42 protein-coding genes and 1 tRNA gene are annotated in these 44387 nt (G+C 68.2%); 27 read left to right on the forward strand and 16 right to left on the reverse strand.

The features are described 5' to 3' along the window. The 6 genes from VDQ18_RS08850 to VDQ18_RS08875 all read left to right on the forward strand — a co-directional run. Window positions 1-220 (forward strand): XdhC family protein (locus VDQ18_RS08850; RefSeq protein ID WP_323020585.1); only part of this gene is annotated, 220 nt, incomplete at its 5' end. After that, window positions 217-1737, forward strand: a complete 1521-nt coding sequence (locus VDQ18_RS08855; RefSeq protein WP_323020586.1) for an ABC transporter ATP-binding protein — start codon at window positions 217-219, stop codon at window positions 1735-1737. The genes VDQ18_RS08850 and VDQ18_RS08855, both read left to right, overlap by 4 nt. After that, window positions 1724-2824 (forward strand): ABC transporter permease, encoded by a 1101-nt coding sequence (locus tag VDQ18_RS08860; RefSeq protein WP_323020587.1) that lies wholly within the window; start codon window positions 1724-1726, stop codon window positions 2822-2824. Before VDQ18_RS08855 ends, VDQ18_RS08860 begins: the two co-directional genes overlap by 14 nt. Window position 2825: 1 nt before the next feature. After that, window positions 2826-3758, forward strand: coding sequence for an ABC transporter permease (locus VDQ18_RS08865; protein ID WP_107750326.1), 933 nt, complete (start codon window positions 2826-2828; stop codon window positions 3756-3758). A gap of 48 nt (window positions 3759-3806) precedes the next feature. Then, window positions 3807-4892, forward strand: a complete 1086-nt coding sequence (locus VDQ18_RS08870) for a BMP family ABC transporter substrate-binding protein (protein ID WP_323020588.1) — start codon at window positions 3807-3809, stop codon at window positions 4890-4892. Window positions 4893-5138: 246 nt separating this feature from the next. Then, window positions 5139-5930, forward strand: coding sequence for a phytanoyl-CoA dioxygenase (locus VDQ18_RS08875; protein WP_323020589.1), 792 nt, complete (start codon window positions 5139-5141; stop codon window positions 5928-5930). 31 nt (window positions 5931-5961) lie between these two features. Here the strand turns inward: VDQ18_RS08875 and VDQ18_RS08880 are convergent, their stop codons facing one another. After that, entirely contained in the window at window positions 5962-6186 is a 225-nt protein-coding gene (locus tag VDQ18_RS08880) for a hypothetical protein (protein WP_323020590.1), read from the reverse strand. A gap of 119 nt (window positions 6187-6305) precedes the next feature. Between VDQ18_RS08880 and VDQ18_RS08885 the strand changes: the two genes are divergently transcribed. Further along, window positions 6306-6560, forward strand: a complete 255-nt coding sequence (locus VDQ18_RS08885) for a DUF2312 domain-containing protein (RefSeq protein WP_323020591.1) — start codon at window positions 6306-6308, stop codon at window positions 6558-6560. Window positions 6561-6603: 43 nt separating this feature from the next. Here VDQ18_RS08885 and VDQ18_RS08890 read toward each other — a convergent pair whose 3' ends face one another. Then, the gene (locus tag VDQ18_RS08890) at window positions 6604-7479 is read right to left on the reverse strand and encodes a hypothetical protein (protein ID WP_323020592.1); all 876 of its coding nucleotides are present in this window, start codon (window positions 7477-7479) and stop codon (window positions 6604-6606) included. 140 nt (window positions 7480-7619) lie between these two features. Here VDQ18_RS08890 and VDQ18_RS08895 point away from each other — a divergent pair. The 7 genes from VDQ18_RS08895 to VDQ18_RS08925 all read left to right on the forward strand — a co-directional run bounded on the left by VDQ18_RS08895 (window position 7620) and on the right by VDQ18_RS08925 (window position 14296). After that, a tRNA-Thr gene (locus VDQ18_RS08895) sits at window positions 7620-7695 on the forward strand. A gap of 150 nt (window positions 7696-7845) precedes the next feature. Then, a complete protein-coding gene (gene arr, locus VDQ18_RS08900; protein WP_323020593.1) occupies window positions 7846-8247 on the forward strand; it encodes an NAD(+)--rifampin ADP-ribosyltransferase in 402 nt (133 codons plus the stop codon). A gap of 168 nt (window positions 8248-8415) precedes the next feature. Next, window positions 8416-9852: a UbiA family prenyltransferase gene (locus tag VDQ18_RS08905; RefSeq protein WP_323020594.1), complete on the forward strand. Its 1437-nt coding sequence runs from the start codon at window positions 8416-8418 to the stop codon at window positions 9850-9852. Further along, window positions 9852-10271: a GtrA family protein gene (locus tag VDQ18_RS08910; protein WP_323020595.1), complete on the forward strand. Its 420-nt coding sequence runs from the start codon at window positions 9852-9854 to the stop codon at window positions 10269-10271. Before VDQ18_RS08905 ends, VDQ18_RS08910 begins: the two co-directional genes overlap by 1 nt. Further along, window positions 10271-11590: an FAD-binding oxidoreductase gene (locus VDQ18_RS08915; RefSeq protein ID WP_323020596.1), complete on the forward strand. Its 1320-nt coding sequence runs from the start codon at window positions 10271-10273 to the stop codon at window positions 11588-11590. Before VDQ18_RS08910 ends, VDQ18_RS08915 begins: the two co-directional genes overlap by 1 nt. Beyond that, entirely contained in the window at window positions 11587-12321 is a 735-nt protein-coding gene (locus tag VDQ18_RS08920) for an SDR family oxidoreductase (protein WP_323020597.1), read from the forward strand. Before VDQ18_RS08915 ends, VDQ18_RS08920 begins: the two co-directional genes overlap by 4 nt. Before the next feature lie 382 nt (window positions 12322-12703). After that, on the forward strand, window positions 12704-14296 hold the full coding sequence (locus tag VDQ18_RS08925) for a hypothetical protein (RefSeq protein ID WP_323020598.1): 1593 nt from the start codon (window positions 12704-12706) through the stop codon (window positions 14294-14296). Window positions 14297-14323: 27 nt separating this feature from the next. Here VDQ18_RS08925 and hflX read toward each other — a convergent pair whose 3' ends face one another. The 9 genes from hflX to dusB form a co-directional block, all read right to left on the reverse strand. Then, window positions 14324-15652 carry a GTPase HflX gene (hflX, locus tag VDQ18_RS08930; protein ID WP_323020599.1) on the reverse strand — a complete coding sequence of 443 codons (1329 nt, stop codon included), beginning with the start codon at window positions 15650-15652 and terminating at the stop codon, window positions 14324-14326. A 21-nt stretch (window positions 15653-15673) separates the two neighbouring features. Further along, entirely contained in the window at window positions 15674-15907 is a 234-nt protein-coding gene (hfq, locus tag VDQ18_RS08935; RefSeq protein WP_107750348.1) for an RNA chaperone Hfq, read from the reverse strand. A 169-nt stretch (window positions 15908-16076) separates the two neighbouring features. Further along, on the reverse strand, window positions 16077-17570 hold the full coding sequence (locus tag VDQ18_RS08940) for a potassium transporter TrkG (RefSeq protein ID WP_323020600.1): 1494 nt from the start codon (window positions 17568-17570) through the stop codon (window positions 16077-16079). Between the two features lies 1 nt (window position 17571). Beyond that, window positions 17572-18948, reverse strand: a complete 1377-nt coding sequence (gene trkA, locus VDQ18_RS08945; RefSeq protein WP_323020601.1) for a Trk system potassium transporter TrkA — start codon at window positions 18946-18948, stop codon at window positions 17572-17574. Window positions 18949-18972: 24 nt separating this feature from the next. After that, a complete protein-coding gene (locus VDQ18_RS08950) occupies window positions 18973-20364 on the reverse strand; it encodes a sigma-54 dependent transcriptional regulator (protein ID WP_323020602.1) in 1392 nt (463 codons plus the stop codon). Next, a complete protein-coding gene (locus VDQ18_RS08955) occupies window positions 20361-22589 on the reverse strand; it encodes a PAS domain-containing sensor histidine kinase (protein ID WP_323020623.1) in 2229 nt (742 codons plus the stop codon). Before VDQ18_RS08955 ends, VDQ18_RS08950 begins: the two co-directional genes overlap by 4 nt. A gap of 153 nt (window positions 22590-22742) precedes the next feature. Continuing rightward, the gene (locus VDQ18_RS08960; protein WP_107750356.1) at window positions 22743-24146 is read right to left on the reverse strand and encodes a response regulator; all 1404 of its coding nucleotides are present in this window, start codon (window positions 24144-24146) and stop codon (window positions 22743-22745) included. After that, window positions 24146-25237, reverse strand: a complete 1092-nt coding sequence (locus VDQ18_RS08965) for a two-component system sensor histidine kinase NtrB (protein ID WP_323020603.1) — start codon at window positions 25235-25237, stop codon at window positions 24146-24148. The genes VDQ18_RS08960 and VDQ18_RS08965 overlap by 1 nt, the downstream gene beginning before the upstream one ends. Further along, window positions 25234-26223 carry a tRNA dihydrouridine synthase DusB gene (gene dusB, locus VDQ18_RS08970; protein WP_323020604.1) on the reverse strand — a complete coding sequence of 330 codons (990 nt, stop codon included), beginning with the start codon at window positions 26221-26223 and terminating at the stop codon, window positions 25234-25236. Before dusB ends, VDQ18_RS08965 begins: the two co-directional genes overlap by 4 nt. A 223-nt stretch (window positions 26224-26446) precedes the next feature. On the opposite strand from dusB, the gene VDQ18_RS08975 reads away from it, so the two are divergent. The 4 genes from VDQ18_RS08975 to VDQ18_RS08990 all read left to right on the forward strand — a co-directional run bounded on the left by VDQ18_RS08975 (window position 26447) and on the right by VDQ18_RS08990 (window position 29892). Beyond that, complete coding sequence (locus VDQ18_RS08975) at window positions 26447-27589, forward strand: bifunctional 2-C-methyl-D-erythritol 4-phosphate cytidylyltransferase/2-C-methyl-D-erythritol 2,4-cyclodiphosphate synthase (RefSeq protein ID WP_323020605.1); 1143 nt, start codon at window positions 26447-26449, stop codon at window positions 27587-27589. Further along, a complete protein-coding gene (locus VDQ18_RS08980; protein WP_323020606.1) occupies window positions 27586-28080 on the forward strand; it encodes a phosphatidylglycerophosphatase A in 495 nt (164 codons plus the stop codon). The genes VDQ18_RS08975 and VDQ18_RS08980 overlap by 4 nt, the downstream gene beginning before the upstream one ends. After that, the gene (locus VDQ18_RS08985; RefSeq protein WP_323020607.1) at window positions 28077-28553 is read left to right on the forward strand and encodes a CinA family protein; all 477 of its coding nucleotides are present in this window, start codon (window positions 28077-28079) and stop codon (window positions 28551-28553) included. The genes VDQ18_RS08980 and VDQ18_RS08985 overlap by 4 nt, the downstream gene beginning before the upstream one ends. Before the next feature lie 160 nt (window positions 28554-28713). Further along, window positions 28714-29892: an ammonium transporter gene (locus VDQ18_RS08990; RefSeq protein WP_323020608.1), complete on the forward strand. Its 1179-nt coding sequence runs from the start codon at window positions 28714-28716 to the stop codon at window positions 29890-29892. Here the strand turns inward: VDQ18_RS08990 and VDQ18_RS08995 are convergent. Further along, window positions 29882-30433, reverse strand: coding sequence for a helix-turn-helix transcriptional regulator (locus VDQ18_RS08995; RefSeq protein WP_323020609.1), 552 nt, complete (start codon window positions 30431-30433; stop codon window positions 29882-29884). The two genes, VDQ18_RS08990 and VDQ18_RS08995, sit on opposite strands and share 11 nt — an antisense overlap. A gap of 77 nt (window positions 30434-30510) precedes the next feature. Then, complete coding sequence (locus VDQ18_RS09000; protein WP_323020610.1) at window positions 30511-30966, reverse strand: type II toxin-antitoxin system RatA family toxin; 456 nt, start codon at window positions 30964-30966, stop codon at window positions 30511-30513. A gap of 79 nt (window positions 30967-31045) precedes the next feature. Here VDQ18_RS09000 and hpt point away from each other — a divergent pair, with 79 nt between their 5' ends. Further along, complete coding sequence (gene hpt, locus VDQ18_RS09005) at window positions 31046-31582, forward strand: hypoxanthine phosphoribosyltransferase (protein ID WP_323020611.1); 537 nt, start codon at window positions 31046-31048, stop codon at window positions 31580-31582. A 118-nt stretch (window positions 31583-31700) separates the two neighbouring features. Here the strand turns inward: hpt and VDQ18_RS09010 are convergent, their stop codons facing one another. Then, complete coding sequence (locus VDQ18_RS09010; RefSeq protein ID WP_323020612.1) at window positions 31701-32402, reverse strand: class I SAM-dependent methyltransferase; 702 nt, start codon at window positions 32400-32402, stop codon at window positions 31701-31703. A 245-nt stretch (window positions 32403-32647) separates the two neighbouring features. Between VDQ18_RS09010 and VDQ18_RS09015 the strand changes: the two genes are divergently transcribed. Both VDQ18_RS09015 and pyrC read left to right on the forward strand, forming a co-directional pair. Further along, window positions 32648-33583: a phosphoadenosine phosphosulfate reductase gene (locus VDQ18_RS09015; RefSeq protein ID WP_323020613.1), complete on the forward strand. Its 936-nt coding sequence runs from the start codon at window positions 32648-32650 to the stop codon at window positions 33581-33583. Window positions 33584-33621: 38 nt separating this feature from the next. Continuing rightward, window positions 33622-34659, forward strand: a complete 1038-nt coding sequence (gene pyrC, locus VDQ18_RS09020; protein WP_323020614.1) for a dihydroorotase — start codon at window positions 33622-33624, stop codon at window positions 34657-34659. Window positions 34660-34662: 3 nt separating this feature from the next. Here pyrC and VDQ18_RS09025 read toward each other — a convergent pair whose 3' ends face one another. Both VDQ18_RS09025 and VDQ18_RS09030 read right to left on the reverse strand, forming a co-directional pair. Next, entirely contained in the window at window positions 34663-34869 is a 207-nt protein-coding gene (locus VDQ18_RS09025; RefSeq protein WP_323020615.1) for a hypothetical protein, read from the reverse strand. A gap of 94 nt (window positions 34870-34963) precedes the next feature. Continuing rightward, window positions 34964-36379: an amidase gene (locus VDQ18_RS09030; protein WP_323020616.1), complete on the reverse strand. Its 1416-nt coding sequence runs from the start codon at window positions 36377-36379 to the stop codon at window positions 34964-34966. Between the two features lie 156 nt (window positions 36380-36535). Here VDQ18_RS09030 and VDQ18_RS09035 point away from each other — a divergent pair, with 156 nt between their 5' ends. The 6 genes from VDQ18_RS09035 to VDQ18_RS09060 all read left to right on the forward strand — a co-directional run bounded on the left by VDQ18_RS09035 (window position 36536) and on the right by VDQ18_RS09060 (window position 44338). Beyond that, entirely contained in the window at window positions 36536-38491 is a 1956-nt protein-coding gene (locus VDQ18_RS09035; RefSeq protein ID WP_323020617.1) for a CocE/NonD family hydrolase, read from the forward strand. A 135-nt stretch (window positions 38492-38626) separates the two neighbouring features. Beyond that, window positions 38627-40213 (forward strand): ABC transporter substrate-binding protein, encoded by a 1587-nt coding sequence (locus VDQ18_RS09040; RefSeq protein ID WP_323020618.1) that lies wholly within the window; start codon window positions 38627-38629, stop codon window positions 40211-40213. A 7-nt stretch (window positions 40214-40220) separates the two neighbouring features. After that, window positions 40221-41177, forward strand: coding sequence for an ABC transporter permease (locus tag VDQ18_RS09045; RefSeq protein WP_323020619.1), 957 nt, complete (start codon window positions 40221-40223; stop codon window positions 41175-41177). Then, window positions 41174-41992 (forward strand): ABC transporter permease, encoded by an 819-nt coding sequence (locus tag VDQ18_RS09050; protein ID WP_323020620.1) that lies wholly within the window; start codon window positions 41174-41176, stop codon window positions 41990-41992. Before VDQ18_RS09045 ends, VDQ18_RS09050 begins: the two co-directional genes overlap by 4 nt. Next, the gene (locus tag VDQ18_RS09055; RefSeq protein WP_323020621.1) at window positions 41985-43622 is read left to right on the forward strand and encodes an ABC transporter ATP-binding protein; all 1638 of its coding nucleotides are present in this window, start codon (window positions 41985-41987) and stop codon (window positions 43620-43622) included. Before VDQ18_RS09050 ends, VDQ18_RS09055 begins: the two co-directional genes overlap by 8 nt. Window positions 43623-43714: 92 nt before the next feature. Then, entirely contained in the window at window positions 43715-44338 is a 624-nt protein-coding gene (locus VDQ18_RS09060) for a thiamine phosphate synthase (protein ID WP_323020622.1), read from the forward strand. The last annotated feature ends 49 nt before the right edge of the window (window positions 44339-44387 follow it).

The raw sequence follows: 44387 nt of genomic DNA on the forward strand, positions 1-44387 counted from the left end.
TGGCTTCGGGGCCTGCGGGCTGATCGGCAGCGCCTCGAAATGGGCGCGGTTCCAGAGCCGCCTGAAGGCGCTGGGACACGCGCCGCAGGACATCGCCCGTATCCGCTGCCCGATCGGCGATCCCGCCCTGGGCAAGCACCCGCAGGCCATCGCCATTTCCGTCGCCGCCGAGCTGCTTGCCCGGCCCGCCCTTGCCCCAGCCAGAGAGGCCGTCCGTTGACCCCACCCCTGCTGTCCATCCAGGGCCTGACCAAGGTCTATCCCGGCGTCGTCGCCAACAAGGACGTCACCTTCGACATCGGCGAGGGCGAGGTTCACGCGCTTCTGGGCGAGAACGGCGCGGGGAAATCCACGCTGGTCAAGGCCATCTACGGGCTGATCCGGCCGAACGAGGGCACCATGCTCTGGCGCGGCCAGCCCTATGCGCCGCACGCCCCGGCCCAGGCCCGCGCCACCGGCGTCGCCATGGTCTTCCAGCATTTCAGCCTGTTCGACGCCATGGACGTGGCCGAGAACGTGGCGCTGGGGATGGACAACCCGCCGCCCATCCGCGAGCTGGCGGCGCGGATCACCGAGGTGTCGAACAATTACGGCCTGCCGCTGGACCCGTCGCGGATGGTCGGCGACCTCTCGGCCGGCGAACGTCAGCGGGTCGAGATCATCCGCTGCCTGCTGCAGAACCCGCAGCTGCTGATCATGGACGAGCCGACCTCGGTCCTGACCCCGCAGGAAGTGGAGATCCTGTTCAGGACCCTGCGCCAGCTCAGGGCCGAGGGGCGCTCGATCCTCTATATTTCGCACAAGCTCGAAGAAATCCGCTCGCTGTGTGAGAATGCGACCGTGCTCAGGCTGGGCAAGGTGGTGGGCCGGGCCGATCCGCGACAGGAAAGCGCGCGGTCGCTGGCCGAGATGATGGTCGGACAGACCCTGCACACGCCGTCCCGCCCCGCTGCGCAGCCCGGCAAGATGCTGCTTGAGGTCGCCGAGCTTTCGGTCGCCTCGCCCTCGCAATTCGGCACCTCGCTCAAGGGCGTGTCGATGACAGTGCGGGCGGGCGAGATCCTGGGCATCGGCGGGGTCGCGGGCAATGGGCAGGACGAACTGCTGGGTGCGCTCTCGGGCGAAATCCGCGCCCCGGCCGAAGCGGTGCGGATGGCGGGCGATCCGGTCGGGCACTACGGGCCGAACGCGCGCCGGGCGCTGGGTCTCCTTTGCGCGCCCGAAGAGCGACTGGGCCACGCAGCCGCCCCCGACATGAGCCTGACGGAAAACGCGCTGCTCACCGGCGCCTGGCGCGAGAAGCTGGTGAGCCGGGGCTTCGTCAGCTGGGGCAAGGCCCGGAGTTTCGCCGAAAAGGTCATCGAACGTTTCGATGTGCGCACCCCCGGTCCCTGGGTCGCGGCGCGGGCGCTCTCGGGCGGGAACCTGCAGAAATTCGTCATCGGGCGTGAGATCCTGCAACGGCCTTCGGTGCTGGTGGTGAACCAGCCGACCTGGGGCGTCGATGCCTCGGCCGCGGCTGCGATCCGGCAGGCACTGCTGGATCTGGCGCAGGCCGGGGCGGCGGTGGTCGTCATCAGTCAGGACCTCGACGAAATCCTTGAAGTCGCGGACAATTTCGCGGCACTGAACGGCGGCAGGCTCAGCGCACCACGACCGGTGCAGGGGCTGACCATGGACCAGATCGGCCTGATGCTGGGCGGTGCGGAAACGGGAGAGACCGATGTTGCGGCTTGAAAGACGCCCCTCGCCGTCGAAGGCGTGGAACTACGCCACCCCGGTCGTCGCCGTGCTGCTCACCATGGTCGCCGGTGGCATCCTGTTCACCATCCTCGGCAAGAACCCGTTCGAGGCGATCAAGCTGATCTTCTGGGATCCCTTGTTCAGCGAGCAATTCGCGGCCTATTCGCGGCCGCAGCTGCTGGTCAAGGCGGGGCCGCTGATCCTGATCGCCGTGGGCCTGTCGATCGGCTTCCGGGCCGGGATCTGGAACATCGGCGCCGAGGGGCAGTACATCGTCGGCGCCCTCTGCGCGGCGGCGGTGGCGCTGGCCTTCTACCCCGCGGAATCGGTGCTGGTCTTCCCGCTGATGATCGTGGCGGGCGCTCTGGGCGGCTGGGCCTGGGCGATGATCCCGGCCATCCTGCGCACCAGATTCAACACCAACGAGATCCTCGTCTCGCTGCTTCTGGTCTATGTCGCCGAGAAACTGCTGGCCGCCGCTGCCACCGGCTTCATGCGCAACCCGCAGGGCGCCGGTTTCCCCGGATCGCGCAACATCAACCAATATGCCTCGGCCGCCAACCACGAGATCTTTGCCGGGACCGGGCTGCATTGGGGGGGAGTCGCGGCCTTCATCGCCGTCCTCTTCACCTATATCATGCTGCAACGGCATATCCTGGGCTTTCAGGTGCAGCTGGCGGGTCAGGCGCCCCGCGCGGCGCGCTTTGCCGGGGTCGCCCCGGCGCGGCTGGTCCTGATGTGCATGGGGATCTCGGGCGCCTTCGCCGGCATGGCCGGCATGTTCGAGGTCGCGGGGCCTGCGCGCCTCATCTCCATCGACTTCAACGCGGGCTATGGCTTCACGGCGATCATCGTCGCCTTCCTCGGCCGGCTCAATCCCATCGGCATCGTGCTCGCAGGGCTCCTGCTGGCGCTGACCTATATCGGCGGCGAGCTGGCGCAATTCATGCTGAACCTGCCCGCCGCGGCGATCCAGGTCTTCCAGGGGATGCTGCTGTTCTTCCTGCTGGCGCTGGATGTGCTGTCCAATTACCGCGTCCGGCTGTTCCTGCCGCAACGCGCCACCTCGGAGGGTGTCTGACATGGATTTCGGTTCGATCAATCCCGTCGTCCTGATCGCCTCGCTGATGGTGGCGGCGACGCCCATCCTGCTGGCGGCCATCGGCGAATTGGTAGTGGAAAAGGCGGGCGTCCTGAACCTGGGCGTCGAGGGGATGATGATCGTCGGCGCCGTCTCGGGCTTTGCCGCGGCGGTGACGACCGGCAGCCCGATCCTGGGCATGCTTGCCGCCATCGTCGCGGGCGCCGCGGTGTCGCTGATCTTCGCCCTGCTGACGCAGGTGCTGATGGCCAATCAGGTCGCCTCGGGTCTGGCGCTGACGCTGTTCGGGCTCGGGTTCTCGGCGCTCCTGGGGCAGAGCTATGTCGGCATCGTCCCGCCCCGGACCGAGAAGCTGAATTTCGGCTTTCTCAGCGACCTGCCGGTGGTCGGCCGCATCCTCTTCGGCCATGACATCCTAGTTTATGTCTCGCTCTTCCTGGTGGCGGCGGTCTGGTACTGGCTGAACTACACCCGCGGCGGGCGCGTCCTGCGTGCGGTGGGCGAGAACCATGACAGCGCCCATGCGCTGGGCTACAAGGTCAAGCGCGTGCGCATCCTGGCCATCCTGTTCGGCGGCGCCTGCGCCGGGCTGGGCGGCGCCTATCTGAGCCTGGTGCGGGTCCCGCAATGGACCGAGGGCATGACCGCGGGCGCAGGCTGGATCGCCCTGGCTTTGGTCGTTTTTGCATCATGGAAACCCTGGCGGGTGCTGGCGGGTGCCTATCTTTTCGGCGGAATCATGGTGTTGCAGCTTAATCTGCAAGCCGCGGGCTACCGAATTCCGGTCGAGTATCTTGCCATGAGCCCCTACATCATCACCATCCTTGTCCTGGTCGTGATGTCGTCGAATCGGACACGCAGAACCCTTGCCGCCCCCGGTTCGCTGGGACGGTCCTTCCACGCCGCCGGATAAGCGGTTGACTATGCGGGCGCCCCCGTCCGCCAACACGGAGAGTAGAGTATGAAACGCAGAGAACTCCTCGCGACCTCGGCCGCGGCGCTGGGTCTGGCCGCGACGCTGGGCTCGAAGGCTCGGGCGCAGACGCCCCTCAAGGTCGGTTTCGTCTATATCGGCCCGCCCGGCGACTTCGGCTGGACCTATGCCCACGATCAGGCCCGCCTGACCGCGCAGGAGCATTTCGGCGATGCGGTCGAGACCTTCTACGTCGACAACGTACCCGAGGGCCCCGATGCCGAGCGCATCATGACGCAGATGGCGCTGTCGGGCGCGAACATGATCTTCGCGACCTCCTTCGGCTATGGCCCCTCGCTCAACGCCGTGGCGCAGCGCTTCCCGGACATCGCCTTCGAACACGCGACCGGCTACCTGCAGGAGGCGCCGAACGTCTCGCTCTATAATGCGCGCTTCTACGAGGGCCGCGCGGTCATCGGCACCATCGCCGGGCGCATGACCCAGACCAACAAGATCGGCTACATCGCCTCGTTCCCGATCCCCGAAGTGATCATGGGCATCAACGCCGCCTATATCCACGCCAAGAAGGTGAACCCCGACATCACGCTGAGCGTCGTCTGGGCCTATTCCTGGTTCGACCCGGCGCAGGAAGCCGCCGCCGCCGAGGCGCTGATCGAGCAGGGCTGCGATATCCTCATGCAGCACACTGACTCGACCGCGCCCCTGAGCGTGGCCCAGCAGCGTGGCGCGCTGGCCTTCGGCCAGGCCTCGGACATGACGCAATTCGCCCCCGACGTGCACCTGACGGCGATCATCGACAACTGGGCGCCCTATTACGTCAAGCGCATCCAGGAGAAGATCGACGGCACCTGGGCCGCCGACAACGTCTGGAGCGGCATCCCCGAGGATGAAGTGACCTTCGCCCCCTTCAACGACCGGATCCCGGCCGAGGTGCAGGAAGAAGCCAACGCGCTGATCGAGTCGATCCGCGACGGCAGCTATCACCCCTTCACCGGCCCGCTGAACAAGCAGGACGGTTCGGCCTGGCTGGCCGAGGGCGAGGTCGCCGATGACGGCACGCTCCTGGGGATGAACTTCTACGTTGAAGGCATCTCGGGCGATATCCCGAACTGAGGCAGCCTCTGAGAACAGAAAGCCCCCGAAGCCTGCTTCGGGGGCTTTTCCCTGTCCCGCACCGGCGGCGCCTTGCCTGTGGACCGGGGCCGCGCTTGATCCGCTGTCCTGCCGCTGGTAGTTTTGACCTCATGATGAGCATGTCCTCCTTCTTCCCCCTGGCCTGAGCGATCCCGTCGCTGGCGCCCCGGCGCCTCAGGTTTCGAAACGGCCTCGCCCTGCGATGGCCGATCAGGAAGAGATGACATGCCCCTTTCCCAAACCCCGGACCTGACCGCGCGTCAGGTCGAAGACTTCATCGCAGATGGTTTCGTCAGGCTGGAGGGCGCCTTCAGCCCCGAACTCGCCCGCACCTGCCGCGATGCCCTCTGGGCCGATACCGGCCTGTCGCCCGACGATCCCGCGGGCTGGACCCAACCGGTCATCCGCATCGGCTGGAAATCTTCGCCCCCCTTTGTCGAGGCCGCCAATACCCCGCGCCTGCATGCCGCCTGTGACGCGCTGGTCGGGGCGGGGCGCTGGCTGAGGCCGCAGGGCCTCGGCTCCTTCCCGATCCGCTTTCCGTCGCCCGTGCCTGCCGGGGATGAGGGCTGGCATGTGGATGTGAGCTTCGGAACCGAGAACCCGGATTTCATGGAATGGCGGGTCAATGTCACCAGCCGCGGGCGGGCGCTGCTGATGCTGTTCCTCTTCTCGGAAGTCGGGCCGCGCGACGCGCCGACCCGGATCCGCAAGGGTTCGCATCGGGTGATCGCCCGCGAGTTGCTCCCTGCGGGCGAGGCGGGGCTGAGCCTGCGGGAGCTGTCGGCGGAGGGCTATGCCTCGACGCGGGAATGCCCCGAGACGCTGGCCACCGGCGCGCCGGGGACCGTCTATCTGTGCCACCCGTTCCTGGTCCATGCCGCGCAACGGCATGAGGGCACGGAACCGCGGTTCATGGCGCAGCCGGCGCTGCTGCCGTCCGGAGGCTTCGATCCGGCCAAGCCGCCCTCGCCCGTGCAGATCGCCATCCGGCGGGCCTGCGGGCTGAGCGTCTGAAAGACCAACGGCCCCGCCGCCGGAGGCGGGGTCAGCCCAGCGTGATCCCCATGATCACCGCCATCAGCCCCAGGACCGAGACGAAGAGCGCGGCCATGTTCCAGACGACGCCGCGCTGCAGCGCCTTGCGCATCGCCTCGTCCTCCAGCCCCGCCCGGCGCACCTTCAGCGCGTAGACCACGCAGGCGAAAAGCCCGATCACCCCGGCCAGCGTGACGGCGGCGCCGCCCCAGATCAACAGATCGCCCGTGTTCATGATGTCTCCTGTCGTTGCGGCCCTCTACCCCGCCGAAACCCGCCGGGCAAGCGCCTTGCTCGGCGCGCGCCGCCGCGCTAGGGACGGGGTCTGAGACCCGGACACAGAAGAGGCCGATCATGAGCAGCACCGATTCCGCCTATGACGTCACCGCCGACGAGCTGCGCTCGTTCGTGGAGCGCTACGAACATCTCGAGGCCGAGAAGAAGGACATCACCGACCAGCAGAAGGAAGTGATGGCCGAAGCCAAGGGCCGCGGCTACGACACCAAGGCGCTGCGCAAGATCATCGCGCTGCGCAAGAAGAAGCCCGACGAGATCGCCGAGGAAGAAGCGGTGCTCGACCTCTACAAGGCCGCGCTCGGCATGCAATGAGCGGGACCCGTAGGATGGGCAATATTGCCCATCCTACCAGGCGTCACGGCTCCAGCAGCGTGACCCCCGGCAGGGCGGCGATCAGGTCCAGATCCTCGTCGTAGAGATCGCTGAGCGCATCGTCCGTATCCTCGGTCCAGCCGGGCGGCAGCGGGTCGCTTTCCATCGCCTCGGGCTTGACGAAGCGGGCCAGCAGCGCCGCCAGCATCCGCCGCCGCGCCGCATCGTCCATCGGCGGGTTCTGTTCGAACCAGCGGCGCATGGCGGCGTGACCGGCGGGCGTCACCAGCCGGTGATACCAGGCCAGCCAGCCCGCCAGATCCATCCCCGGCGCGTGGCCCGAGACCGCGCGCAGCACCTCGGGCCACAGAAGCGGCGTATCCTCGTCGGCCCAGACCGTCAGGCTGACGCCCGGCGCGGCCTCCAGGATCTGCGTCACCGTGTTCGACCAGCGGATGGTCGCCAGATCCGCCTCCTCGATCTGCTTGCGCACCGCGCCCGTCTCGTCCGCCGCCAGCAGCGCCGGCAGGAAGGTCGCGGGGTTGCGCAGGCCCAGGAACAGCTCCAGCCGCGCCTCGGGGAAGAGGTGGCGCAGCATCTGCACCCGTTCGCCCGCCGCGTGGTACAGCTGCCCGGCGTTCAGGGCCCATTTCGACATCGCCAGGAAATTGTCGGACGAGAACACCACCCGGCGGACATTGTCCTCATCCAGGATCCCGTCGAGCAGTGCTTCCTGGGTCTGGGCATTGGTTTCGTGCCCGCGCATGTCGAAGGCCAATTGCCGCAGCTGCTGGCGATAGCGGCCGGGGCCGGGCACGGCGATCCCCTGGGCCAGAAGCGGCCCGCGGTTGCGCATCAGGCAGCGCACCAGATGGTCCTGGTCGGTCAGATGCGCGCCGAGGTGAAGGGCTATCTCCATGGCCGCGATCTAGCCCGTGCGGGGTCTGGCTGGCAAGGCCGATCCCCGGAAAGCCTCCGCGGCGAAAAGCCCGCCGGGGCAAGGCCTTCGCGCGTTCTGCCGCTTGTCCGGCCCCGGGAATGCCGCTATCACACCCGGGCGCCGGTGTAGCTCAGTTGGTAGAGCAACGCTCTTGTAAAGCGAAGGTCGGGGGTTCGAGTCCCTCCACCGGCACCAGGTCCGAGGGGCCACAGGAGCCTGTCGCCGCATCCGGGTGCGCGGCCTCACCCTGCCCCCCTTGATATGGGGACAAGAAAAATCCCTTCAAGAATTGATCGGCGGGCACCTTTCCCCCTTGAATGACGGCCTCAGCCACGGAGAGGCCCGATGCCCCAGCCCCCCGCCGATACCGGCCCCTTCTATCACGGCACGCGCGCCGACCTGAGGATCGGCGATCTGCTGGTCGCGGGGCATCCGTCGAATTATCGCCCCTCGATCCGCATGAACCATGTCTATTTCACCGCCCTGCCCGCCCCGGCAGCGCTGGCCGCGGCGCTGGCCCCGGGCGAGGCGCGCGAGCGGGTCTATATCGTCACCCCGACCGGCCCGTTCGAGGACGATCCGAACGTCACCGACAAGAAATTCCCGGGCAATCCGACGCGCTCCTACCGCAGCGCCGCCTCGCTCAGAATCGTCGGCGAGCTGGAGGGCTGGACCCGCCTCACCCCGGAGGAGCGCGCCGCCTGGCGCACCCGGATCGCCGCCATCACCGGCGAAATCATCAACTGACGCCGGGGCCCCTCGGCGCGGCACCCGCCCAGGACCGGCGCCGATCGCCGCATCTCCCGCCCCCTTCTGCCGCGCAATTGACCGCATCCCGCCCCCCTTGCGCCGCCTTCCCGGGGCATGCGAATGTCGGACCACCCGCAGGCTGGCTTGCGCACAGGAACGCCCTTGATGGATCACATGAAAGATACCCGGCCGCTGCTGGTCGTGGATCTGGACGGAACGCTGGTGCGCTCGGACATGCTGTACGAGAGTTTCTGGTCCGCCTTTTCGCGCGACTGGCGCACGCCACTGGCAGCGCTGGCGGCGCTGGCCCGGGGCAAGGCGGCGCTGAAGGCCCGGCTGGCGACGCTGGGCGCCCCCGATCCCGCCACCCTGCCCTATTCGGCCGAAGTCCTGGACGAGATCGCCCGCTGGCGCGCCGAGGGCGGCCGGGTGGCGCTGGTGACGGCGGCGGATCAATCCATCGCCCATGCCATCGCCAACCATCTGGGCGTCTTCGACGAGGTGCATGGCTCGAACGGCACCACCAACCTCAAGGGCGAGGCGAAAGCGGCGCTGCTTCGTGCCGAATATGGCAAGGGCGGCTATGTCTATGCCGGCGACAGCAGCGCCGATCTGCCGGTCTGGCGCGATGCGGCGGGCGCAGTCACCGTGGGCCTGCCCCTGCCGCTGCGCGCCCGGGTCGAGGGCCTGCACCCCAATTCCCGCCACCTGGCCCCGCCGCGCTCGCTGCTGCCCGCGGCGCTCAGGGCGATGCGGCCGCACCAATGGTTCAAGAACGCGCTGATCTTCTTCCCGATGATTGCTGCGCATGATTTCAACGCCGGCGCGCTGCTGCCCAGCCTTCTGGCGGTGGTGGCCTTCAGCCTCGTCGCCTCGTCGGTCTATCTGCTGAACGACCTGCTCGACATCGCCTCGGACCGGGCCCATCCGAGGAAACGGCTGCGTCCGCTGGCTTCGGGCGCGCTGCCGCTCCGAAGCGGGATGCTGATGGTGCCCGCGCTGCTGCTGGCCGGGATCGGCGTGGCCATTTTCCTGCCGCCCCTCTTCCTGCTGGTGCTGGGGGGCTATTACATCCTGACCGTCGCCTATTCGCTCTGGCTCAAGCGCCAGCCGATCATCGACATCGCGCTTCTGGCCAGCCTCTATACCATGCGGGTCATCGCCGGGGGCGCGGCCTCGGGCATCGACCTGTCGGTCTGGCTGCTGGCATTCTCGGCGTTCCTGTTCTTCTCGCTGGCGGCGGTCAAGCGGCAGGCCGAACTCGTGGACATGGCGCAGCGCAACGTGACCGCGGCGGCCGGGCGCGGTTACCGGGTCAGCGATCTGGCGGTGGTGACGCAGATGGCCACGGCCTCGGGCTTCGTCGCGGTTCTGGTGCTGATGCTCTATCTCAACGAGCCCGAGGTGCTGATGCTCTACCACCACCCGCTGCTGCTCTGGGCCGCGTGCCTGGTGCTGCTCTACTGGGTGTCGCGCATGGTGCTGGTGGCGAGCCGGGGCCGGATGCACGACGACCCCACGGTCTTTGCCGCCCGCGACCCGGCCAGCCTGATCAGCGTGGCGATCATCGGCGCGCTCTTCGTCGGCGCGAAGGTTCTCTGATGGTCAGCGGATGGACCCTGCTCTGGCGCTACAGCCTTTTTGCCGTGCTGGCGACGGCGGCCAATCTGGGCGCGCAGCGGCTGGTGCTGATGGGTGGCGACCGGCCGGGCCGCTACCTGATCGCGGTTCTGGCGGGCACGGCGGTGGGGCTGGTGGTCAAGTATGTCCTCGACAAGCGCTGGATCTTCGGCGACGACGAGACGGGGCTGAAAGCGCATGGCCTCAAGTTCACCCTCTACACGATCATGGGCGGCGTCACGACGGCGCTGTTCTGGGGCGCCGAGACCGGCTTCTGGCTGTGGTTCGGCACGCATGAGGCGCGCGAGATCGGCGCGCTTCTGGGACTGATGGTGGGATATGTGGTGAAATACCAACTCGACCGGCGCATCACCTTCGCGCCCCGAGCGGGGGATCTGTGATGCAGCTGTCAGGCTGGGGCCGATATCCGCGCGCCGAGGGCAGGCTCAGCACTCCCCGCACCGAGGCCGAGCTTGCGGCACTGCTGAGCGGCGGCGGCATCACGCCGCGCGGCATGGGCCGCGCCTATGGCGATCCGGCGATCGGCGCGCATGCGGTCTCGACCCGACACCTCGACCGGATGCTGGCCTTTGACGCCGCGACCGGCCAGTTGGTCGCCGAAGCGGGCGTGACGCTGGGCGCGATCATCAAGGCCTTCCTGCCCTTGGGCTGGTTCCCCTCCGTCACGCCGGGGACGCAATTCGTCTCGCTCGGCGGCGCCATCGCCGCGGATGTGCACGGCAAGAACCACCATGCCGAGGGCTCGTTCGGCGCCTTCGTCGACTGGATCGACCTGATGGGGCCCGAAGGCCAGGTCACCCGCTGCTCGCGGACCGAGAACGCCCAGCTCTTCCACTGGACACTGGGCGGGATGGGGCTCAGCGGCTTCATCCTGCGGGCGGCGATCCGGTTGAAGCGGGTGGAAAGCGGCTGGATCCGGCAGACGACGCTGGCCGCGCCCAATCTGGAGGCGGCGCTGGAGGCCTTCGAGGCGACCTACGACGCCACCTATTCCATGGCCTGGATCGATTGCGCCGCGACCGGGGCGCGGATGGGCCGGTCCATCGTCATGAATGGCGAACACGCCCGGCTTTCGGACCTGCCGCCCGCCAAACGCGCCCAGCCCTTTGCCGCGCGCGGGCATCTGAGCCCCCGGGTGCCCTTCGACTTCCCCGGCTTCGTGCTGAACCCCTGGACCATCCGCGCCTTCAACGAGCTCTATTACTTCATGGGCAAGCGCGGCGCCGGGACCTCGCTCACCGGATGGGAGCCGTTCTTCTACCCGCTCGATGCGATCCGCGACTGGAACCGGATATACGGCCGCCGCGGCTTCATGCAATTCCAATGCGTCGTGCCGCTGGAGACGAAGGCCGAAGGCCTGCGCGCCATCCTCGACGCCATCACCCGCAGCGGTGCGGGCTCGTTCCTGGCGGTGCTGAAACGCTTCGGCCCGCAGGAAAGCGCCCTCTCCTTCCCGATGGAGGGCTATACCCTGGCCCTCGATTTCCCCGTCACACACCGGAGCCTCGATCTGATGCCCGACCTCGACCGCATCACCGCCGATTTCGGCGGCCGCTTCTACCTGGCCAAGGACAGCCGGATCTCGGCCGAGACGCTGCGCCGGACGGACCCCCGCTGGCAGGCCTTCGCCGAGATGCGCCGAGAGACGGGCCTCGCGCAGTCCTTCACCTCGGCCCAGGCAACGAGGCTGGGGCTGTGAGCGGCGTTGCCCTGATCCTCGGCGCCTCGTCGGACATCGCCCGCGCCTGCGCCCATCGCTACGGCGCCGAGGGTTACACGCTGCAACTGGCGGGCCGCGACCCCGAGGCGCTGGAGGCCGACGCGCAGGATCTGCGCCTGCGCCACCGGGTCAAGGTCAGCATCCACCGTTTCGACGTCCTGGACACCGCGGGCTTCGCGCCTTTCGTCGACGCCCTGCCCGCGCTGCCCGATACGGTGATCTGCGCCGTGGGCTTCATGGGCACCCAGGGCACCAGCGAAAAGGACCCGCAGGCCGCCGCGCTGGTCATGCGCTCGAATTACGAGGGGCCGGCGCTGATCCTCGGCCTGCTGGCCGACCGGATGGCCCTGCGCGGGCATGGCGTGCTGATCGGCATCTCCTCGGTGGCGGGCGACCGGGGCCGGGCCTCGAACTATGTCTATGGCTCGGCCAAGGCGGGGTTCACGGCCTTCCTCAGCGGGCTCAGGAACCGCTTCCACGGCACCGACCTGCACGTCATCACCGTGAAACCCGGCTTCGTCGCCACAAGGATGACCGAGGGCATGGACCTCAACCCGCGCCTCACCGCCCTGCCCGAGCAGGTGGCCGAGGCGATCTGGCAGGCCGAAAAGCACCGCCGCGACGTGATCTATGTGAAGCCAGTCTGGCGGCTGGTCATGCAGATCATCACCGCCCTGCCCGAGATCCTGTTCAAGCGCACGCGGCTCTAGGCATTGCAGGCTCCGCTCACCGGGTGGCAAGGCTGTCCGGTGAGGACGGAGGGGCGTGGCCGTTTCTTCGCCTTCCTCACCGGACAGGCGGCCCGGGCAATTTATCGCAAATCGCAGACAGGCAGCGCGGCCTCGGTCGGGTCGCGTTCACCGCAGGGTAAGCTCCTGCGGGCAGTCTGCATGGCACACAGATCCTGATCGTCAGGGACGAAAGCGAAACGCTCTGGGGCGCGGTTGCTTTCGCTTTGCGGCCACCCGGTTTCGTCGCGACTTTCTGCGCTGCGGCATCGGCAAGGCGCCGCCGATCCCGGCCGGGCCTGTGGATAGATTTGTTGCCGGTTCACACAAAGGTGGGTAAGCCTGAAGCATGACGAGGGACAGAATGGAACCGCGTGCCGCAAAGGCGCGCCTCTTCGCGAGTGCGGGACAGATCACGCTTGCCGCCACCGGTCTGGGGGCACTGGCGCTGATCGCGGTCGGCGCTCAGGCGTTGTGGCATGCCGAACCCGCCCGCCCGGGTTCGGTGGCAGTGGCCTCGCTGGGGCCATCGCTGGGTCTGGACCACCGGCAAGGCACCGGGGGTGAGGGGCCGCGCATCTGGCTCTCCTCGCTGTCCAGCACCGGCGAGAGCCCCTTCGCCGCGCCCGATTACGCGCTGGACCCGGTGCTGCCGCGCCGTCAGCCCGGCGCCACCCGGCCGCAGGCGCCGGTGGCCAGCGCCCCGGTCGAGGCCGCTCCTGCGCCCGCCGTGGTGGTGGCCGCGCCTGAGACGCAGGCCGAACCGCAGCCGGTGCCGCAGATCGCCACCCGCGAAGGCCCGCCGCGCGTGACCCCGCCCCGGCGCCCTGCCCTGGCTGCCGCCACCGCTGCGGCGCCTGAGGTCCCCGCTGCCACGCCCGAGGTCCCCGCCGATCCGCTGGCCCTGGCCGCGCTGCACGCGCCGACCCGCTCGCTGCTGCCGCGCCCGCGCCCGGCCCTTGCCGCCCCGGTGGCCGAGGAACCGGTGCCCGAACAATCGCCCTCGCTCTTCGCCGCGATCGGCGAGGCGACCGGCCTGATCCGCTCGCGCACCCCGCAGCCCCGGCCGGAAACGGTGACACGCCTCGCCTCGCTCGATCTGGGCCGCGCCACGACGGATATGCCGCAGGCCGCCCCCGCCGTCCTCGAAATCCCGGCCCTGACCCGGGGCGCCCGCAGCGCCAGCTGCGATGCCGATCTGACCCGCGCCATCCCCCGCCGCAGCCGTGGTGCCGGCGACGGCAGCGCCGTGATCGGCCGGCTGACCAATGCCGGCGGCCGCGAGCGCGACAATGCGATCATTTCCGAAGTTCTGGCCGGTAACGTCCCGGATTTCCTGCGCGATCTGGTGCCGGTGACCTTCTCGGGCAACGGCATGACCATCACCATCTGCGTGACGCCCGATTACCTGGCCGTCGGCTCGGACCGCGATTTCGTCCGCGTGCCGCTGGGCCTGCCCGCGGCGATGCAGGTGGCCGAACGCTTCGACATGGTGCTGCCCACGACCCGCATGGTCGACGCGATCTATCAGCAGGCCAATGTCCATCTGAGCCCGGCGCCGATGGATCCGACCTCGGCCATGTCCTCGACCAATTACTTCCTGCGCCACAATGCCACCGTTCAGGGACAGATGCGCCAGTCGGGCGCCCGGCTGGGGCAGCTGGTGTCCGGGCATAAGAAGGACCTCGTGCTGACCAACCGGCTGCAATCGAACCCGGGCCGGGTGGCGATCTATGGCTGGCATCAGCGCAATGGCCGCGCCATCCAGCCGCTGAGCACGGTGCACGGGGCGCAATACGTCGATTACAGTCACGGGATCCGGCTGGTCTCGCGCCGGGCCTATGTCAACGGGCGCGCGGTCGATCTGCGCGACCTGCTGTCGGACAGCCGGATGGCGGGGCTGGTGTCGTCCGAAGGCACGATCAGCAACCGCCAGCTTCTGGCGCTCGCGGACTAAGCGAAAGGGGCCCCTGGGGCCCCTTTTTCATTCCTCGTCCAGATCTTCCGGCGGCGGCGGTTCGAGCAGCGTCTCGAATCGCCGCTTCTGCTTGGCCGACCACGAGACGGTCAGCAGCAGCCCCGTCTCCGTCGTCTCTTCGCCCTGCACGATCCCCTCGGCATAGGCCCAGGCGCGGGCCTTGCCCTCGCCATGACCGATCTCGACCACCTCGACCCGCCGTTCGTCGCCCAGCGACTTGCCCATGGCCGCGATCAGCTCGGGCAGGCCCTGCCCGGTCAGCGCCGACACCGCGATCACCTCGTCACGCCGCGCGGCGGTGTTGAGGCGGGCGTCGTCCGGGGGCAGGAGGTCGATCTTGTTCCAGACCTCGAGCCGCGAGACATCCTTGCCGACGCCCAGCTCACGCAGGATCGTCTCCACATCCTCGGCCTGGGCCTCGGTTTCGGGATGGGCAATGTCGCGGACATGGAGGATGAGATCGGCTTCCAGCACCTCTTCCAGCGTGGCGCGGAAGGCGGCGACCAGCTGGGTCGGCAATTCGCTGATGAAACCCACGGTGTCGGACAGGATCACCGACAACCCGCCCGGCAGCACCACCGCCCGCATCGTCGGGTCGAGCGTGGCGAAGAGCATGTCCTTGGCCAGCACCTCGGCGCCGGTCAGGTGGTTGAAAAGCGTGGATTTCCCGGCGTTGGTGTAGCCGACCAGCGCGACGATCGGATAGGGCGTGCGCCGCCGCGCCGCCCGGTGCAGCGCGCGGGTCTTGACCACCTTTTCCAGCTGGCGCCGGAGGCGGATCATCTGCTCGTCGATGGCGCGGCGGTCCGCCTCGATCTGCGTCTCGCCGGGGCCGCCGACGAAACCGAGGCCCCCGCGCTGACGCTCGAGGTGGGTCCAGGCCCGCACCAGCCGGGTCCGCTGATAGCTGAGCGCCGCCAGTTCGACCTGCAGCACACCCTCGCGGGTGCGGGCGCGGTCGGCAAAGATCTCCAGGATCAGGCCGGTCCGGTCCAGAAGCTTGACGCCCCATTCCTTTTCGAGGTTGCGCTGCTGCACCGGGCTCACCGGCCCGTCGATCAGCACCAATTCGACCTCTTCGGCCTCGAAGCGTTCTTTCAGCTCCTGCACCTTGCCCGAGCCGAACAGCATGCCGGGATGGGCGCGCGGCAGCCGCACGACCATGCCCCCCGCAACCTCGATCCCCGGCAGGGCCAGCGCCAGCGACAGCCCTTCGGCCAGCAGCGCCTCGGCCGAGCGCGAGGCGTCGTTGCCGCGGATGTCCGGGTGCAGGACAAACGCCTTCTGGCGGCGGCCACCGCCGGCCCCGCCCAGGTCTTTGACGTCGATGGTCACGATTCTGTCCGGCGCTCGCCGTCAGTCCTCGCCGTTGTAAAGCGAGATGGGCTGACCCGGCATGATGGTCGAAATGGCATGCTTGTAGACCAATTGGCTCTGGCCTTCACGGCGCAGCAGCACACAGAAATTGTCGAACCAGGTGATTACCCCCAGCAATTTCACACCATTGATGAGGAAAATCGTCACCGGAACCTTGTTCTTGCGAACATGATTGAGAAAGGCGTCCTGCAAATTCTGTTTGTCTACGGCCATTGTCTTGCCTTCTTGTTATCGGCCCACGCAGCGGTTCTGGCTGTCGCAGTCTCCCCCTGGGGCGCGAGTATGGCTGCGGAACCGGCGAGATTCCAGCCCGAAAAGTCGCCTTTTCAGCGTATTACGCGGAGATTTCCGCACAGCCCCTGTGCCGGGGCCCGCCTGGACCTCAGTTTCGGCGCGAACGGTCGAGGATTGCCGCCAGCAGAACCAGAATTTCCAACCTTCCGAGAATCATTGCAAGCGCCAAAACGACCCGCGCCGGATCCCCCAGCAGGACCCAATAGAGCGGCAGGTCGCCCGCCACCTGCACCAATTGCCCGGTATTGGTCAGGGCGCTCACCCCGAAGATCATCGCCGTTTCCAGCGTCATGCCGCTGAACAGAAGCAGCGCCACCACCGCGACCGAGGTCAGCGCGAAGACCATGGCGAACAGCCAGGCCGACCGGGCGGCGGTGGTGGCGAGGAACCGGTCATGTTCATTGCCGCCGATGACCATCGAGGGATAGATCATCCGCATCAGCTCGAACCGGCTGAGGCGCGCGAGGGAATAGAGCCGCAGCAGCTTGATGCCCCCCGCCGTGGTCGCCACCCCGCCCCCCAGCAGCGCCACCGACATCAGCACGAGGCCCGGCGGCGTCAGCCCCGACCAGGCCCGCGCCGTGATCCAGTCCTGATTGACGAAGCCGGTGGTGGTCAGGAACGACAGCGAGGTGAAGGCCGCGCCCCAGGCGGCACGGCCCATGGCGGGCAGGTTCTCGCCCTCGCGCGCCTCGAAGGCCCCCGCCCAGTGGCGGGCCACGACGAAAAGCGTCACCAGCCCGACCAGCGCCACGGCGGTCAGGATCTCGGGGTCGCGGTAAAGCGGCCGGGGGCGCGAGCCATGGCCCGGCAGGAAGCGGCGGCTGAGTGCGAGGCAGAGGAAGGCGAAGATCGCCATCTCGGCCGGGAGCCCGATGCTGCCCAGCGTCTCCCGGGCCAGCACGCCCGAGGTCGAGAGCGTGGCCATGGCCTGCATCAGCGCCTCGAACCCCGAGACGCCCACCAGCGTCAGGATCAGCCAGAGCGCCAGCGTCAGCCCGGAATAGGCCGGCAGCAGCACCAGCGTATGCGCCCTGAGCCGGATGCCGGGCCCGGTCGTCGACCCGGCACGGGGCAGCGTCGGCGGGGTGCGGCGGATCATCTCGTAGCCGCCCAGCCGCAGGGGCGCCAGCAGCGCCGTGGCCGCGGCCAGGATGAACAGCCCGCCCAGCCAGCCCGCCATGCCACGCCACAGATGCACCGCTTCGGGCACCCGGCGCGGCAGGTCGATGAGCGAGGCGCCGGTGGTGGTGAAGGCCGAGATCATCTCGAACCAGGCATCGGCGAAGCGCATCGCGGGCAGCGCCTCGGCCAGGGGCAGCGCCATGACGGCAGGCAGCAGCAGATAGATCGCGGCCAGCAGCGGAAACGGGCCCGACGGCATGCCGCGCCGGGTCTGGCCCGCCATGGCGATGGCCACGAGGCTGGCGATCAGCAGGCTGAGAACCGACCAATAGAGGAACACCCGCGCCAGCGAGGCCTGCCCATCCATCGCCGCCTTGCCCGCGGGCACCAGCATCAGCGCCCCGGCCAGCGCGATCAGCGCGACGAGGGGCGGCACCCGGGTCAGGCGCAGCGGCATCTCAGAAGTACTCCACCGCCACCTGCAACAGGCGCTCGATCACCGGCACGTCGTTTCTGAGCGCGAAGATGACCAGCAGGTCGCCCTCGGCCAGTTCGGTGGAGCCGGTCGGCTTGACGAATTCGCCCTGTTTCTTGACGGCGCCGACCAGCGCCCCCTCGGGGAAGCCGATCTGGCCGATGGTCCGCCCGGCCAGCGGCGAGGTCGACAGCACCTGCGCCTCGATCACCTCGGCCTCGCCGTCGCCGATGGTATAGATCGAGCGCACGCGCCCCAGCCGCACATGGCGCAGGATCGAGGACACGGTGGTGGCGCGCGGGTTGATATGCGCGTCGATGCCCAGATGATCCATCATCGGCACCAGCGAGGGGTCGTTGACCAGCGCGATGGTCATCTTGCAGCCCATGGCCTTGGCGCGGACGCAGGCCAGCAGGTTGGTCTTGTCGTCGTCGGTCACCGCCAGAAGCGCGTCGGCCGAATCGATGGCGGCCTCGTTCAGCAATTCGCTGTCCATGCCGTCGCCATGCAGGACGATGGTCCGCTCCAGCGCGTCGGCGGCGGTTTCCGCCCGGGTCCGGTCCCGCTCGATCACCTTGACGCGCACCCGCTCGCGCTGCGCTTCCAGCGCCCGGGCGACGCCGAGACCCACGTTGCCGGCACCGATGATGACGATCCGCTCCTGCTTGGCGAGGGGCTTGCCGAAAATCGCCAGCGTCCGCGCCAGATCCGAGCTTTCCGAGACGACATAGATCTGGTCACCCTCGAACAGCTGGTCGCCGGGCTCGGGCGCGAACAGCTTGCCGCCCCGCCGCACGCCCACGACCAGCGCCCTGAGCGAGGAGAAAAGCTCGGTCAGCTGCCGGAGCGGCGTGTTCAGGACCGGGCAATCCTCGTCCAGCGCGATGCCCGCCAGCCGGACCGAACCATCCAGGAAATCCTGCACATCGAAGGTCGAAGGGGCGGCGAAGCGGCGAAGCGCGGCGCGCGAGACCTCGCGTTCGGGGTTGATCACCACGTCGATGGGCAGGTGATCGCGGCGGAACAGGTCGGAATAGACCGGGTCCAGATAGGTCTGGGCCCTGAGACGCGCGATCTTGCGCGTCACATTGAACACGGAATGCGCCACCTGGCACGTCACCATGTTCACCTCGTCGGAATGCGTCGCGGCGATGATCATGTCGGCCTCGCGCGCGCCCGCTTGCTCCAGCACGTCGGGATGCGAGGCGAAACCCACGACGCCCTGAACCTCGAGCGTGTCGGTCGCCCGGCGCACCAGCGCCGCGTTGTTGTCGACGATCGAGACGTCGTTGGCCTCGCCCGCCAATTGCCGGGCAATCTGCCACCCGACCTGACCCGCGCCGCAGATGATGATCTTCATCGCCCGTACCCCGTGCGTCCCGGTTTAATCGTCGCGCCCGCTGCGCCCGCCGGACAGGGCGGCGGTGTTGACGCCCAGCGACTTCAGCTTGCGATGCAGCGCCGAGCGCTCCATACCGACAAACGCCGCCGTGCGCGAGATGTTACCGCCGAAGCGGTTGATCTGCGTCAGCAGGTATTCGCGTTCGAAGAGTTCCCGCGCCTCGCGCAGCGGCAGCGTGGCAAGGCCCCCGGCCAGCACCACCCTGCCCTCGTCCTCGGCCCCGGCCGATTCCGCGATCAGGTCGCGGGCCTCGATGGCGCCCTGGCTGTCGCCGAGGATCAGCGCCCGCTCGATGACATTCCTGAGTTGGCGGATGTTGCCCGGCCAATTCATGGATTGCAGCTGCGTCTCGGCCTCTTCCGACAGGTCGCGCTTCGGCAGGCCCTGGGTCTGGGCCAGCAGGTCGATGAAATGGCGGGCCAGCACCGGGATATCCTCACGCCGTTCCGACAGCGAGGGCACGGCGATGGGCACCACGTTCAGCCGGTCGTATAGCTCCTGCCGGAAGGTCCCGGCGCCGATCTCGGCCCTGAGGTCCCGGGTGGTCGAACTGATCACCCGCAGATCCACCTTCACGCGGTCGGCGCCATCGACGCGGGTGAAGGTCTGTTCGGTCAGCACGCGCAGGATCTTCGACTGGGTGCCGATGGGCATGTCCGCCACCTCGTCGAGGTAAAGGATGCCGCCATTGGCCTGCTCCAGCAGGCCCGGGATCACCCCCCGCGCGCCACTTTCCTGGCCGAAGAGGACGGCCTCCATCTTCTCGGGCTCGATGGCGGCGCAGCTGACGGTGACGAAGGGCGCCTGCGCCCGGTTCGACTGGGCATGGATGAAGCGCGCCGCAACCTCCTTGCCGCTGCCCGAGGGGCCGGTCAGCATGACCCGCCCGTTCGAGCGCGTGACCTTGCCCAGTTGCGAGCGCAGGAATTTCATCGCGGGCGACTGGCCGATCATCTCGGTCGGGCCGCTGTCGCGCTTCTTCAGCTTGGTGTTTTCCCGGCGCAGGCGCGAGGTCTCCATCGCCCGGCCGATCACCACCAGCAGCTGGTCGGTGTTGAAGGGCTTCTCGATGAAATCGTAAGCGCCCTTCTTGATCGCCTCGACGGCGATCTCGATATTGCCGTGGCCCGAGATGATCACCACCGGGATATGCGGATATTCGCGCTTCACGGACATCAGGATGCCGATGCCGTCCAGCTTCGAATCCCTGAGCCACAGGTCCAGAATCATCAGCATCGGCGGATCGGTTGCCACCGCCGACATGGCCTCGTCCGAATTCGCGGCGAGGCGGGTGGAATACCCCTCCTCGCGCAAGATCTCGGCCACCAGTTCACGGATGTCGCGTTCGTCGTCGACGATCAGGATGTCGCTCATGCCTCAACCCCTGTTTCATTGCGGCTGCCCCGCGCCGAGCGCAGGAGAGGCAACCGGATTTCCGCCATGGCCCCGCTGTGGGTGCAACCCGCCATCACCGGCGCGTCGGTCAGCGCCAGCGTGCCGCCATGTTCCTCGATAATCTTTTTCACGATCGGCAGGCCCAGGCCCGTTCCCCGCTCGCGCGTCGTCACGTAAGGCTCGAAGAGCCGCGCCCGGTCCTCGGGCAGGCCGATGCCGTTATCGGCAATGGTGATGGTGGCGCGATCCTCGGCCACGTCCATGCGCACGGCGATCCGCGGCTGGAAGCCTTGCGGCGCGCGCCCCGCCTCGACGAAGCCTTCGATGGCCTCGCCCGCGTTCTTCAGCAGGTTGGTCAGCGCCTGGCTGATCATCGTCGGATCAATCTCGATCATCAGCGGGCCTTCGGGCAGCGCCACGTCGAAGGCGACTTCCGGCTGGCCTGCCTCCTGCAAGGTGGTGGCGTCGCGCAGGACCTGCACCAGATCGGTCATCCGCCGATCGGGTTCCGGCATCCGGGCGAAGCGCGAGAATTCATCGACGATCCGGCGCAGGTCGCCGGTCTGGCGCACGATCACATCGGTGAGGTTGCCGAGGCTTTCGGCATCCTCGGCGTTCATCACCTTGGAAAACTTGCGCTTGATGCGTTCGGCCGACAGCTGGATCGGCGTCAGCGGGTTCTTGATCTCATGGGCGATGCGTCGCGCCACGTCGCCCCAGGCGGCCATCCGCTGGGCCGAGACCAGCTCGGTCACGTCGTCGAAGGCCACCACATAGCCCTCAAGCTGGCCCGCGGCGTTGCGCCGTTCGGCCAGCCGCACCAGCAGACTTTCGAGCCGCCCGTTGCGGCTGATCCGCACCTCGTCCTGCACCCGCCCGCCCACGAGCCGCCCCTCGCCGGATTGCAACCGGCTCAGCAGCGCGCCGAATTCGGGCACCACCTCGGCCAGCGAGCGATGCGCCGCCTCCTCGGCCGAGACCTTGGTCAGGGCCTCGGCCGCGCGGTTGACGAAATCGACATGCCCCTCGGCGTCGAGGCCGATGACCCCCGCCGTGACCGAGCCCAGCACCGAATCGAAAAGGCGGCGGCGTTCCTCGATCTGGCGGTTGTTGGTCAGCAGCGCCTCGCGCTGGCCCTGAAGCTGGCGGGTCATCTGGTTGAAGACCCGACCCATGGTGGCGATCTCGTCGCCGCCCTTCTCCTCGGGCACCTGCACCTCAAGATCGCCCTTGCCGACCCGTTCCGCCGCCGCCGCCAGCCGGCCGATGGGGCGCGAGAGCCCTTCGGCGAACCACATCCCCAGCCAGACCGCCGCCAGGATCAGGATCAGCGCAAAGCCGATATAGAGCAGCGCGAAGTTGAAGAGCACGGTGCCGCGCTCGGCTTCCAGCTGGTTATAAAGCGCGATGGTCTGCTGGGTGTCATCGAGCAGGCTCAGGATCTCGCCATCCACCGCCCGGGTGACATAGAGCAGCCGGTTGGGATAGCCCGGCAGCGGCACCAGCGCGCGGAACTCGCTGCTCGGCCAGTCCTTGACCAGCGCCAGCTCGCCCCCGGCCGCACGCCTGAGGTCCTCGGGCGCGGGGTTGATGAAATCGAAGAGATAGGACCGCTCGCCCCGGAGCCTGAGCGCGCCGTCGAAATCGATGATGAAGGCCACGCGCAGCCCGCGCTGGATCGCCCCCTGCGCCTGGCTGAGAAGAGAGCGCATGTCGCCCTCGCTGAGCGTCGGGCGCTGTTCGCGGGCGCTGACCAGCAGGTTCGCGACCGCCTGCGCATCCTCGATCAGGTTGCGCTCCTGCTCCTGCTGATAGGCCTCGGCCGCGGCCAGCGAATTGCCGACCACGTTGCGCACCCGTTCCGAGAACCAGCCCTCAAGCCCCAGGTTGATCGTCACCACGGCAAAGACCGCGACGGTGATCGCGGGCAAGAGCGCGCTGATGGCAAAGAGCGACGACAGCCGCAGATGCAGCTGCGACCCGGCCGAACGGGTGCGCCGCGCGGTGATCAGCCGCCCGATCCTGAGCAGCACCAGCCCCGCCACCACCAGGATATACATGAGGTCCGCCAGCAGCACGAGGCGCAGCGACGGCAGGTTCGACAGGAAGGAGAACGGCCCCAGCACCAGGATGGTCGCCACCACCAGCACCGGCGCCAGCACAACCAAAACGAAGGTCCCCAGCGCCTGCAACCGGCGCTGCATCGGCGAGCGGCGACGCAGGACGCGCGGCGGCGCGAGGTCAGATCCCTCGGAAGGGGGCGATGAGGCGGTCATGGGCGGCAATCAGGCAACACGGGCGATGACGCGGGTTGTTGGCACGAGGTGCGGCAATTGCGCCACGCCCCTGTGGCCTGACTACATCAACTTGCGGCGCCGTGTCACGCGAATATCGAGCTCGTTGGTCTTCTTGCGCAAAGTATTGCGATTGATGCCCAGAAGGTCGGCACAGCGCGCCTGGTTCCCGCCGGTGTATTCCAGCGCGATGTCGATCAACGGAGCCTCCACCTCGCGCAGGATCCGCTGATAGACGCCGGGCGGCGGCAGGTCGGCGCCATGCAACTCGAAGTAGCGCCGGACGTGGCGGGCGACCGACTCGGCCAGCGTGCCCGCTTCGGCCGCTTCCCCGGGGGGCGAGGCGGCGGGATGGGCGTTGAGCGCCGCTTCCATCTCGGCCCGGCTGATCTCGGGCTCCTGCCCGGTGATCACCAGACGGCGGATCACGTTCTCCAGCTGGCGCACGTTGCCGGGCCAGCGGTATTGCCGCACCAACTCCAGCGCCGAATTGGACAGCCGCCGCGGGTTGCCCCCCTCACGCGCCGCGCGGGCCAGGAAATGCTCGGCCAGCAGCGGAATGTCCTCGATCCGTTCGCGCAGCGGCGGCACGTGCAGGGTGACACCCGAGAGGCGGTAATAAAGGTCGTGGCGGAAGAGCCCGGCCTCCAGCGCGCCATTCAGGCTGCCGTCGGCGATGGCGATGATGCGCGGCCCGTCCGAGGGCAGCGCATCCAGCAGCCGCACCAGCCGCGCTTGCGCCGGTCCGTCCAGATCGCCCAGACCGTCCAGCACCAGCGAGCCGCCCCGCGCCCGCGCCATCAGCGCGGAGCCGCCGCTGCCCTGATCCGAGCCGAAATCCTGGGCCGAGGCCAGCACGAAGGGTTGCGCCCGGCGGTCCGAGAAATCGTGCAGCGCCCGGGCGATGAGCGATTTGCCGGTGCCGGATTCGCCGGTGATGAGGGCGGGCAGTTCCGCGTTCATCACCCGCGCCACCAGCCGGTAGAGCGCCTGCATCGAGGGGGTGCGCCCGACCAGCGGAAGGTCGGTCGCAGCCGAAGCCTCGGGCACCGGGATCGGCTGGGGCTGCGGGGCCTGCGGCACCACGCGGGCCCCGCCGCGGCGCGAACTCTCCATCGCCTTGCCCGCCCTGGACAACAGGTCCGGCAGGTCGAAGGGCTTTGGCAGGTAATCCCAGGCCTCGGCCTCGGTCGCCTGGATCGCGGTCATGATCGTGTTCTGCGCCGAGATGACGATCACTGGAAGACCGGGCCGCAAGGTCTTGATCCGGGGCAACATTTCGATGCCGTTGCCGTCGGGCATCATGACATCGGTGACCACCAGGTCGCCCTTCCCTTCCTCGACCCATCTGAGCAGCGTGGTCAGCGACGAGGTGGCATGGACCCGGCACCCGGCGCGGGTCAGCGCCTGGGTCAGCACGGTCCGGATCGTGCGGTCGTCGTCGGCGACAAGGACGGTACCATCCATCAGCGGGACTCCTTGGTTAGGGCAGGTGCGACGGGCAGCGACACCTCGAAGACAGTCTGGCCAGGCCGGGATTTCACCTCGATCCAGCCCTCATGGGCGCCGATGATCTTGGAGACCAGCGCCAGTCCCAGCCCCGTGCCGTTCTCGCGGCCCGAGACGAAGGGTTCGAAAATATTCTCGGCGATGGCGGGCGGCAGGCCCGGGCCATCGTCGATGATCTGCACATGGATCGGCAGCGCCACCCGCCGACCGTCGAGGCCCGAGACCTGCAGCCCGCGTTCGAAATAGGTGTGGATGCGGATCGTGCCGCCCTTGGGCTGCGCCTCGGAGGCGTTCTTGATCAGGTTCAGGAACACCTGCTGCAACTGGTCGGGATCGGCCCAGACCTCGGGCAGCGAGGGGTCGTAATCGTCGGTGATGCGCATATGCGCCCCGAAGCCCACCTCGGCCGACCGCCGGGCGCGTTCCAGCACGTCGTGGATGTTGACCGGCCGGCGCTCGGGCGGGCGCTGGTCGCCGAAATGCTCGACCTGATCCAGCAGCTTCACGATGCGCCGCGTCTCGGCGACGATCAGGTCGGTCAGCTCGCGGTCGGCTGCATTGAGGCCCATGGACAGCAGCTGCGCCGCCCCGGCGATCCCCGCCAGCGGGTTCTTGATCTCATGCGCCAGCATGTCGGCCATGCCGATCGCCGATTTCGCCGCCCCCTTCAGGACCGAGGTCCGCCCCAGCCGCCCGGCGATGTCGCGGGGCGTGATGAGCAAAAGCAGCGTCTCGGCCTCGTCATTCATCGGCGCGATCTGCACCGAGCAGAGGACCGGCGGCCGGTCCCCGGTGCAGACCTCGCAATCGTTGATGAAGATCGGCGCACGGTTGTTGCGGGCGCGGTCGACGGCCTCGTCCATCGGCGCGTCGATGGCCAGCCGGTCGAAGGCGGGCTCGCCCCTGAGCATCACCGCCGAGGCCGAGCAGAATTGCTCGGCGGCCGAGTTGCAATCGAGGATCCGCTCCTTGCCGCCGACCGAGCCGGTGGTAAAGGCCGGCATCGGCAGCGCCGCGAAGATGGCGCCGGGGATCGGCGGGCCGTTCATGCCGCGTCCCGCCAGGGTTCGAGCGCTTGCGGAAGCGCGGCCAGCACCGCCGCCGCATCGCTTTCGCGCATCAGCCGGGCGCGGATCGCGGGCTCGCCCCCGGCGGCGTCGATGTACCAGCCCAGATGCTTGCGGGCGATGCGGACACCCAGCTCGCGGCCATAGAAATCGAGCATCCCCTCGTAATGCCCGGCCACCAGATCGACCAGCGCGGCGCCTTCGGGCACCACGGGCGCGGGCGTGCCGTACAAAGCAGCGCTGATCTGGGCCAGCAGCCAGGGCCGCCCCTGCGCGGCCCGCCCGACCATCACCCCGGCGCCGCCCGATTGGGCCAGCGCCTGACGCGCGGCCTCGGGCCCGTCGATATCGCCATTGGTCAACACCGGCACGTTGACTGCTTCCACCACCTCGGCGATGGCGGCCCAATCGGCGCTGCCGGTATAGAATTGCGCGCGGGTTCTGCCGTGAATGGTGATCATCCGCACACCGGCGCCCTCAGCCTGCTGCGCGATCTTCGCCGCGTTCAGGCAATCGCCGTCCCAGCCCAGCCGGGTCTTCAACGTCACGGGCACGGAGACCGCGCCCACCACCGCCTCGATGAGCCTCAGGGCAAGGTCAGGCTCGCGCATCAGCGCCGAGCCCGCGGCGCCGCCCACGACCTTCTTGGCCGGACAGCCCATGTTGATGTCGATGATCGGCGCGCCCTGCCCTTCGGCGATCCGCGCCGCTTCGGCCATGGCGCCCGCCTCGCGGCCCGCCAGCTGCACCGAGGTCGGCACATCGGCATCGACCTCGGCCCGGGCGCGGCTGGCGGCGCGGCGCGAGGGGCGTGCGGTGACCATCTCGCCCGAGGCGATCATCTCGCTCACGACGAGGCCTGCACCGAACGACGCGACGACGCGGCGGAACGGCAGGTCGGTAATCCCGGACATGGGCGCCAGTACGACGGGCGATGTCAGGGGAACGGGAAAAGCGACGGCAGTCATCAGGCCCTGTCAGTCGGGGTGTGCGGTGGTGCAACGGTGCCCATCTAGCGCGCAGATCGGGCAGACGGAAAGGCAGACGGAAAAGAATCTGCCCGCGCTTTCATCAATTGCCCTTTTGATGCGCAAAACTCAACTGCTGGCGCCTCATTTTCACGCAATACCCCCTCGGAAACGGCGCAGCAGCAGGCTTGCGGGCCTTCGCGCAACGGCCTAAGTCCCGAGGATGAGCCGCAAAGACGACAGTGCCGTGATCCTTGTTGCCGCCGGGCGTGGCAGCCGCATGGGCGGCGGCCTGCCCAAGCAATGGCGCTTGCTGGCGGGGCGGCCGGTGCTGGCGCATACCGTCGCGGCCTTCCGGGCGGCGGGTCTGGAGCGGATCCTGCTGGTCATTCACCCCGAGGATCGCGCCCGCGCCGAGCCCCTGGGCCTGCCGCTGGTCGAAGGTGGCGCCAGCCGCAGCGACTCGGTCCGCGCGGCGCTTGCGGCGCTGGCTTCCGATCCCCCCGCGCAGGTCCTTATCCACGACGCCGCCCGCCCGCTGGTCGAGCCTTCGCTGATCGCGGGTGTTCTCGACGCGCTCGCCACGCATCCCGCCGCCGCCCCCGCCCTGCCGGTGGTCGATGCGCTCTGGCGGGGCGAGGCAGGCGCGGTCGCTGGCCTGCAACCCCGCGACGGGCTTTTCCGCGCCCAGACGCCGCAGGGGTTCGACTTCGCCGCCCTCAGCGCCGCCTATGCCGCCCATCCGGGCGACGCCGCCGATGATGTGGCCGTGGCGATGGCCGCGGGCCTCACGGTCGCCATCACCCCGGGCAGCGAGCGCAATCTCAAACTTACCTATCCCGAGGATTTCACCCGCGCCGAGCAGATGCTGGCGGAAAGGAGCGCCATGGACATTCGCCTGGGCAACGGTTTCGACGTCCACGCCTTTACCGAGGGCGATCACGTCTGGCTCTGCGGCGTCAAGGTGCCGCACACGAAGGCGCTGCTGGGCCATTCCGACGCCGATGTCGGCATGCACGCCCTGACCGACGCGATTTATGGCGCGCTGGCCGAGGGCGATATCGGCCGCCATTTCCCGCCCTCCGACCCGCAGTGGAAGGGGGCCGCGAGCCATATCTTCCTGCGTCACGCCGGGGAGCTTGCCCGCAGCCGGGGCTTTGCCATTTCCAATTGCGACGTCACGCTGATCTGCGAACGGCCCAAGGTGGGGCCTCATGCCGCAGCGATGCAGGCGGCTCTGGCGGATATCCTCGGCCTTGAGCCTGACCGCGTCTCGGTCAAGGCGACCACTTCCGAACGGCTGGGCTTCACCGGCCGCGAGGAAGGCATCGCCGCCATCGCCACTGCAACCCTGGTGAAAGCATGACCCTTTCGCGCCTCGTTTCCATCGGCTTCGGCCTGGGCCTGCTGCGTCCCGCGCCGGGCACCTGGGGCTCGGCCGGGGCCATCGCCGTCGGGCTGGTCATCGACCGTTACCTCGGTGCGCCGGTGCTGGTGCTGGCCGCCATCCCCGCCACTTTCGCCGGGATCTGGGCCTGCCACGCCGAGCTGCGCGACCGGCCCGGCGCCGACCCGTCCGAGATCGTTATCGACGAAGTGGCGGGGCAATGGCTGGCGCTCAGCTTCCCGGCCATGGCCTTCTGGCTCCGCGGCTGGGAAACCTGGATGCCCTATCCCGGCTGGGTCGCGGCCTTCCTGTTCTTCCGGCTCTTCGACATCTGGAAGCCCTGGCTGATCCGCAAGGCCGACGAGCGCGCCGACTGGATGGGCGTGATGCTCGATGACCTGCTGGCCGGCCTCGCCGCCGGGGTCGCGGTGATCATCGCCGCCGGAATCGCGCATGGGGTGCTGATGTGAGCGAGGCGCTGGCGACCGAAGTCCTGGCACTGGCCCGCGCCGCCGGGGTGATGGTCGCCACGGCTGAAAGCTGCACTGGCGGGCTGGTCGTGGGGGCGCTGACGGCGATTGCGGGATCCTCTGACGTGGTGGACCGGGGCTTCGTCACCTATTCCAACGCCGCCAAGCGCGAGATGCTGGGCGTCAGGGCCGAAACGCTCGCCGCCCATGGCGCGGTCAGCGAGGAGGTCGCGGCCGAGATGGTGCTGGGCGCGCTGTCGCACAGCGGCGCGGGACTGGCCGTGTCGATCACCGGGATCGCCGGGCCCGGCGGGTCCGAGTTCAAGCCCGAGGGCCGCGTCTGTTTCGGGATTGCCCGAAAGGGAGGCAACGCCCACACCGAAACCATCGAATTCGGCCCCCTCGGCCGGGCCGAGGTGCGCGCAGCCTCTGTGCAGCATGCCTTGATTCTGCTCAGGGACGCCCTGATCTGATTCACAAGACGCGCGCGAATTGGGCATGACGCCCAATTCTTCGCCCTCAGCGCCTCCAGTTTCGCAACTGGGCGGCGACTGACCCGCCCTTGGCGCCATTGCCTCTTTTCTGGCCATCCCGGAAACGCGCAGAGGATGCGTCACGGCCAAGGAGGGGACGATGAACGCAGCCGATACCGCATTCCTGATTACCGCAACGGCACTCGTGCTGTTCATGACCCTGCCAGCGCTGGCGCTGTTCTACGGCGGCCTCGTGCGCGCCCGCAACGTGCTGAGCGTCTTCATGCATGTCTTCTCGATCGCCTGCCTGATGTCGATCCTGTGGCTGGCGCTGGGCTATACCATCGCCTTCGGCGAACCGGGCGGGTTCTGGGGCGGGTTGTCGCGCGCCTTCCTGATCGGCGTGACGCCGGACAGCCTGACCGGCACCGTGCCGGAAGTGCTGTTCTTCGCCTTCCAGATGACCTTTGCCATCATCACCCCGGCGCTGATCGTCGGCGCCTATGTCGAGCGGGTGGGCTTCGGCTTCGTGCTGACCTTCTCGGCGCTCTGGATGCTGCTGGTCTATGCGCCGGTCGTGCACTGGATCTGGGGCGGCGGCTTCATGGCCGATGGCGGGATCTGGGGCGAGACCGGCACCCGCGACTTCGCGGGCGGCATCGTCGTGCATGAAACGGCGGGGCTGGCGGCGCTGGTCATCGCCTGGTTCCTGGGCCCGCGCAAGAACCGCACCACCCCGCCCCACCAGCCCGGTCTGGTGATGATCGGCGCGGCGATGCTCTGGGTCGGCTGGTTCGGCTTCAACGGCGGCTCGGCGCTGGCGGCGAACGGTCAGGCGGCAATGGCGATCACCGTGACGCATCTGTCGGCGGCCGCCGCCTCGCTCAGCTGGGTCCTGTGGGAACGCATCAAGTTCGGCCGCGCCTCGATGGTGGGTCTGGTCACCGGCACCATCGCCGGGCTGGCCTCGATCACCCCGGCCGCGGGCTTTGTTGGCCCCATCGCCGCGCTGGTCATCGGCGGCGTGGCCGGGATCCTCTGCCAGGAGGCGGTCAATCTGGTGCGCAACCGGCTGAAGATCGACGACACGCTCGATGTCTTCGCCGTGCACGGCGTGGGCGGCATCTTCGGCACGATCATGGTGGCGGCGCTGGGTCACGGCGCCTGGATCGCCCAGCTTGGCGCACTGGCGCTGGTCGGCGTCTATACCGTCGCGGCCTCGATCGTGCTGCTGAAACTGGTGGCGATGGTCACGCGGCTGCGCGTCGACGCCGAGACCGAGACCAATGGCCTGGACCTGTCGGTCCATGGCGAACGGGCCTACGAGCTCAATTCCTGAGCGCGCCTTCGCCCGCGTCCCTCGGGGCGCGGGCCATCAGGCTGTCGAGGATCAGCGCCAGCAGGTCAGGCCGACCGGTGGTCCCCGATTTGCGATAGATGGCGTTGAGATGCGATTTCACCGTCGCCTCGGTCGAGCCGCGCATCGTGGCAATCTCGGCAATCGACAGCCCCTTGACCATGAACAGGGCGACATCGGCCTCGGCCCCGGTCAGGCCCCACTGCGCGAAATGCTCGGCCACCACCGACTCGACCGCCGATCCGGCGAGACGGAGGTCGCGCTCCATCCCCGCCTGACGGCGCAGAAGCCAGACCACCAGCCGCACCTCCAGCACGATGGCCACCAGCATCGCCAGGGCCGAGGCCGTCTCGATCCCCTGAAGCAGGGTGAGCGCCTGCAGGGGCGAGGGCCGCTCGGTCCAGATGTCGTCGATCACGTCGACAACGAAGAAACCCGCGCAGAACGCCTGCAGGGAGACCAGCAGCACCACGCCGCCGATCAGGCGCCGCGGGCCGGGAAGGGAAGAGGCAAAGGGGCGCATCGGCAGGCCTGTCGTTCGGGTCCCGGTGTCGGGGATCACCAGTCAAGCACGGCCCGGGCGCCGACCGCAACCGGCGCTCAGCCGTAGAGCTTGCGCGCCCGCGTCTCGAAGGCGCCGACCACCCGGCGCATCGCCTCGTCGAAGACCAGACCGATGACCTTCTGCAGGATGGCGTTGCGGAACTCGAAATCGACCTCGAAGCGGACGCGGCACCCCTCGCCCTCGGGCTCCACCTCCCAGAACGAGTGCAGGTACTTGAAGGGTCCGTCCAGATAATCGGTCTCGATCCGCCGTTCGCCCGGGATCAGCACCACGCGCGAGCCGAACTTTTCGCGGAAGACCTTGAAGCTGATGACCAGATCCGCCTCCATCACCTCGGCCCCCGCGCCACGCTCGGGCGCGGGCTTGCGCGAACGGATGCGGGCGGCGGCGGTCCAGGGCAGGAACTCGGGGTAGCGCGCCACATCCGCCACCAGGTCGTAGATCTGTTCGGGCGTGTAGGGCAGCAGGCGGTTTTCGCTGTGATGGGGCATCCCGACCTCTGGCATGTGCGGGCGTCTTTTCCTAGAGTGGGCCCCGGTTTTCAACCCCTGATGCAAGGCCAGCGACGCCATGACCCAGCCGCCCTATGTGATCGACCAGATGATCTCGGCCAAGCGGATCGCCGCCCGGGTCGAGGCCTTGGCCGACGAAATCACCACGGCCTTCAAGGATACCGACAAGCTGGTGGTGGTGGGGCTCTTGCGCGGCTCCTTCGTTTTCATCGCCGATCTGGTGCGCGAGATCGACCTGCCGGTCGAGGTCGATTTTCTGGAAGCCAGCTCCTATGGCGACTCGATGCAATCGAGCCGCGAGGTGCGGATCCTCAAGGACCTGCGGGGCGAGATCGCCGGGCGTGACGTGCTGGTGGTCGAGGATATCGTCGACACCGGCTTCACGCTGCACCACGTCAAGCACCTGCTGATGGCGCGCGAGCCCCGGCGGCTGGAGATCTGCGCGTTGCTCGACAAGCCCTCGCGCCGCGAGGTGGATATCAAGGCCACCTGGACCGGGTTCGAGATCCCCGATGAATTCGTGGTGGGCTACGGCATCGACTACGCGCAGCGCAACCGCAACCTGCCCTATATCGGCAAGGTGCGCTTCACCTGATCCGCCAGGCGGGCGCCACGGCCGGACGCGCCGGGTCGCCCGCCTGCCCGCCTTTCCCAACACCGCCGCATCCTCGGCCGATTCGGCGGCGCAGCGATACACCCAAACCGGTTAAGCCTCAGCCCTTGCGGTGCAGATAGACCATCTCGGTATCACGCAGCGCGACCGGCGCCTCGGCCACCGCCCAGTCCGAGGCCCCTGCCCCCGCCACGACCGCCTGCCGATAGGGCGCCGGATCGCCCCAGGTGGCGTAAAGCTTGAAGTCGGTATTGGCGAAGGGCTTCAGCCCTGTGGTCAGCACCGCCTCCCAGACCGCGGCCATGCAGCCGGGATTGCCGGTCTTGCGGTAATCGCTGAGGGCGACGATCCCCCCCTCGCGCAGCATCTCGCGGGCCGAGGCGATATCCTGCCGCACCCGGTCATAGCTCTTGTCCGCATCGACATGCACGAAGCGGGCGCTGCCCGGGGCGACATGGCGGGTGATGGTCGAGGTGGCCCCCCGGACGACGCGCGGCAGCTCCTTGTGAAAGGTGAGGTAGATCCGCTCGAAGGCGGCAAGGGTCAGTTCCTTGTCGCGAAAGAAGCGCCGCTCGTCCGGGTCGGCCTCGTCCGAGGTGGCGATATCCTGGAAGAGGTCGCAGGCGGTGAAGACTTCCTCGGGGCGCAGATGGTTGCCGATCAGCACCGCGCTCTTGCCCATGAACACGCCCAGCTCGACCACGCCGCCCGGTGGCTGGGTGGCGGATTGATGCGCGAGCAGCCAGGCAAAGGCCGCCTGGTCGATCGGCATGAACCAGCCGGGAATGTCCTTGTAGTGCATGCGAGGGTCCTGACACTGAAAACGCTGCCGCGCAGGCTAGGCAAGGGCCGCGCCCCCCGCAAGCGGCCTTGGACCGGGCGCGTCGTCGCCGGGACGGCAACAATCGGCTCGGTGCGTTTCCGCCTTGGCGCCGAATTCCACAGGATCGCCACAGCTTGCCCGGTTTTCGGCCATGCCTCTGTGGTGTAAAAAAGGTTAACGTTTGCGCCCCGCCCCCGGGGCGATTGTCGATTGCCGAGGGACCCATGACCGACGATTCCATCGAGATGTTCGATGCCGGCGAGGCGCAGTCGGATGCCGATTGGCTGGTCATCATGGATGAGATCGGCGAGGAAGCGGGCTATTTCGAACCCCTGGGCGGCGCGCATTCGGCCTTCTTCTCGGATCAGGGGCCGGTCCTGCTGGTCAGCTTCGAGACGCGGGCGGGCGTGCGCGGGGCCGGTGGCGGCCAGATGCCCCTTGGTTACCAGATCGCCGCGCCGCGCGGCTGGTCCTCACTGACGATCATCGCGCATGAGGACAGCTGGTTCCGCGACCCTGCGGTCTATGGCTATTTCGACCGGCTGATCGACGATGCCTTCTTCGAGGATTTCGACCGCGTGGTCTTTTATGGCGCGGGCATGGGCGGCTATGCCGCCGCCGCCTTTGCCGTCGCCGCCCCCGGCGCCACGGTGCTGGCGCTGGCGCCGCAGGCCACGCTCGACACCGAGCTGGCCGAATGGGACCGCCGCTTCCTGCGCGCCCGCAAGCTCGATTTCACCAGCCGCTTCGGCTTTGCCCCCGACATGTGCGAGGGCGCGGACAGCGTCTATATCCTCTATGATCCGATCCAGCAGGTCGATGCGGTGCATGCGGCGATGTTCCGCGGGCCGCATATCCACCGGCTGCGCGCCCGCCATATCGGCCGCGATCCGCAGGCCGAACTGGCCCGCGTCAACGTGCTGCGCCCGCTGATCGATGCGGCCTGCGCGGGCACCCTGACCCCGCAGCGCTTCTTCCACCTGTGGCGGGCGCGGCGGCAGAACCCGCATTACCTCGGACGGCTGATCGGCCGGTTGCAAAGCCAGGACCGCCCGGCGCTGGTCCTGCGGGCGCTTCGCGCCGCCAACGAACTGGTGGATCACCCGCAACTGCGTCAGGCGCTGCAGCGGGCCGAAACCGGCGCGTCGCCCGCGCGCTGAGGCTTCACAGCCGCCCGAGCGCGCGGTATGGGGACGCCATGACCCGCCTCACCCTCACCCGCCCCGACGATTTCCACCTCCACCTGCGCGACGGCGCCATGCTCACCGGCATCGCGCCCGAATCGGCGCGCGATTTCGCCCGGGCGATCATCATGCCCAACCTGGTGCCGCCGGTCGTCACCGGGGCCGAGGCCGCGGCCTATCGCGAGCGGATCGCCGCGGCGCTGCCGGGGGCGGATTTCACGCCGCTGATGACGCTCTACCTGACCGAACAGACCGATCCCGCCGATCTGGTCGCCGCCCATCGGGCGGGCATCGTTACCGCGGTCAAGCTCTATCCGGCCGGGGCGACCACCAACTCGGCCTCGGGCGTCACGGATTTCACCAAGGTCGCCAAGGTGTTCGAGGCGATGGCCGAAGCAGGCGTGCCGCTCTGCGTCCATGGCGAGGTGACGGCGGCCGAGATCGACATCTTCGACCGCGAGGCGGTGTTCATCGAGACGGTGCTGGACCCGATCCGCCGGACCCATCCGGGCCTCAAGGTGATCATGGAGCATGTGACGACCAAGGATGCGGTCGATTACGTGCGGGCCAATCCGCAGGGTCTGGGCGCCACGATCACCACCCATCACCTGATCCTCAATCGCAACTCGCTGCTGGTCGGCGGCATGCGGCCGCATTACTTCTGCCTGCCCGTCGCCAAGCGCGAACTGCACCGGCAGGCGCTGGTCGAGGCCGCGCTCTCGGGCGATCCGCGCTTCTTCCTCGGCACCGATTCCGCGCCGCACAGCGACGACCGCAAGGAATGCGCCTGCTGCGCCGCCGGGTGTTTCACCGCGACCAACACCATGCCGATCCTCGCCCAGATCTTCGACCGCGAAGGCAGGCTCGACAGGCTGGAGGGCTTTACCTCGCATTTCGGCGCGGATTTTTATGGGCTGACGCGGAACGCGGGCACCATCACGCTTGAGAAGACCACCGACCCCGTGCGCTTCCCGGCCAAGATCGAGACCGGCGCCGGTCCCGTGACCGTTTTCGAGCCGGGTTTCGACCTCTACTGGCGTGTGGCGGGCTGAGGGTTATTCCGAAAAGCCCAGTTCCGGCATCTGCGTGACCTGAACTGCGCCCAGATTGCGTTGCATCTGGGCGCCGACATCCGTCGTCCCGCTGCCCAGCGTCGCCAGCACCATGAAGCCGAAGCCGACCGCGATGCCGGTCAGCACGACCCAGTCCACGGTTATCGCGCCCAACTCGTCGGCGAGGAACTTGTGAAACTGACCGGGCATGACAACCTCCGACGACACAACGCCTTTGGTTTGCGGCCCAATTCTGACCGAATTATGGTGCCCTGCCCGGCCGATGCGGAAAAAATGCCTCTGGTTAAGCGGTTAAGGGCGGGCGCCGCCGGGCAAAGGGCGTCGCCTGATGCCAGGCCTCGGCCAGTTGCAGCAGGCCCAGATCGTCACCATGCCGCCCGATCAGCTGCATCCCCATCGGCAGCCCCCCCGGCCCGAAGCCTGCCGGGACCGAGACCGCCGGAAGCCCGAGGATCGAGACCGGCAGCACCACCTCCATCCAGCGGTGATAGGTGTCCATGGCCCGCCCGGCGATCTCGACCGGGTATTCCTGCGCCACGGGGAAGGGCCAGACCTGGGCGCTGGGCAGGATGAGGGCGTCATAGCTCTCGAAAAGCGCCGCCGCCTTCGCCCACCATTGCGACCGGGCAAGGCTTGCCGCCTGCACCGCCTCCAGCGTCAGCGCCCGGCCGGTCTCGATCTCCCAGATGGCGGTGGCCTTCAGCTGGCGGCGCCAGTCCGGGTTGCCATAGAGCGGCGCCAGCCGGTTGGCATTGGCGAAGGCCCGCAGGTCGAGCCATGCCTGCCAGAGGCGCCCGGCGTCGAAGGGGGCGTCCAGCGCCTCGACCGTGACGCCCAGCGTGTCGAACTGGGCAAGCGCCGCCTCGCAGGTGGCCAGCACGCCGTCTTCCATGGCATAGGCCCCGCCCCAATCGCCCAGCCAGGCCACGCGGCGGCCTTTGACCGGCGCCTCGATCCGGGACAGGTAATCCTCGGCCGGTAGCGTGAAGGGCCGCGCCGGGTTCGGACCCGCTTGCACCTCCAGCAGCGCGGCCAGATCGCGGGGGTTGCGCGCCATCGGCCCGTTGGTGGCAAGGGGATGCAGAAAGGTTTCGCCCTCGGCCGCGTCCGGGACCCGGCCCCAGCTGGGCCGCATGCCATAGACGTTGTTCCAGCCCGCCGGGTTCCTCAGGCTGCCCATCATGTCGGAGCCGTCCGCCACCGCCAGCATTCGGCAGGCCAAAGCCACTGCCGCCCCGCCCGAGGATCCCCCGGCGCTGAGCCCCGGGTTCCAGGCATTCCCGGTCGCGCCATGCACCGGGTTGAACGTGTGGCTGCCCAGCCCGAACTCGGGCGTGTTGGTCTTGCCGATGAAGAGCGCGCCCGCCGCCCGCATCCGGCCGACCATCAGGTCGTCCTTGCGCGCCATCTGCCCGGCCATGATCGGCGAACCCATCGAGGTCGGCAGTCCCGCCACATTCGAAAGATCCTTCACCGCCATCGGGATCCCGTGCAGCCAGCCCTTGCGCGGGGTCTGATCGGCGGCGCGGGCCTCGGCCAGCAGGGACTCCGCGTCCCGCAGGCTGACGATGGCGTTGACCGCCGGGTTCCGCGCGGCGATTCGCGTCAGTGTGGCGCGCATCAGCTCCTCGGCCGAGACCTGCCGCGCCTCCAGCGCCGAGGCCTGCTCCAGCGCGCCCAGATCCAGAAGATCGTCCATCCTAACCCCCTCGCTTTGCGCCACTTTCCGGCGAGTAGCGGCACTTGGCAAGGGCGCCGCATCGGCCCATGTCGCTTTTCGACGCCCGATTGCCGCATTTGGTTGCGCCATTCGCCGGCCTCTGGCATCGCATGACCCAGCGACAAGGAGATCCGCGTGGCGCTCATCGACCGGGACGACCTTTTCATCCCCCTGCCCGACGGCACCCGCCTTGCCGCGCGGCTCTGGCGGCCCGAGGGTGGCCCGCCGGTCCCCGCGATCCTCGAATACATCCCCTATCGCAAACGCGACAACACCCTGCCCCGAGACGAGACGATCCACCCCTGGATGGCGGCGCAGGGCTATGCCTGCCTGCGGGTCGACATCCGCGGCACGGGCGACAGCGAAGGCACCTTCGACGACGAATATTCCGAGCAGGAACAACAGGATGCCTGTGACGTGATCGCCTGGATCGCCGCGCAGGGCTGGTGTTCTGGCGCGGTCGGGATGATGGGGAAAAGCTGGGGCGGCTTCAACTGCCTGCAGACCGCCTTCCGCCGCCCGCCGGCGCTGAAGGCGGTGGCCAGCATCTGCGGCACCGTCGACCGCTTCAACGACGACATCCATTTCAAGGGCGGCGGCCTTCTGGGCGAGAATTTCGGCTGGGGCGCGCTGATGCTCAGCTATGCCGCCCGTCCCGCCGACCCGCTGCTGCGCCCCGACTGGCGGCAGGATTTCCGCGCCCGCCTCGCCTCGATGCCCAATCTGGCCGAGCGCTGGACCGGCCACCAGACGCGCGACGCCTATTGGAAGCATGGTTCGGTATGCGAGGATTTCTCGCGGCTCGACGCGGCGGTCCTGTCCTTCGGCGGCTGGAACGACAATTACATGAACGCCCCCGCCGCGCTGGCCGAACAGGCGCCGAGGGGCAAGGCCATCGTCGGCCCCTGGGTGCATCAATACCCCCACACGGCGGTCCCCGCGCCGCGCATCGACTTTCTGGGCGTGCTGAAGGATTGGTGGGATCACTGGCTGAAGAATGTGGCGAATGGCGCCGGGGACTGGCCCGCCTATCGCGCCTATGTCCTGACCGAGGCCCCGCCCGATGCCAGCGCCGCCCATCGCCCGGGCTATTGGGTGGCAGGGCCCGCGCCCGCCCCGCCCTCGCACCACCTGAAACTGGGCGCAAACGGCGTGCTTGGGGCCGAGGGTCCGATCGACCGCACCATCGCCACGCCGCAGACGCTGGGCGCCGCGGCGGGCGAGTTCTTCCCCATGGGGCTGAACGCGGAAATGGCGGCGGATCAACGGTTTGACGATGCGCTGTCGGTCTGTTTCGAGGCCGCGCTGCCCGAGGGCATGACGCTCGTCGGCGCGGCCGAACTGACGGTGACGCTGAGCGCCGACCAGCCCTTCGCCTTCCTCGCCGCGCGGCTCTGCGACGTGGCGCCGGACGGGGCCTCGACCCGCATCGCCCATGGCATCCTGAACCTGCGCCACCGGACCGACCCGCCGTCGGCCCTGGTCCCGGGCGAGCCGGTGACGGTGACGCTGAGGCTTGACCAATGCGCCTATGAACTGGCGCCCGGGCACCGGCTGCGGCTGGCGCTGTCCACGACCTATTGGCCCTGGATCTGGCCCTCGCCGAAGCCGGTCGCGCTGCGGCTGACCGGGGGCTCGCTGGCCCTGCCGCTGGCCGAGGCCCCGCTGACCCGTTGCGCCTTTGCCGAGCCGCCGCCGGTCGCGCCCAACCGCCTGATCCGCCTGACCCCGGCCGAGGAGACGCGGCGGCACGAGATCGACCGTATCAGCGGCGAGGAGCGGATCATCGTCACCTCGGACAGCGGCCGGACCGAAGACCCCGATCACGGCCTCATCACCCGCGCCACCATGCACGAGACCTGGACCATCCGCCCCGGCGATCCGCTCAGCGCGGCCTGCGACGTGGTCTGGACGCAGCACTTCTCACGCGGCGATTGGTCGGTCGAAACCGAGGTCCGCGCCCGCCAGTCCAGCACCGAAACGGAAATTCTGATCGACGCCGCGCTGGTCGCCTGCATCAAGGACGGCTCGGAAACCCCGGAAATCATCCAAAGAAACTTCCCTGCGCGTGTTGCGCGCCGGGAAATATGACTGTTACAGTTACCGGCAACATTATCGTTGATTGAAACGCCGGTCCGTTGTTTGATTGGCCAGTCAATAAAAAGTACGGTGCCTCGCGCCGTCCTCATAGAGCTTCCAAGGGGAAGCCGCTTCAGGGAGAAGACCATGAACGACGAATTCCGCTACCTTCTTGCGCGGGCCGCTCGCGGCACGCTGGACCGCCGGGCCTTCCTTGGCCGGGCTGCTGCGCTGGGCGTGGCCTCGACGGCGGCGACGGGCCTGCTGTCCAAGGCCGTGCTGGCGCAGGGTCCGCGGGCGGGCGGAACGCTGGTCATGGGCATGCAGGGCGGCGAGAGCACGAACTCGCTGGATCCGGCGCTGGCGGCCTCGCAGGTGCCCTTCGCCTATGCCTATTGCACCGGCGAGACCATCGTGAACATCGGCCCCGACGGCAGCCTGCTGCCCAAGCTCGCCACCGAATGGGAGGCCTCGGCCAATGCCCAGACCTGGCGCTTCAAGATCCGCTCGGGCGTGTCCTTCCACAACGGTCAGACCCTGACCCCCGAGGATGTCGCCCAGACCCTGCGCCGCCACTCGAACGAGGATTCGCAATCGGGCGCGCTGGGGGTGATGCGCGGCATCTCCTCGATCTCGGTCGATGGTGAATGGCTGGTGCTGGAAACCGCCACGCCCAACGCCGACCTTCCCTATCTGCTGGCCGATTACCACCTGATGATCCAGCCCAACGGCGGCTTCGACGATCCGGCCGCGGGCATCATGACCGGCCCCTACAAATGGGCCGAGAACGAGCCCGGCGTGCGCCATGTGCTGGAGAAGTTCGACGGCCATTGGGACAGCAGCGTCGGCCATTTCAGCCAGATCGAGATCCTGGTGATCAACGATGCCACCGCCCGCAACTCGGCCCTGCAATCGGGCCAGGTGCAGCTGATCAACCGGGTCGAGCCGCGCGTCGCCGGTCTGCTGGCCCGGGCGCCGGGCGTGCATGTGGAATCGACCGCTGGCCGCGGGCATTACGTCTTCATCATGCATTGCAACACCGCGCCCTTCGACAATGCCGACCTGCGCATGGCGCTGAAACTGGCGATCAACCGCGAGGACATGGTCGAGCGCATCCTGCGCGGCTATGGCTCCTTGGGCAACGACATGCCGATCAACTCGGCCTATCCGCTGTTTGACGACTCGATCCCGCAACGGACCTACGACCCCGATCAGGCGCGCTTCCATTTCGAGCGGTCGGGCCATTCGGGCCCCGTGGACCTGCGGGTGTCGGACGTGGCCTTCCCGGGCGCGCTGGACGCCGCGCAGCTCTTCCAGGAAAGCGCCGCCGCGGCGGGGATCGAGTTGAACATCATCCGCGAGCCGGGCGATGGCTATTGGTCGGAAACCTGGAACGTGCAGCCCTTCTGCGCCAGCTACTGGGGCGGGCGCCCGGTGCAGGACCAGATGTATTCGACCGCCTATCTGTCGAATGCCGACTGGAACGACACCCGCTTCTTCAACCCGCGCTTTGACGAGCTGATCATGCAGGCGCGGGGCGAGCTGGACATGGCCAACCGCAAGGCGCTGTACAGCGAGGCCGGGCTTCTGGTGCGCGACGAGGGCGGGCTGATCTGCCCGATGTTCAACGATTTCATCGACGCCCATAACGACCAGATCGCCGGCTGGGTTGCCAACCCCGCCGCCGAGCTGATGGCGGGGCAAGCGCCGATCATGATGTGGTCCGCGACGTAAGCCGCCGATGCACCCGATCCCGAAACTGGTGATCCAGCGCCTTGCGCTGGGTCTCCTGTTGCTCTTCGCCGCCTCGGTGATGATCTTCGTCGGCACGATGATCCTCCCCGGCGATGTCGCCCAGGCCATCCTGGGCCAGAACGCAACGCCCGAGGCGCTGGCCAATATGCGCGCCTCCCTGGGCCTGGACCAACCCGCGACCACCCGATATTTCAGCTGGCTTTTCAGCGCCTTGCAGGGCGATCTTGGCACCGCCCTGTCGAATGGCCGCGATATTGCCTCGTCGATCGCCGGACGGTTGCAGAACACGCTCTTCCTGGCTGCCGTCGCCGCCTGCATCTCGGTGCCGCTGGCCATCTTCCTGGGTCTTCTGGCCGTCCGCTACCGCGACCGCTGGCCCGACAAGCTGATCTCGGCCATCACCCTGACCTCGATCTCGCTGCCCGAATTCCTGCTGGGCTATGTCATCATGTATCTGTTCTCGGTCCAGTGGGGGCTTTTCCCCTCGGTCTCGAACATCAATGACGGCATGAGCTTCCTGCAGAAGCTGAACGCCGTGGCCTTGCCCGCCATGGTCCTGACCCTCGTGGTGCTGGCCCATATGATGCGCATGACCCGGGCGGCGATCCTGAATGTCATGCAATCGGCCTATATCGAGACGGCCGAGCTGAAGGGGCTCAGGCGCTTCACCCTGATCGCCCGCCACGCCATGCCCAATGCCATCGCCCCCATCGTCAATGTGGTGATGATCAACCTCGCCTATCTGGTGGTCGGCGTGGTCGTCATCGAGGTGGTCTTCGTCTATCCCGGCATGGGCCAGTATCTGGTCGACCATGTGGCCAAGCGCGACGTGCCGGTGGTGCAGGCCTGCGGGCTGATCTTCGCCACCATCTATATCGGATTGAACCTGCTGGCCGATCTCATCTCCATCCTGTCCAACCCGCGACTGAGGCATCCGAAATGAAGGGCATACCGATTTCCGCCCTTCTGGGGCTTTTCATCACCGGGCTGTTCTTCCTGGCCGCGCTTCTGGCGCCCTGGATCGCACCCTATGGGCTGGGACAGATCGTCGGCGACATCTGGGAGCCCTCGTCCTCGCAATTCTGGCTGGGGACCGACAATCTGGGCCGGGATCTGCTGACGCGGATGATCTATGGCGGGCAGACGACGATCTTTGTCGCCTCGATGGCGACCGCCGTCTCGTTCACGCTGGGCTCGGTCCTGGGCTTCACGGCCGCGGTCTATGGCGGCGTGACCGATCAGATCATGTCGCGCGTCAACGATCTGGTCATGTCGATCCCGACGCTGATCTTCGCCCTCGTCGTGCTCTCGGTCATGCCGGTGACGATCCCGGTGCTGATCCTGGTCATGGGCCTGCTGGATTCCACCCGCGTCTTCCGCCTGTCGCGGGCGGTGGCGGTCGACATCAATGTCATGGATTTCGTCGAGGCCGCGCGCCTACGCGGCGAAGGCCAGCGCTGGGTCATCTTCCGCGAGATCCTGCCCAATGCCCTGTCGCCGCTGGTCGCCGAACTGGGCCTGCGGTTCATCTTCGCGATCCTCTTCATCTCGACGCTCTCGTTCCTCGGCATCGGCATCCAGCCGCCCGAGACCGACTGGGGCGGCATCGTGAAGGAGAACCGCGAGGGGATCGTCTATGGCATCCCGGCGGCGCTGATCCCCGCCGTGGCCATCGTCACGCTGTCCATCTCGGTCAATCTGGTGGCCGACTGGGCGCTGAACCGCACGACCAGCCTGAAAGGGGGCCGCGGTGGCTGACACCCTGCTCGAGATCAAGAACCTGCGCATCGAGGCCACGGTCTATGCCCCGGGCGAGAAACCGCGCGATGTGGTGATCGTCGACGACGTGTCGCTGACGCTGGAACGCGGCAAGGTCATGGGGCTGATCGGCGAATCCGGCGCCGGGAAATCCACCATCGGCCTGTCCGCCCTGTCCTTCGGCCGGGGTGGCATCCGGCTGTCGGGCGGCAACATCCTGCTCAACGGGCGCGAGATCCGGGCGGCCAGCGCCGCCACGCTCCGGGGGCTGCGCGGCAAGGAAGTGACCTATGTCGCGCAATCCGCTGCCGCCGCCTTCAACCCGGCCAAGCGGCTGATGGAGCAGGTGACGGAAGCCACGCTGCACCATGGCCTCATGTCGAAGGACGAAGCGGAGAAACGCGCGGTCGATCTGTTCCGCACCCTGTCGCTGCCCGACCCCGAGAATTTCGGCAAACGCTATCCGCACCAGGTCTCGGGCGGGCAGTTGCAGCGGGCGATGACGGCGATGGCGCTCTGTCCCAAGCCCGACCTCGTGATCTTCGACGAGCCGACCACGGCGCTGGATGTGACGACGCAGATCGACGTTCTGGCGGCGATCAAGACGGCGATTGCCGAGACCGGCGTCGCCGCGCTCTACATCACCCACGATCTGGCGGTGGTGGCGCAGGTATCGGACGAGATCATGGTGCTGCGCCACGGCAAGATGGTCGAACACGGCACGGTGCAGCAGATCATCGAGGCCCCGCGCGAGGAATACACGCAGGCCCTGATCTCGGTCCGCTCCATCGATCACCAGCAGAAACAGCCGACGCCCGAGCCGCTGCTCAGGGTCGAGGGCGTCTCGGCCCGCTACGGCGCCATGGCCAAGGACGTGCTGTCGGATGTCTCGGTCGAGCTGCATCCGGGTCAGACTTTGGCGCTGGTCGGTGAATCCGGATCGGGTAAATCGACCATGGCACGGGTCATCACCGGGCTGCTGCCGCCGCGCAAGGGGACCATCACCTTCGACGGCAAGCCCCTGCCCCCGGCGCTGAAGCAACGCTCGCGCGATGAGCTGCGCGAGTTGCAGATGATCTATCAGATGGCCGATGTGGCGATGAACCCGCGCCAGACGGTGGCGACGATCATCGGCCGGCCGCTGGAATTCTACTTCAACCTGCGCGGCCGGAAACGCGACGAGCGGGTGCAGGAGCTGCTGGACGCCATCGAACTGGGTAAGGGCTTTGCCGACCGCTACCCGGCGGAACTGTCGGGCGGGCAGAAGCAGCGGGTCTGCATCGCCCGGGCGCTGGCCGCCAAGCCCAAGCTGATCATCTGCGACGAGGTGACCTCGGCGCTGGATCCGCTGGTGGCGGACGGCATCCTGAAGCTGCTCTTGGACCTGCAGGCGCGCGAAGGCGTGGCCTATCTCTTCATCACCCATGACATCGCCACGGTGCGGGCCATCGCCGACAGCATCGCGGTGATGTACCGCGGCAAGGTGCAGCGCTACGGGCCGAAGGATCAGGTGCTGACCGCGCCCTTTGATGCCTATACCGACCTGCTGCTGTCCTCGGTGCCGGAGATGGAGCTGGGCTGGCTGGAGAAGGTGCTGGCGCATCGGCGGATGAGCAGCGCGGGCAATTGAGCGGGTGAAATCCGGCGGGCCGGGACGGGATGCCGATTGCGCGCCCTGCCCGGCCCGTCTAGACAGGGCGCTGTTTCGCCCGAAGGTGTCCGATGACCGACCAGCAAGACCGCCCGCAGCTCTATCTCGTCACGCCCCCCGCGTTCGACCCCGAGGATTTCGCACCGCGCCTGGCGCGGGTGCTGGACGGGATCGAGGTCGCCTGCCTGCGCCTGGCGCTGGCCGGCAATGACGAGGATCAGATCGCCCGGGCGGCGGATGCGCTGCGCGAAGTCTCGCATGCCCGCGATATCCCGCTGGTGATCGAGCGCCATGCGGTGCTGGCCGAGCGGCTGGGCCTCGACGGGGTCCACCTGCCCGACGGCGCGCGCGACCTGCGCAAACTGCGCAAGACCCTGGGCCCCGATGCGATCCTGGGCGCGGGCTGCGGCACCTCGCGCCACGACGGGTTGAACGCAGCCGAGGCGGGCGCCGATTACGTGAGCTTCGGCCCGGTCGGCGAAACCGGCCTCGGCACCGGGGCGCGGGCCGAGACCGAGCTTTTCGCCTGGTGGTCCGAGATGATCGAAGTACCGGTGGTGGCCGAAGGCGCGCTGACCCTCGCGCTGGTCGAGACGCTGGCGCCGATCACCGATTTCTTCGCCCTCGGCGCCGAGATCTGGGGCGCCGAGGACCCGTTGGCGGCGCTGAAGGCGCTGATGGCGCCGCTGGGCTGAAGGTCTGGGGGCGGAGAGGTTTCGCCCTCGGTGCCTCGGGCGACCAAGG

Origin of the sequence: Pararhodobacter sp. (genome assembly GCF_034676075.1) — a bacterium.
GTDB lineage: Bacteria > Pseudomonadota > Alphaproteobacteria > Rhodobacterales > Rhodobacteraceae > Pararhodobacter.

What these genes read in the sequence shown, in the direction of transcription:
- VDQ18_RS08860 (WP_323020587.1), top strand. Translation starts at nt 1,724, where the DNA reads ATGTTGCGGCTTGAAAGACGCCCCTCGCCGTCGAAGGCGTGGAACTAC.
- VDQ18_RS08865 (WP_107750326.1), top strand. Translation starts at nt 2,826, where the DNA reads ATGGATTTCGGTTCGATCAATCCCGTCGTCCTGATCGCCTCGCTGATG.
- VDQ18_RS08870 (WP_323020588.1), top strand. Translation starts at nt 3,807, where the DNA reads ATGAAACGCAGAGAACTCCTCGCGACCTCGGCCGCGGCGCTGGGTCTG.
- VDQ18_RS08875 (WP_323020589.1), top strand. Translation starts at nt 5,139, where the DNA reads ATGCCCCTTTCCCAAACCCCGGACCTGACCGCGCGTCAGGTCGAAGAC.
- VDQ18_RS08880 (WP_323020590.1), bottom strand. Translation starts at nt 6,186, where the DNA reads ATGAACACGGGCGATCTGTTGATCTGGGGCGGCGCCGCCGTCACGCTG.
- VDQ18_RS08885 (WP_323020591.1), top strand. Translation starts at nt 6,306, where the DNA reads ATGAGCAGCACCGATTCCGCCTATGACGTCACCGCCGACGAGCTGCGC.
- VDQ18_RS08890 (WP_323020592.1), bottom strand. Translation starts at nt 7,479, where the DNA reads ATGGAGATAGCCCTTCACCTCGGCGCGCATCTGACCGACCAGGACCAT.
- arr (WP_323020593.1), top strand. Translation starts at nt 7,846, where the DNA reads ATGCCCCAGCCCCCCGCCGATACCGGCCCCTTCTATCACGGCACGCGC.
- VDQ18_RS08905 (WP_323020594.1), top strand. Translation starts at nt 8,416, where the DNA reads ATGGATCACATGAAAGATACCCGGCCGCTGCTGGTCGTGGATCTGGAC.
- VDQ18_RS08910 (WP_323020595.1), top strand. Translation starts at nt 9,852, where the DNA reads ATGGTCAGCGGATGGACCCTGCTCTGGCGCTACAGCCTTTTTGCCGTG.
- VDQ18_RS08915 (WP_323020596.1), top strand. Translation starts at nt 10,271, where the DNA reads ATGCAGCTGTCAGGCTGGGGCCGATATCCGCGCGCCGAGGGCAGGCTC.
- VDQ18_RS08925 (WP_323020598.1), top strand. Translation starts at nt 12,704, where the DNA reads ATGGAACCGCGTGCCGCAAAGGCGCGCCTCTTCGCGAGTGCGGGACAG.
- hfq (WP_107750348.1), bottom strand. Translation starts at nt 15,907, where the DNA reads ATGGCCGTAGACAAACAGAATTTGCAGGACGCCTTTCTCAATCATGTT.
- VDQ18_RS08940 (WP_323020600.1), bottom strand. Translation starts at nt 17,570, where the DNA reads ATGCCGCTGCGCCTGACCCGGGTGCCGCCCCTCGTCGCGCTGATCGCG.
- trkA (WP_323020601.1), bottom strand. Translation starts at nt 18,948, where the DNA reads ATGAAGATCATCATCTGCGGCGCGGGTCAGGTCGGGTGGCAGATTGCC.
- VDQ18_RS08950 (WP_323020602.1), bottom strand. Translation starts at nt 20,364, where the DNA reads ATGAGCGACATCCTGATCGTCGACGACGAACGCGACATCCGTGAACTG.
- VDQ18_RS08955 (WP_323020623.1), bottom strand. Translation starts at nt 22,589, where the DNA reads ATGCAGCGCCGGTTGCAGGCGCTGGGGACCTTCGTTTTGGTTGTGCTG.
- VDQ18_RS08960 (WP_107750356.1), bottom strand. Translation starts at nt 24,146, where the DNA reads ATGGATGGTACCGTCCTTGTCGCCGACGACGACCGCACGATCCGGACC.
- VDQ18_RS08965 (WP_323020603.1), bottom strand. Translation starts at nt 25,237, where the DNA reads ATGAACGGCCCGCCGATCCCCGGCGCCATCTTCGCGGCGCTGCCGATG.
- dusB (WP_323020604.1), bottom strand. Translation starts at nt 26,223, where the DNA reads ATGACTGCCGTCGCTTTTCCCGTTCCCCTGACATCGCCCGTCGTACTG.
- VDQ18_RS08975 (WP_323020605.1), top strand. Translation starts at nt 26,447, where the DNA reads ATGAGCCGCAAAGACGACAGTGCCGTGATCCTTGTTGCCGCCGGGCGT.
- VDQ18_RS08980 (WP_323020606.1), top strand. Translation starts at nt 27,586, where the DNA reads ATGACCCTTTCGCGCCTCGTTTCCATCGGCTTCGGCCTGGGCCTGCTG.
- VDQ18_RS08990 (WP_323020608.1), top strand. Translation starts at nt 28,714, where the DNA reads ATGAACGCAGCCGATACCGCATTCCTGATTACCGCAACGGCACTCGTG.
- VDQ18_RS08995 (WP_323020609.1), bottom strand. Translation starts at nt 30,433, where the DNA reads ATGCGCCCCTTTGCCTCTTCCCTTCCCGGCCCGCGGCGCCTGATCGGC.
- VDQ18_RS09000 (WP_323020610.1), bottom strand. Translation starts at nt 30,966, where the DNA reads ATGCCCCATCACAGCGAAAACCGCCTGCTGCCCTACACGCCCGAACAG.
- hpt (WP_323020611.1), top strand. Translation starts at nt 31,046, where the DNA reads ATGACCCAGCCGCCCTATGTGATCGACCAGATGATCTCGGCCAAGCGG.
- VDQ18_RS09010 (WP_323020612.1), bottom strand. Translation starts at nt 32,402, where the DNA reads ATGCACTACAAGGACATTCCCGGCTGGTTCATGCCGATCGACCAGGCG.
- VDQ18_RS09015 (WP_323020613.1), top strand. Translation starts at nt 32,648, where the DNA reads ATGACCGACGATTCCATCGAGATGTTCGATGCCGGCGAGGCGCAGTCG.
- pyrC (WP_323020614.1), top strand. Translation starts at nt 33,622, where the DNA reads ATGACCCGCCTCACCCTCACCCGCCCCGACGATTTCCACCTCCACCTG.
- VDQ18_RS09025 (WP_323020615.1), bottom strand. Translation starts at nt 34,869, where the DNA reads ATGCCCGGTCAGTTTCACAAGTTCCTCGCCGACGAGTTGGGCGCGATA.
- VDQ18_RS09030 (WP_323020616.1), bottom strand. Translation starts at nt 36,379, where the DNA reads ATGGACGATCTTCTGGATCTGGGCGCGCTGGAGCAGGCCTCGGCGCTG.
- VDQ18_RS09040 (WP_323020618.1), top strand. Translation starts at nt 38,627, where the DNA reads ATGAACGACGAATTCCGCTACCTTCTTGCGCGGGCCGCTCGCGGCACG.
- VDQ18_RS09045 (WP_323020619.1), top strand. Translation starts at nt 40,221, where the DNA reads ATGCACCCGATCCCGAAACTGGTGATCCAGCGCCTTGCGCTGGGTCTC.
- VDQ18_RS09050 (WP_323020620.1), top strand. Translation starts at nt 41,174, where the DNA reads ATGAAGGGCATACCGATTTCCGCCCTTCTGGGGCTTTTCATCACCGGG.
- VDQ18_RS09060 (WP_323020622.1), top strand. Translation starts at nt 43,715, where the DNA reads ATGACCGACCAGCAAGACCGCCCGCAGCTCTATCTCGTCACGCCCCCC.